Below are 54,850 nucleotides of genomic sequence, written 5' to 3' on the forward strand. Positions count from 1 at the left end.
GGAGGCCACTCGTTGCTCGCGACCCAGCTCGTCGCGCGCATTCGCACGCAGACCGGCCGGGACGTGCCGCTCAAGGACTTGTTCGACGCGCCCACCGTGGCCACGTTGGCCGAGCGTCTTGGTGGAGCGGCGGCTGAAGTCGCACCGCCCACAGCGCCCGTCATCCTGGCGCGCGTCCAGGAGGCGGAGCTGTCGTTCGCGCAGCAGCGCCTCTGGTTCATCGATCAACTCGAGCCCGGCAGCCCCGACTACAACATCCCGGCCGCGCTGAAGATGCGCGGGGCTCTTGATGTCTCGGCCCTGGAGCGCACCTTCGCTGAGCTGGTGCGACGCCATCACGTCCTGCGCACCGTGTTCCGCGTGAGCGAGGGCAGGGCGGTGCAAGTCATCACGCCCGCTGCCTCGTTCAAGGTCGAGGTTCAGGACCTCCGCGCGCTCCCCGAGTCCGCGCGCGAGCCCGAGGCCCGGCGACTGGCGCGCGAGGAAGCCGCGAGGCCCTTCGAGTTGTCGCGCGGGCCGTTGCTGCGCGTGCGCCTGCTGGTGCTGGCGGAGCGCGAGCACCTCTTGCTCCTGACGATGCACCACATCATCTCCGATGGGTGGTCCATCTCGGTCCTGCTGAAGGAGGTGGCCGCGCTGTATGCCGCCTTCTCCGCGGGACAGCCGTCGCCGCTGCCGGAGCTGCCCATCCAGTACTCCGACTTCGCCGCGTGGCAGCGCGGCTGGCTGCAAGGGGAGACGCTGGAGCGGCAGCTCGACTTCTGGCGCGGGCAACTCGAAGGCGCCCCATCGGCGTTGGAGCTTCCGACGGACCACCCCCGCACGGCGGATCCGCGCCGTCCCGGAGCGCTGATTCCGGTGGCGTTCCCTCCGACCCTGACGGACGCCCTCAACGCGCTCTGCCGCCGAGAAGGCGCCACGCTCTACATGGGGCTCCTGGCGAGCTGGCAGGTCCTGCTGGGCCGCTACTCCGGCCAGGAGGACTTCTGCGTGGGTGCCCCCATCGCGGGCCGCAATCCGCCCGAGACCGAGGGGTTGCTCGGCTTCTTCGTGAACACGTTGGTGTTCCGCGCGCGGCTGGGAGGAAACCCCACGTTCCGCGAGCTGTTGGGCGAGGTGAAGGCGTCGACGCTCGGGGCGTATGCGCACCAGGACATTCCCTTCGAGAAGCTCGTGGAGGTGCTCCAGCCACCCCGGCAGCTCGGGCGCACGCCGTTCTTCCAGGTGGTGCTGAGCCTGTTGAACACCCCGGCGATGAAGCTCCGTCTGCCCTCCGTCGAGCTGGAGCAGTGGGAGGTCTACTCCGGCACCGCGAAGTTCGATCTCAACCTGGGCCTCACCGAGACACCCCAGGGCCTCATGGGAGACCTGGAGTACCGCGCGGACCTGTTCGAGCCGGACACGCTCCGTCGGATGTTGGCGCACTACCGCGTGCTGTTGGAGGACGTGGTGGCCCATCCGGAGCGGCGCCTCTCCGAGCTGCGCTGGATGACCGACGACGAACGGCAGCGCGTCGTGCGCGACTGGAACGCCACGGCGCGCGATTTCCCGCGCGATGCCAGCGTGGCGGCGCTGTTCGAGGCGCAGGTGGAGCGCGCGCCCGATGCCGTCGCGGTGGAGTTCGAGGGCCAGCGCCTGACGTACCGCGAGCTGGATCATCGCGCGAACCGACTCGCCCACCACCTGCGCGCGGAGGGCGTGCGCCGCGGAGACCGGGTGGCGCTGTGCCTGGAGCGCTCGCTGGAGATGGTGGTCGCCGTGCTCGGCATCCTCAAGGCGGGTGCGGCCTATGTCCCGTTGGAGCACGCCACGCCGCCTGAGCGCCTCGCGATGCTGCTGGAGGACGTCCAGGCGTCGTGTCTGCTCACGCAGGCGGCGCTGCGCGAGCGGCTCGGCGCAGAGCGGCTGGCCGCGCGCGTCCTCCTGGTGGATGCGCCGCTGTCCGCGTCCTTGCCTGAGTCTCGGCCGGAGGTGCAGGTCTCGGGAGATGACCTGGCCTACGTGATGTTCACGTCCGGATCCACGGGGACACCGAAGGGCGTCTGTGTCCCGCACCGGGCCATCGCGCGACTGGTCATCGGCACGGACTTCGCGCGGCTGGGGCCCGACGAGGTCTTCCTCCAGCTTGCGCCACTCGCCTTCGATGCCTCGACGTTCGAGCTGTGGGGCTGCTTGCTGCACGGCGGGCGACTCGTCGTGTTCGATCGCCACACGCCCACGCTGGAGGAGCTGGGCCGCGCGCTGGACCGCCATGGTGTCACCACGCTGTGGCTCACCGCCGCGCTGTTCGCGCAGATGGTCACCCATCAGCCCGAGCCGCTAGGTCGCGTGCGTCAGGTGCTCGCGGGGGGCGACGTGCTCGCGCCCGGCAAGGTGCGTGAGCACCTCACGCGCTCAGGGCGCATGGTGAACGGCTACGGCCCCACCGAGGGCACGACCTTCACCGCGTGCGCCGTGCTCACGCATCCCGACGCGGTGGGCCCGTCGGTGTCCATTGGTCGTCCCTTGGCCAACACCCAGGTGTTCGTGCTGGATGCGCACCTGCGGCCCGTGCCGGCGGGCGTGCCCGGCGAGCTGTTCATTGGCGGAGAGGGATTGGCTTGGGGCTACTTCCGCCGACCGGACCTCACGGCGTCGGCGTTCATCCCGCATCCGTTCAGCGCGGCGCCTGGAGCGCGCCTCTATCGCTCTGGAGATCTGGCGCGGTGGATGCCGGACGGAAGCCTCCAGTTCCTGGGGCGGAAGGACGCGCAGGTCAAGCTCCGGGGCTACCGCGTGGAGCCCGGGGAGGTCGAGACCACGCTCGCGCGGCACGCGTCGGTTCGCGAGGTCGCGGTGATCGCCCGAGGCGACATGCCTGGGGGAACGGCGCTGGTGGCCTATGTCGTCGTGCAGCCGGGGGCGTCCGTGGATCCCGGCGGCCTGCGCGACTTCCTCCGCCGGGGCCTGCCCGAGTACATGATTCCCGCGGCCTTCGTGGTGTTGCCCGCGCTGCCCGTCACGCGCAACGGCAAGCTGGATCGCCGGGCCCTGCCGCATCCGGACGCGAGCGGGGCAGGGGGCGCGGGACGCGAGTTCGTGGCGCCACGCACGCCCACGGAGGAGACCCTGGCGCGACTCATCGCCGAGGTCCTCCGCAAGCCGCGCGTCGGTGCGCATGACAACTTCTTCGAGCTGGGGGGCCACTCGCTGTTGGCGACCCAGCTGCTCGCGCGGGTGCGGGCGGAGCTGAAGACCGAGCTGTCGCTGCGAGCCTTCTTCACCGGCCCTACCGTCGCCGAGCTGGCGCGGCGGATCGACAGCGCGGGGAGCGAGGCCGCGTCCTCTCCACCGCCGCTGACGCGCGCGTCGCGTGAGCACTCGCTGCCGTTGTCGTTCTCTCAGCGCCGCCTGTGGAGGCTGTTCAAGACGAGCCCGACCTCCACGGCCTACAACATGGCCGGGGCCTATCGGCTCCAAGGTCTGATGCGTGCGGACGCGTTGCACGCGGCCATCCAGGCGCTCATCGACCGTCACGACTCGCTGCGGACCACGTTCGACGAAGAGGCGGGGCAGCCGGTGCAACGCGTGGCGCCGACCGTGCGGTTCGACCTGCCCAGGGTGGATCTGCGCGACCACGCGGATGCCCACGCGGAGGTCCTCCGCCGCATCGGTCACGAGGCGCGGACGCCGTTCGACCTGGTCCAAGGCCCGCTGGTGCGGGGCGCGCTCCTGCAGCTGAGCGACGACGAGCACCTGCTGCTCCTCACCAAGCACCACATCCTCTCGGACGGATGGTCCGAGGGCGTCCTCATGCGCGAGGTCGCGATGCTCTACGCGGCCTTCGCGCGCGGCGAGACGCCCGTGTTGCCGCCGCTTGCGTTCCAGTATCCGGACTTCGCGGTGTGGCAGCGGGACTGGCTCTCCGGGCCGACGCTGGAGGCGCGCCTGGGGTACTGGCGGACCGCGCTCGCCGGGGCGCCGACCTTGCTGAACCTGCCGCTCGACAAGCCGCGTCCTTCCACGCGGACGTTCGCGGGCACCTCCATCCCCGTGGTGCTGGGGACGGCGCGGAGCGAAGCGCTCCACGCCCTCTGCCTCAAGGAGCGGGTGACGCCGTTCATGGCGCTCCTGGCCGTGTACGGGGCCGTCCTGTGCCACCAGTCGCAGCAGGACGAGGTCGTCATCGGCTCGCCCATCGCCAACCGCGTGCTGCCCGAGCTGGAGCCGTTGATCGGCCTGTTCGTCAATGGCATCGCGCTGCGCGTGGACCTGCGCGGCGGGCCCAGCTTCCGCGAGCTGCTCACGCGGATGCGCGAGGTGACCCTGGGCGCGTATGCCCACCAGGACATCCCCTTCGACCTGGTGGTGGACGCGCTCGGCGTGGAGCGGCCTGTGCATCGCACGCCGCTCTTCCAGGCCATGTTCGCGCTGCAGAACGCGCCCATGGAGCCCGTGCGCCTGCCCGACCTCATGCTCCTTCCGGTCGCCGAGGACCGGGGCTCCGCCACGTACGAGCTGAGCCTCGTGCTGAGCGAGAGCGAGGGGCAGTTCAGCGGCATGTTGGAGTTCAACACCGACCTCTTCGCACTCGCGAGCATGGAGCGACTGCGGGATGCCTGGTTCGCCTTGCTCGACCGCGCGCTGTCTCATCCCGACGAGGGCATGAGACCGGGCACGGCCGGGCCCCACCGGAGTTGAGGTTCCAGACGAAGTTCCGCAGCGCGTGCGAGGGAACTCATGGACGAGAAGAACCGCTACCGCAACACCGAGTCGATGATTGCCCATGGCAACCCGTCCTTCGATGCCGCGAAGGAGGCCGGGCTCCTGGGGCTGTCCGTGCGCAACACGGGGCGAGGCTCGCTCTCGCTGCCGGACGGGCGGGAGTTCATCAACATGTGTTCCTGCTCGTACCTGGGGCTGGACTCCCACCCCGAGGTCCTCCAGGGCGCCATCCAAGCGCTGGAGCGCGAGAAGACGATGGACATGGGCGTCTCGCGGCTGCGGATCCGCCTGGCGCTCCTGGATGAGCTGGAGGCCGAGCTGTCCCGGCGCTGGCGCGGCACCGCCATCGTGACGACCACGGCGAGCGCGGCCAGCGCGGGGCTCCTGCCCCTCATCGCGTCCGGGCATCTGCTGCCGGAGAAGAAGTCGCCCGTGCTCGTCTTCGACAAGGCCGCGCACTTCTCCATGAACCTCATCAAGCCCATCTGCGCGGACGAGACCGAGGTGCTCACCGCTCCGCACAACGACCTCGACTTCCTGGAGGACGTGTGTCGCAAGCACGCCCGGGTGGCGTACGTCGCGGACGGCTTCTACTCGATGGGCGGAGCGGCCATCGTGAAGGACCTGCTCGCGCTGCAGGACCGCTACGGCCTCTTCCTCTACTTCGATGACTCCCACTCGCTGTCGGTCTTCGGCGAGTCCGGCGAGGGGTTCGTGCGCACGCTGCTGGGCGCGGAGATCAACCCCCGGACCATCATCATCGCCTCGCTGGCGAAGGGCTTCGGCACCTCGGGCGGCGTGGTGCTGCTCGGCTCGAACCAGCACGAGGACCTGGTGGGGCGCTTCGCTGGGCCGCTGGGCTGGTCGCAGAGCCTGAATGTCCCGGCGGTGGGCGCGAGCCTCGCGTCGGCGCGACTGCACGGCACGCCCGAGATCGCGAAGCGACAGGAGTCCCTGCGCGCCAACATCCGGCACTTCGACGAGCGCGTCCCCACGCGCACCGTGGGCGAGGACTTCCCCATCAAGGTCATCGAGGTGGGGCCGGAGGAGGCCGCGGTGGCCGGCTCGCGCTTCATGCTCGAGCGGGGCTTCTATTCCTCGGCGGTGTTCTTCCCCATCGTTCCGCGCGGGCGCGCGGGCCTGCGCTTCATGATGCGCGCCAACGTGAGCCGCGACGACGTCCAGCGGCTGTGCGACGCGGTGGCGGACATGAAGCGGCGGTTCACCTGAGTCGCCTGGGAGCAGACGCCATGTTCCTACCCAATCCCTGCCGGACCTTCCTCGTGACGCCCGCCCTGGACGCCTCGCGCTTCGACAAGGCGCTGGACGTGGGCGCGGACGTGGGACTGCTGGACCTGGAGGACGGAGTGCCGCCCGCGCTCAAGGCCCAGGCTCGCCAGCTCGCCGTCGAGCACCTGTGTCGCACGGGCGCACGCCTCCCCCTGGCGGTGCGCATCAACAGCCTGCGCACGGCGGACGGACTGCGAGACGTCCTCGCGCTGCTGGAGTCCGGGGCCCGCCCTCGCGTCATCATGCTGCCCAAGGTGGAGGCTCCGGCGGAGGTGCAGCAGTTGGATGAGCTGCTGGCCGCGCGCATGCCGGACGTGGCCCTCATGGCCATCATCGAGACGCCTCGAGGCGTGGAGGCGGTGGACGCCATCGTCACCGCCTGCGAGCGCCTGCGAGGGATCATCTTTGGCGCCGCGGACCTCTCCGCGCAGCTCGGGGTGCCGCTCACGTGGGAGCCCATGTTCTACGCGCGCTCTCGCATCGCGATGGCCGCGGCGCTGGGCGGACGCTGCGCCATCGACTCGCCGTTCTTCGACCTGGGAGATCCGCAGGGACTGGCGGCGGAGATGCTCCGGGCCCACGCGCTGGGCTTCACGGGGAAGATCGCCATCCATCCGCAACAGGTGGCCATCATCCACGAGTCCCTCAAGCCCAGCGCCCGCGTGGTGGACCATGCGCGCCGAGTGCTCGCGCAGGCGGATGACGGGCAGGGCGGCATCCACGTGGTGGGCGGCAACATGGTGGGCCCGCCCTTGGTGGCCGCCGCGAGGCGCGTGCTGGCGAGTGTTCAACCCGACGACGACGAGGCGCCCGTCCCCCTGCGGATCGGCTCCCGTGCTGGAGAGTCATGAAGAAGCTGGTCCCCGCTCACAAGAAGGTGGGCAAGCAGCGCTACCGAGAGACGCATGGTCTGTACTTCGAGGACTTCGAGGTAGGAGACGTCTTCGAGCACCGGCCAGGCCGCACGCTCACCGACGTGGACAACATCTGGCAGTCGCTGCTGAGCCTCAACACCCATCCGTTGCACATCGACGCCGTCTACGCGGGGAAGACCGAGTGGAAGCAGCCGCTCATGTCCAGCCTGGTGACGCTGGCGATCGTGGGCGGGATGAGCCTCAACAGCACCAGCGCCAAGGGCGTGGCCAACCTGGGCTGGGACAAGATTCGCCTGACGGCGCCGGTGTTCGTCGGTGACACCATCTACGCGGAGAGCCGCGTGTTGGACAAACGCATGTCCCGCTCTCGCAAGACGCAGGGCATCGTCACGGTCGAGACCCGAGGCGTGAAGCCCGACGGCACGGTCTTCATGACGTTCGAGCGCTCGTTCCTGGTTCCGCTCAAGAAGCACAGCGTGGATGTGGATGCGAACTACTGAGCCCTCCGGGGCTCGGAGCGGAGGCATGCGAACAGTGTCGCTCCTTCGATGAAGCCCATGCGCCCGAGGGTGTGAAGCGATCCGAAGCCCTCGGGGTATGGAGTGCACGCGCTGGACGGCCGGGCGAAGTCCACGGTCTGGTCGCCGCGCGCTCGAAGGGGAACACTTCAATGAAGACGCTGCGAGGATTCAGGATCCTGGGGCTGGCTGTGCTGGCCCTGGGCTGTGATGGTGGCCCTCCGTCCGCGCAAGCGACCCGGTCACCGCAGGCGATCGAGGCCGCGCCCGCTCAGCCCCGTCCCACCGACGCGGAGCTGGCCGTGCCTCCGAGTGGCGCGCCCCTCCAGGCGGTCCCCGTCCACTACGCGGTGGATCCCTCGAACTCAGCGCAGCGCTCGGTCTCCGTGGGTCGCGAGACAGCGGGCACGACGAAGCCCGAGAGCGCTGTGCCCGGCCGCGTGCGCAGAGCCCTGCCGTAACCCCCACCCACGACGATTCCGGAGACTGTCATGACGAATCGCAAGCTCATGTTCGTGGGTGCATTGCTGTTGGGCCTGGGGAGTGCACAGGAGGCGCGTGCCTGGGTGCAGTTCTGCAACGGGACCAACGTCACCCTCTGGACCGCCTACTCCTGGTACGCGCCGGGATGCCTGGTCGAGGATGGCTCGACCTGGGAGAAGCAGGGGTGGTGGAGCCTGACGCCCGGACAATGCAAGGTCGTCTACGGCGCGCCCATCGTGAACCGCTACTCGTACTACTACGCGGAAGGGGGCGGCATGGCCTGGGCGGGCCCCTACTTCACGTGCACGCCGTACACCGCCTTCGACTGGTGCGACAACACCTGCAGCACGGACTCGCGCAACCTCGGATATCGCCAGCTCGATACGGACAGCTACTCGAACTACACCTTGACGCTCACGCCCTGAGGCGAGGGAGCGCACCTGTCATCGCCGTGGGTCGCGCGATTCCCCCCTCGCGCGGCCCACGGCGGGACTTGGTTCGTCGGGCGAGCGCTCAGCGCGGCTCGACGGCCACGCCGCGGCACTCGTAGTGGCGCGTCAGCGAACCCAGCTCGAAGCGCGCGGCGATGTTCCGCGCGATGTACCGCGCCATGACCCGGTAGACGGCCTCGGTCGGATGGGCCAGGTCACTCGTCGCGATGGGAGTGGGCGGTGGCGGACCGGAGATGGGCGGCACGCGGGGCAGCGTCATCCTGGAACTCGAGCTGGAACTCGAACTCGAACTGGAGGGCGGTGGGCCGGAGGGCGGATGCGGGCGGAAGCCGCCCGACGGGCGAGGCGGTGGCGCGGAGGAGAGGGATGGCGGGACGGCGGGGCTGGATGACGACGGGGGCGGAGGGATGCGGAACATTCCCCCCGGCGGTGGCGGCAGCGGGGGATAGAACGGCAGGGGCCCGACGGTGGGGTAGCGAAGCGGAGGCAGGTTGGGTTGGGCTCCAGGCTGGATGTGGTTCTCCGCCATGCGCGCCGGGCTGCTCGTGACGGCCTTGAGGATGTTGAACATGTCCACGAGGCGGATGGTGAGCCGGGTCTCCGAGGGCTCGTCGGGCGCGTGCCCCATGGCGACGGCTGCCGCCAGGTAGGCATTGAAAACGGTGGCGCCGGACGTGTAGCGGACCTTCTTGGGGTCCGTCCGCGCCAGCGCCGCGAAGCGCACGGCGTCCGAGGGGTCCGGCAGGTTGACGAGCACGAAGTGCGCGGCCCCCCCTGCGAGCACCCGGAGGGTGCGCATGTGCCGGAACATCTCGTCGACGACCTTGTGCATGGTGTCCGGGTCGCGGTTGTTCGTCACCAGGTCGTTCAGCCCGAACCAGATGATGAACAGGGTCTCGCCGTGGAGCGGATGCGCGCGGACCTGGGTGGTGAAGCGGTTGATCTGATCGCGGAAGGTGCCGCAGCCAATCTTCGAGCGATCCGAGGCCCCCATCGCGCCACCCTCGGCATAATTCACGTACGTGAAGGCGCGGCCGGAGCCCGAGAAGGGATCCGAGGGATTCGTCAGCCCGCGCCCCGAATCCTGATCCGAGTCCACGGTGAGCGAGCGATGGACCACGGTGGCGGCCTGGCTCTCGATGAGCGGAGAGGTCGGTGGTGGCGCCGGCTTCGGAGGCGGCTCGTCGGGGATGACGAAGCGCACCTGCGCGGGGCGGAACATGCTGACTCCGCCCGCCCACTCCCAGAGGAAGTCCGTCCAGTTCCTGCCATCGCTGAACCGGCCCAGCTCATTGACCTGCATGAGCCCGAAGAACTCCGCGAACCCGCCCATGCCGGACTGCGCCTTGGTCCCGATGTCCGACATGCTGTCGCCAAAGATGATCAGGTTCTTGATGTGTGTTCGCGGCACGGATGTCGCTCCCTCGGATGACGGACGAGTCGCTGCGCTCGGCGGTAAGCCGTCATCATTCCGAAGGCGAAATCGGAAAGTCCAGTCAGTGAGTAAAATTTAAACATCGATGGATTCGCTGACTAGACGAGATACGCTGCGTGGGCCGCACGGCGGGGACCGTGCGGCCTTCCGCGCCGTGGGGCTCAGTGGATGCGCAGCGCGAGCTTGCCCAGGTGGTGCCGGGCCACGTCCTGCTGCGCCTGGGCGGCCTCCGCCATGGGGTAGGTCTGGCCGACCTCCAGATGGAACGGGCCGGCCTCGATGAGCGCATTGAGCCGCTGAAGCACGCCGGCCCCTGGGAGGCCGTCATACGCGAGCGTCTTGACGCCCTCGGGGCCCTTGGGCGCCGGTTCCACGCCGTTGGGGTAGGCGATGCGGCCGCCTTTGCGGACGAGCTTCAGCGCGGCCTCGCAGGCGCCTCGGTTCGCCAGCACGAGCGCCGCGTCCAAGCCGTCCGGAGCGAACTCGCGGCAGGCCTTCTCCACGTCACCGCCTCGGCCGTCCACCGCGGCCTCGGCGCCCAGGCGCTTCACCAGCGCCACGCCATCCGCGCCCGACGCGACGGCCAGCACCTTGGCGCCCATGCGCCGCGCGAGCTGCAGCGCGATGTGCCCCAGGCCGCCGCTGGCACCGAAGATGAGCAGGCGCTGACCGGCCTTGAGCTGGAGTTGATCCTCCAGGCCGCGCAGGGCGGTGATGCCATCCGCCGCCAGCGTGGCCGCCTGTTGGACGGACAAGCCCTGGGGGATTCGCGCCGCGTTCTCGCCTTTCACGGCGGTGAACTCCGCGTAGAACCCTCCCTTGGGGCTGCCGAACGCGAAGCCGTAGGCGCGATCCCCCACCTTGAAGCCCTTTACGTTCTTGCCCACCGCGACGACCTCGCCCGCGCCGTCGCTGCCCGGGACATAGGGGAAGCGAGGGCCGCCCTCGATCATGTCAGCGAGGCCGCCGCCGACCTCCCATGCGTCCCAGGCGCCAATCCCCGCGGCGTCGACGCGGAGGAGAATCTCATCATCGCCGCAGCTCGGGACCTTCACGGTCTTGATGCCAAGAACCTCGGGGCCGCCAAACTTGTCGAGCGCGGCGGCCTTCATCGTTTCGGGAATGGCCTGGGCCATGGAGGGCTCCTTCCTCAAGGTGAAGCCAGTGTCCCGAGACGATGTGCATGGGCCGGGGCAGGAGGCAGCGCGGCCGACCTCACGGGCGGCGCGGTGGTCCCCCGGATTCCAGCCCTGGAAGGTGAAGTGGACAGGGCCTGCCGCGAGCCCTCGGAAGGTCGCCCGCCGAGGGCCAGTCTGGACTACCGCGTGTCGACCGAGAGGCCCAGGGCCTCGGCGCCCGCGAGCCGTGCGCCATCGAGCGCGAAGATGAACCTCTGATAGGGCGCCCGCGGATCCGGATCGAAGAGCATGGCGCGCTGCCAATAATGATGCCGGGTCGAGAGGAACGCGCGGAGCCGCGGCACGTACTCCTCGTCTCGAAGGGTCTCGCCTTGGAACTGCAACGTCCCGTCCGCCATGAGTCGCACGATGCCCGGTGACGGGCCGACCTCTGCGGCGGAGTCATCGGGACCCGGCAGTTGGAGCCATAGCTCGCCCATCGCGGCGGGCGTTACCATCATGAGCGCCATCACGATGAAGAGGGGGATCAGCACGACCATCACGTCTACGCGCGGGGTGTTGATCTCGGACTGCATGCTCGACGCGGGCTTCACGATGGTGACCCTGCCGGGGCGTGCCGCGCTCATGCCGCCTCCTGACGAGGGGATGCGGATGCGATGACGGGTGCTCCCATGTTCGACCTCCGTGGATGCTGAGGAGGAGGACAGGGGACCACGGAGCGCGGGCCCGAGGGCCTGGAGCGCTCCGTGGTTCGGTCATCGTTTCGTCATGGCGCGGGATCGAACCGCGCCTCCAGCTTCACGCCCGCGTAGGGCGCGCGCGCCTTGAGCATGACGTGGAAGTAGTTGCCGGCCGCGGGGCTGGGGATGTCCACCGTCTCGTCATTGCCAGCCAGGTAGGTGCGGTAGTCGTAGGTCGTCGTGGTGGGCCACGAGACGGCGCGGATGTACATGTCCGCGTTGCCCGTGCCGCCGCTCGTCTGGAAGTGGAGGTTGCGCGCGCCGGCCGGCACCCAGAGGTAGAAGTACAGGACGTCACTGGATGCCAGCGAGCCCCGGTAGCAGCCGTTGCCCAGCACCATCGGGTTGGAGTCCGTGCACGGCGTGCCCGAGCCCGGCCCAGGGCCCGGCGTGGCGCAGGTGTTCGGATCCGCCGCGGTGGAGACGCAGTCGATCCACTGGTGGAACTCGCTGTCGTGCGACGTGCCCAGCCCGTCCAGGAACGTGCGGTAGGCGGTGTAGTTGCCCGCGCGGAACTGGCCGAGCATCGTGGTGACCTCGCTCGCGTGGCGCTCGAACATGAAGCGCACGCCCAGGTAGCCCCAGTAGTACACGCGCTCCGTGCCGCTGTTGTAGTCGTTGCGCAGAATCTGGCTGAGCTGGAAGGCCTTGCTCGTGCCGAGCTGCACCGCGTCCGCGTTGTCGTTCTTCTTGGAGATGTACTCGGCCAGGCCCTCGACCCACCAGATGGTGGGCTGGCTGGTGCTGGCGCCGAAGTCGCCCATCATGTCGAAGCGCCCGTCGAGGTAGTGCACGTACTCGTGCTCCAGGTTCCAGATCTTGAACGTGGGGCGCACCCACTCGGCCTCGTAGGCGATGAACCGCGCCTGGTTGCCCGCGGCGGCCGGGTCGCCTTCCAGGTACATGCCGCCGTTGTTGGTATCGATGCCGAACAGCGCGCCCGCATACGTCTCGTAGTCCAGGCTGCTGTCGAAGATGACCATCTCCAGGGACGTGTTGCCGTCATTGGCTACGGGCACCTTGTTCGTCTTCAGCTTGTCGTGGAAGTAGGCCTCCTGCGTGCCGAGCACCGTGCAGCTCTGCGTGAGCTGTGTGGACGTCATGTCCTGAGCGCGCAGGCGCAGCGTGGCGCCGCAGCTGTACGAGGTGCGGAGCACCGCCTGCTCCAAGGCCACCCGGAAGTTGCAGATGCCGTAGTACGAGCAATTGGCGCCGTCGTAGTAGTCCGCCATCTCCGCGGCGCCCACCCAGACGCCCGCGGTGGGGCCCGTCATGGCGTGGTTGGTGATGAGCGCCTTCACCTTGGGCCGCGTCTTGTCCTGCAGCGTCCCGGTATACTGGAGGAACCGCGACAGCTCGCGGGCGGCGTTGACCGTGAGGTATTGGTTGTCCGTCCCCAGGAGGGACTCGGTGCGCACACCAAAGCTGTCCAGGGAATCCAGGATGGACGGGTCGCGCTGCACCGCGGCGACGAAGTCAGTCAGGTAGTGGCCTCGGAACAGGCCGGTGAACACGCCGTTGGTGGCGCTGCGCATGTACCAGTAGGGCAGGGCCGTGCTGTTGAAGCGATCCAGGATGCCTCGGAAGGTGGCCAGGTGCTGGGCGTTCTCTCCCGCGCTGTCGATGAGGATGACGAACTCGCTGAGCACAGCGCCGTGGTCGTCGTTGACATCCGTGAAGTGGCTGTTGGCGACGAAGGCGTTCAGCGCTGGGCGGATGGCATTGCGCAGCGCGGTGCCGTAGGCGCCCACCGCGTCGGAGTTGTAATACTGCACGTAGTAACCGGCGCGCAGGAACAGGATGAGCTGGAGCGCCTTGCTGGTGTTGTTGCCCGGGTATTGCTGCGCGCTCGTGGTGAGCGCGTTGGCAATGGTCACCATCTTGCTCTCGATGAACACCTGCCCGGCGAGCGTGCCAGTGAGGTTGAACAGCGAGTTGACGCAATCTTCCGCGGAGCCCTTCACCAGGGTGACGAGCGCGCTGCCGCTGGAGGAGGCGAACGCGGCGGTGTCACACGTGGCGAGCAGGCCCAGGCGAGCGGAGCTGGGCGTGGGCTCGCGGCGAAGCTGCTCGGGGGCCACGTTGGGGCTTCGGTCGCCGGAGCGAAGGCGTGCTTCGGCACGCTCCACGCCGTGGCCTCGCTCGGCTCGCCCGGGGGCGGGACCTCCGGGAAGCGCGGCGGCCGACGTGGCCGCCAAAGTAAGACACAAGGAGAGGAGCAGGGCGTGACGATGCCCGGTCTCGGGGGGACAGCGCATGGCTTGGACTCCTGGCACGAGGGGGGATGCTCGGTGTCTCGCGGCTCTCGTGACACCGACGTGGGTTTCACGTGGAGTTCAAGGTATTCGTGACTGAGTATGTCGTTCTTGTGTCTTTGCTACGTGGGGACGAATGGAAACCACCAAAGCCCGTGACGCGCTGGAGCAGTGGCGGGTGGAGTTCATGGGGAGGGTGGCGAACTCGCTGTTCGCGGAGGCGTTGTTCGATCGGGTCCCGGACATCGTGTTCAGTGTGAAGGACATCCAGGGGCGCTACGTGTGCATCAGCGAGGCGTGCGCGGAGCGCTGCGGACTTCGCAGCAAGGCGGCGGCGGTGGGGCGCACGGCGCACGAGTTGTTCCCGCGACACATGGCGGACCGGTACGTGCGACAGGACGAGCGCGTCTTCCGGACAGGTCGCCCGCTGGTGGACAACCTGGACCTGACGCTGTTCAACAATCGCAAGCCCGGGTGGTGTCTGACGAGCAAGGTCCCGCTGTTCGCCGAGGATGGCCGAATCCTGGGGCTCGCGTGCCTGTCCAAGGACGTGCATGAGCCAGGGCGGATTGGACTGGTGGATGAGCGGTTCGCGGCGACCGTCGATTACATCCAGGCGCACTATGGGGACCGCCTGCGCATCGACGGGCTGGCTCGGCGCGCGGGCATGTCCGGGGCGCAGTTCGAGCGGCGCATGCGGCGCATCTTCCAGCTCTCCGCGGGGCAGTTCATCATGAAGACGCGCATCGACGCGGCGGCGGAGCGGCTGCTGTTGGAGCCTGGGTTGCCCATCGCCTCCATCGCGCTGGCGGTGGGGTTTTGCGACCAGAGCGCGCTGTCGCGGCAGTTCAAGCTGGTGACGGGCTTGAGTCCTCGGCAGTACCGCCAGCTCTTTGGCAGGGGGGCAGGGCGCGTGCGCTGACGCAGCTTCTGGTATGAGCCTCGCCCCATGCCGACGCCCGCCGAGCTGTTGCGCTCCGAGACTCGCCGCTACCTGCGCGGCTACCGCGACGCGTCCCTGTGCGTGGGGCTCACGTCGGGTGGGACGCATTACGTCGAGGGGCTTCGGGGGCGCGGCACGCCTCCCGCGACGGATGCGCTGTTCTCGCTGGGGGCGCTGACCGAGGTGTTCACCACCGCGTTGTTGTCGGTCCTGGTGGAGCGGGGCGAACTGCGCCTGGACACGCCGCTGTCGGAGCTGATTCCCCGAGGGCTGCTGACCGACGAGACGGCCGGCCGCATCACGCTGGAGCAACTGGCGACCCACACGTCCGGGTTGCCGCACCTGCCGCCCAATCTGGATGCGGCGCCGCGGAATCCGGAGGATCCGTTCGGACACTACTCGGCGGGGCTCTTCGGTGAGTTCCTGCGGAGCTACCGGCCCGCGCACCCCGCTCCGCGTCCCCATTCCGAGTCATTCCTGGGCATGGGCGTCCTCGGGCACGCGTTGTCGCGGCGCGCGGGCGTGAACTACGGCCATGCCCTGCGAGACTTGTTGTTCAAGCCGCTGGGCATGGGCGACACCAGCACCCGCGTCACGGATGAGCAGGCGCCGCGAGCGCTGTCGGGCCACACCGCGCGAGGCAAGGCCGTTCCTGGCTGGACCTTCCCGGCGCTCCCTGGCGCGGGGGCGGTCCACTCCCAGGTGGGGGATGTGCTGCGCTTCCTCGACGCGCATCTGGGGAGAGGCGCGCCGGAGGTCGCGCGAGCCCTGAAGCGGACGCATGCGCCTCGAGTGGAGGCGGGACGCGCGCGCTGGAGCCTGGGCTGGACGGTGACGCGTCAGCAGGGCCGGGAGGTGCTCTGGCGCTCGTCGGTGATGGGCGGCTTCGTGGGGTTCCTGGGCTTTGTGCCCGAGGCGGATGTGGGAGTCGTCCTGCTCGCGAATCACGGATGGTCGCTGCTGGACGCGCTCCGAGGCCGGGTGCCCGTGGAGGCGCCTGGACTGGCCCTGTTGTCGCGCGGATAGGACACGCTTGGGTTTGCGTTTGTCTTTGCATTCCCTCGCGTTCTTGCTGAAACACTGGCACCCACCGGGCCGTGCGCTTTGCCCGGTGGGATGCCGTCGTGATGCCGTGATGTCAGCGCGTCGCGCTCAGGCGCGGACCACGTGCACGTTGACGAAGGGCGTGCGCAGCGTGCCGTACAGGCGGACCCACAGCGTGACGTAGGCCTCGGTCGTGCGGGCCGCGGAGATGTCTCCCAGGTCGACGATGTGCTTCCACCCGAAGCCCTCGGTGAGGAGCTGCTTCACCTGGGCCTTGGCCACCGCGTCGTTGCCCGCCACGAAGAGGTCATGATCCCCGGGGATGAGCGCGGGGTTCACCATCACATCGCTGTTCACCGTGTTGAGCGCCTTCACCACCTTCGCGCCCGGGAACGCGCGCTGCACCTGCTCGCCCAGCGAGTCGGTGTTGCTCACCGTCAAGGTCGGGGGCATGCCCTTCGAGAAGTCCAGCGGGTTGGACACGTCGATGATCACCTTGCCGTTGAGCTGCGCGGCGCCCGCCGCGTGGAGCGCGTCCAGCGTGGCCGTCCCCATCGTGCAGCAGAACACCATCTCTCCAAACGCCGCGGCCTCGGCGAACGTCCCCTGCGAGGCCCGGGCGCCCGCCTTCTTCACCCACGCGCCCGCCTTCTCGTTGTTCGCCGTGCGCGAGCCCATGCGCACCTCGTGGCCCAACTGCACCAACTTCGTCGCCAGCGTCTCGCCCACCGTGCCCGTACCCAGGATTGCGATCTTCATGATGACTTCCTCCAGTGGCCGGGAAGCTAACCGTCAACCGGGGCGGCATCGAGCATCTGGGAGTTGAAGCATCATCAACTCCAGGTTGATGATACGGCCATGGACTTGTTCACCGGGGTGCTGCCCTTCCTTCACGTGGCGGAGGAACTCAGCTTTCGCAAGGCGGCCGAGCGGCTGGGAGTGACCACGGCGGCCGTGAGCAAGGCGGTCCTGCGGCTGGAGGAGGATTTGGGGGTGCGCCTCCTGGAGCGCACCTCGCGGCAGGTCGTCCTCACCACGGAGGGCCTGGCGTTCCTGGAGCGAGCCCGGGAGGCCGTGGCGCAGGTCCGGGCCGGACGCGATGCGGTCGCGAAGGCCCAGCACGCGCCGCGAGGTCCGCTGACGGTTTCGTTGCCGTACATCCTGGGGCCCCTCATCCTGCCGCCTCTGGCGAGGCTCCAGGCGCGCCATCCTCAGTTGACGCTGCACGTGCGGATGAGTGATCGCCTGAGCCGGCTGGTGGAGGAGCAGGTGGATGTGGCGATCCGCATCGGCGCGCTGGAGGACTCCAGCCTGGTGGCGCGGCGCCTCCTGACGACGCGCTGGATGACGCTGGCCTCACCGGCCTACCTCGCCCGCCATGGGACGCCGACGCATCCCGGCGAGCTGGTGCGTCACCCCTGCCTGAAGTTCATCGACCCGCGCGGCAAGGTGCGCGAGTGGATGTTCTCGCTGACGCCCGGCGAGGCGCCCCAGGTGGTGCGCACCGCGGCGGCAATGGATGTGGACCATGGGCCGGCGCTGCTCGACCTCGCCACGGCGGGGGCCGGTGTCTGCCAGGTCCTCGACTTCATGAGCGATGCGCGACTGCGGGATGGGCGGCTGGTGGAGGTGCTCGAGGCGTTCTCCGCCTCGGGGCCGCCGGTGCACGCGCTCTGCCTTTCGGGGCGCCAGTCGTCGCCACGGGTCAACGCGCTCCTGACGGCGCTCACGAGCGAGCTGCGTGCGCCATAGCATGGGACAGGGGCGTGCCCGATGCGCACGCCCCCGCCCGTGATGTGTCTCGCGTCGCCTGATGCGATGGACTACGGGGCGGCCTTGCTCAGGTCGTGGTTCTTGGGCGGATAGGCCGAGAACTTCTCCAGCGAGATGAGGGTGCAGTTGTTGTTGGCATCCCAGAGGAAGGCGAGCCGGTCATCCCCGTTGATGGCGCGAGCGGTCTCCACCATGGCGGGGTTGGTGGTGTTGCAGTATCCCTGCGTGCCGGTGGCATCCCCCGCGCGACACTGCACCGACGTCACCGTGAGCGACGACTGGATGGTACAGCCGATGAATTCCTTGGTGTTGGTGGTGTTGCGTGCCGTGCCCAGGTCTCCCGCGGCGATGCGGCCGACCAGGTCCACCGAGACCGTCATGTTGTTGTGTTCACCCGCCCAGCTCGCTGCGCCCAACAGCACGACCGCGGCCGCGAACAGCTTCATCCCGTGTTTCTTCATGTGTTGCCCCCTGGGTTCATCGGATTTGCCCGATACGCATGAATGAAGGACATAGGCATTGTTTTCAATGTCTGCATGAGTTCGGTGCAATTGCTTGCCTGTAACAAGTATCCGACGCCGGGACATGGGCCCCATTGACTTCGAGGCCCATGACCCAGCAGGGCACTTCCTGACGCGCGTATGTCTATTCGGCGCAGATGCAGCAGAAGCCATCCTCGCTCGCCCAGGACACGGTGCCGGTGTCCGAGGTGGCCTGGCAGGGCCCCTGCTTGGCGAAGATGAGGTGGAGCGCTCCGGGGCAGACGCCGATGCAGTTGGTTCTCAGGGCCGCGACGGCGAACGAGCGCGTGGCCCCGACTGGACCGACCCCGCCCTTGTTGCCTTGCTCGCCCTGATGCCCCTTGAGGCCCTTGGGGCCTTGAGGCCCCTGTCGCGGGACCTGCACCCCGGCTTGATAGACATTGCCGAGGTTGTCCACGCGGAAGGCCTGGCTGGAGGCGTTGACGCCGGAGATGAGGTCTCCCCCTCCGGTGTTGATGAAGACACCTCCCGCGCCAGAAGGCGAGGCGGCGTGCCCCTCCACGCCCACGCCCGCGCCGTTGAGGTCGGTGGTGTAGCCGCGCACGGCACGTCCGCCCACGCCGTTGGTCGTGGCGCTCACCGCCGCGCCTGTTCCATTGTCATTCTCCTGGGTGAACGTGCCCGCGGACTTGGACATGGATTGGGTGGTGCCGAGGACAGCCTCGGCTCGGGTGTTGGAGACCTCCAGGGTGGGGGTTGCGCTAGTGACGGCGGCCACGGCTCCCGGCGCGAACCCATGCGCATGGGCGGCGATGGCCACGGGCTGACTGCCGAGCAGCGTGGTGGGCGTGGCCACGAGCGCCCAGGTCACGACGACGTTCGTGCGTCCGGCGAAGAAGGAAGGATCGATACCACCCGGCGAGGCGCTGCCGATGGAGGCGTTGAACCATCCATTCCGCACCTGCACGGTCTGGTTCTCCTGATAGAGCGTGACGCTCGTGTCGATGGTCTGCGACGGCGACGGCTGGACGACGGTGAAACGCAATGCGACGGAGGCGTTCGTGTAGCCCGTCAGCGGTGCGCGCAAGGGGAGGAAGCGCGAGCTGACGAGGGTGTTGGGCGGAGGCGTGGTGCCTCCTCCACCCGGGTCGACGGCCCCGAGCGCGGGCCAGGTCAGGAGGGCGGAGACGGCGAGGAGGGCGGGCAGGAGTCGCGTGCGCATGGCAGGGCCTCGGGTCGTTCTCAGTTCGCGCAGACGCAGCAGACGCCGTCGTCGCCGCCCCACGTGCAGCCGCCTGTGTTGGACGTCACCGCGCAGCCGCCCTTGGTGGCGCCCACCAGGGTGGAGGTGCCCGTGCACAGCCCGATGCAGCTGTCGTGCTTGGCGCAGACGGCGAATGTGTTCTTCCCAGGCGGGCCCGGATCGCCCTTGTCGCCCGGGACGCCCTTGTCACCATCGGCTCCGGTCTCTCCCTGCGGGCCTGGCAGGCCCACCTGGATGTTGTTGACGAAGATGCGGCCCTGGTTGTCCACCCGGAAGTTCGTGGCCCCGGTGTCGGAGTTCTTGGCGATGAGCAGATCTCCACCGCCCTCGTTGACGAAGAGTCCCCCCGCGCCTCCGATGGAGGCGGTGCGCCCCTCGACGCCGTAGCTGGCGCCGCTGGTCGCGGTGGCGACGCCGCTGACGCCGCGGCCCGTGGTGCCGTTGCTCGTCCCGGAGACCGCGGGCTGGACGTTCGTGGTGCGGTTCACCTCGAACGTCGCGGCGGAGGCAGACAGCCCGGTGGTGGAGGCGCTCAGCGCGGGGCCGCTCCGGTTGGACAGCTCCACGGCGGGCAAGGACGTGGACGCCGCGGTGAGCGAGCCCGGCACCAGGCTCATCGCGTAGGCCACCGAGTGGGCCGGCTGGTAGCCCACCACCGTGTCAGGGGTCGCCTCCAGCGCGTAGGTGAAGCCCGCGGAGGGATGATCGGCGAAGACCTCGGGCGGGAGTCCGCCGGCCGTGTTCTGGCCCACCCAGGCCACGAACTCCTCGTTCACCACCTTCACGGTCTGCGTCTCCTGGAACAGCAGCACGATGGGGGTGATGTCCGTGAGCGAGCTGCGCTCGGTGCTGAGCTTGATGCGGATGGCCACGTCTCCGTTGGCCTGGCCCGGGAGGCGGCCTCGGAGCGGAAGCAGGCGCGTGCTCTGCACGATGGGCTGGGCCGGGGGCGTGGTGCCTCCGCCGCCGGGAGGAATGGTCGCGGCGAGGACCAGGGAGGGGATGAAGCCCCACGTCAGCCCCAAGAGCGCGGTGAGCAGCGAGCGACGAAGTGTCATGACAGGGTTCTCCAAAGTGACGACGGGTGGAAAATCACGGGCAGGAGATTTGGTAGACCCATTCGGTGGTGGGGGAGGCCGTCGAGGGATCGCAGTTCGGCTCGACGCGAATCTTCAGCTGTGTGTCATTGCCGTTGAACGAGATGGTGGCGTTCGTCCAGGGCGCGAGCGAGTGGTCGTTGATGTTGGGGTCGGGTGTCTTCACGCAGCCCGACGTCCAGAGCTGGCTGCCTTGGTAGAGAATGGTGATGCGGTCGTGGATGTCGTAGGTCTTGTAGGCAAAGGCAAACGTGCCGCTCTTCTTGCCGAGGGAGAACGTGCGCTCGTCCACCACGTTGGTTCCCGCCTGGACGGCGGCGTTGCAGGTGGTGTTGCCCGAGGGCGCGGGTGGTTCGAGGGTGTTGAAGCCTCCGCCCGCGCTGGCGGACGCGGTCATTCCATCCAGGTTCTCGGGCCCGATGGCGCGGATCTGCCACGTGTGTTGTTTCGGGTACTGCAGGGGGCCGGCCAGCGTGAAGGAGGTGGCGGGGAAGGGGGCTCGGAACGTGCCGACGGGCACCGCGCCCACGCCGGGCTCCACTCGGGAGACATCCACCTGATAGGCCGTGGCATTGGCCACGGGTGTCCACTCGAAGACGACGTTGCTCGCGCTCACCGAGTCGCCATGCGTGGGGTGCAGGGGCGTGGGTGTGCTGTCGTCGTTCATCACGAAGAACTGGTTGAGGGGCGTGCCTCCGTTGGACCAGGGGGTGACTTCTCCGTCCTCGCTCTGCGCCCTGACGCGCCAGTAGTAGCGCTTGTTCTTCTCGGGCTTGACGTTGGCGGTGGCGTGGGTGGTCGTACCGCTGAGCTGCAGTGTCTTCAGCGGCGTGGTGAAGCTCGGGTCGTCCACCGCGGCCAGTTGCAGCTCGTAGCCCGTGACGCCGCCCACCGCGTTCCAACTCATGTTCACGGGCCAGGGATAGGTTGGCGAGCCATTGGTGGGGCTCGTGAACGTGACGGTGGGGGTGTTCGTGGTGAAGGACATCGAATCCGCGGCGACCCAGTTGCGCTCCAGGTCGTCGGGCGAGGCGAGCGCGAAGTTCTTCGTGTGATAGCGCGTGGCGCGTGTGCCGAAGTTACCGTCCGGGCCTCGGGCGAGCACCGTCCAGTAATACGTCTTGTTCATGCTGACCTGCATGTTGTCCGCGTGGGGATCCGTCATGTCCATGTAGAAGGTCAGCGGGCTGAGGCTGGCGGCCTCCGAGACGATGACCCGGTAGCCCGTCGCGCCTGGCACCGCGTCCCAGCTCACTGGAGAGACAGGCCACGGGTGCAGGTTGGTGGCGCCGTGGCTGGGGAGGATGCCCGTGGGTGTCATGTGAGACGTCTCGAAGCTGGAGGTGAAGCGCCACGTGGTGTCCCACGCGCCGCCTCGGTACGAGCGCACGCGCCAGTAATAGACGGTGATGGGTTTGAGGTTGGCCGAGGCGCGGCTGACGGTGCGCGCGCCCAGCACGCTCTGCGAGGTCACGTTGAAGGTCTGCAGGTGCGTGGCGAAGGTAGGGTCGTCGCTGAGCTGGACCTGCCACATGCTCTCCGGCGGGCAGAGGACGCGGCAGGACGAGTAGAGCGGGGTCTCGAAGGTGAGGAGGGTGGGCCATGCGGGAACGGCCTGCTCTCCAGCGCTGGGGAGGCGGAACTTGCTGTTGTCGGGGGCGCTGGCGTCGGGAAGGCCCACGGCCGCCCAGGCCGCCGCCACCGCGCGCTGCTGCGGGGAGTCGTCACCGAAGCGCTCACCCGCCGTGAGGACCGTGGCCTCGCGGAAGTCCGCGAAGGTGGAGGCCGGGGTGAGCTTCTCCATCAGCGTGTGGAAGGTGATCTCCTCCGCATCCTGTCGGCCAATGCCTGTCACCGAGTACGTGAAGTCCAGGTCGTTGGTGCCGGCGCCGCCCGCGGCGAGAAAGTAGAACCAGTGCGTGATGACGCCCGCCGCGCGATGGCCGGAGTGGGCGGTGACGGCGGCCAGCCAGTTGAGGCCCTTGTAGGTGTCCGGCTGGCTGTAGGCCTTGGGGTTCTGGAGGCTGCGGCGGTCAGGGCTGATGGCCTTGTCGAACAGGAGCCAGTCGTTCGGGTCGCCGAAGGCCGAGGCGTTGACGGAGGTCGCGAAGATGTCCGCGATGCCCTCGCTCAGGCCGTCCGGTTCGAGCGCGCTGCCGAAGCCGCCGAAGGCCATGTGCTCGAGGAAGTGACCCATCTCGTGTCCCGCCGACTCCAGGTCCACGTCTGGGAGTCCCGGGGGCGTGACGAAGCTGCACAGGCCGATGATGTTCGTGGCGGGATTGAAGTGAGAGCCCACGCCGCAGCGCGAGGCCGCTGGCGTGACGAGCTGGATTCCAATGCCACCGACGCCCAGCCCATCGAAGCCCGAGATGCCCAGCGTGGCTTGGAGGTAATCCCAGCCGCGCTCCCCGGCCCAGTGCGCGCTGACGCCGCGCCGGTTGGCGGTCTCGTTCCAGAGGTTGTCCGAGTCGAGGAAGTCCACGCCCGGCACGGCCGAGAGCGGGTCGCCATCGCGGGTGATGACTTTCCGGGTGCCGCTCTCCTGGAGGCGGTAGGCGGTGGGCAGGGGAGATGTCTGGTATTGGTCCGCGGTGAAGCTCACGTCGCGCCCATCGAGCGTCTTTCCGGTAGCGGGCGTGTCGAGGTGTCGCAGCCGCGAGGCCTTCTCGATGACGTGCGCGTCCTGCGCGTCGACGTAGACGCGAACGCTGTCCCACGTGGGCTGCGTGGTGGTGAGGTCGAAGCGATACGCGAGCCGGAAGGGGAGCGTCTCGCCGAAGTCTGGCGAGTAGATGACCAGGGTTCCGGTGGGCGAGGGCTCGGCGGGGTTGAGCTGCCAGAGGTACTGCGTGGCGTTCACGGACGTCAGCGCCGCGGTGAGCGCGTCCGGCGCCGTCACCGCGGGCGTGGTGGAGACCGTCAGTCCTGGCGCCAGGCGCCCCACGCCCGACACCACCGCATCGGACAGCTCGGTGAGCGCATACATCGCGTTCTCCACCGGGACTCCGGAGAGCTTCTGTTGGTAGCGCGTGTGGACATAGCCGCGATCCCCCGAGCGGGTGGTGGTCGCGACCATTGTGTCGTTGGTTCCCAGGTGGAAGCTGTTGGCGAAGCGCGTGAAGAAGGTCGTGCGCGGGACGTTGTCCACGCTGCGCCAGAGCCGGAAGCTGGTCGGCGCGGTGTTCGCGGCCGAGACGACCCGGCGGGCCGAGACGGCGATGTCGAGCGGGGGGAGGGGCGGTGGCGGCGTGTCACCTCCGCCGGGAGGCGGTGTGACGGCGGCCTGCTCCTGCTGGGCAAGGGAGGAGAGATTCCCTTCGCCCTGGCAGGCCGTGAGGGTGGAGAGGCAGAGCGCGACGAGGAGACGACCGGACAGGGGAGTGGGCATGAAGCCTCCTCCCTCCTTCACGACGGTCCTGTTGGATCTTCCCGCTGTCGGTGGATTTCAGGTTCCGCTCATTCGAGGAGCCCTTGAGGCCCTCTCGGAGTTGGGCGTCCTGGCGGAAATTTTCCGGAAATTCGTTCTGATTCATCCGTCCGGTTGGGTCGGATTTGATGCGCCTTCGTGGTTGGCGGTGTGACGCATCCTGACACGGGTTGCGGTGGCTTACGCGGTCGCGAGCTTTCCGCGAATATGCGCCGGCCACTCCCCCCCTGCACGCCGACCCATTCCATGGCACTCCCGTCCGAGCGCTTCGCTTCGTCCTCGACCCTTGCTCAATTGATGGAGAGGAGGGCCGAGTCGTTCGGTGCGCGACCTCTCTACTCCTTCGTGTCGGATGGCGAGGCCGACGAGGTCTTGAGCTACGCCGGCCTGGAGCTGCGCGCGCGTCGCATTGCCGCGGTGCTCCAATCCCTCGCGAAGGCGGGGGAGCGCGCGGTGCTGTTGTACCCACCAGGCCTCGAGTACATCGCCGGGTTCTTCGGCTGTCTTCAGGCCGGGCTGGTGGCGGTCCCCGCCTATCCTCCGGACCCCTCTCGACTCGAACGGACGTTGCCTCGGCTGCGGGCCATCATCCGCGACGCTCGCGCGAGCGTGGTCCTCACCACGTCGTTCATCCAGGGAATGGGGGAGGCGCTCTTCGCGGACGCGCCCGAACTGGCCTCGCTGCGTTGGCTGGCCACGGACACGGTGCCCGAGGGGGCCGAGTCCACCTGGCGCCGCCCCGAGGCGACGCGCGACACGCTGGCCTTCCTCCAGTACACGTCGGGCTCCACGGGCGATCCCAAGGGTGTGCAGCTCACGCACGGCAACCTGCTGCACAACCTGGGACTCATCACCGACGCTTTCCAGGTCCACGCGGACAGCGTGGGCGTCATCTGGCTGCCGCCGTACCACGACATGGGCTTGATTGGCGGCATCCTCCAGCCGCTGGCGGCGGCGATCCCCGTCGCCTTGATGTCGCCGCTCGCGTTCCTGCGGCGCCCGCGCTTCTGGCTGGAGACGCTGACGCGGTTCGGTGGGACCATCAGCGGCGGGCCCTGCTTCGCGTTCGACCTGTGCGTGCGCAAGGTGTCGCCCGCCGAGCGGGAGGGGTTGGACCTGCGTCGGTGGGAGATGGCCTTCTGTGGCGCGGAGCCCATTCGTCCCGAGGTGATGGCGCGGTTCCAAGAGGCCTTCGCGCCCGCGGGGTTCCAGGGGGGCGCGCTGTACCCCTGCTACGGGCTGGCGGAGGGGACGCTGATCGCCTCGGGCGGGCGCAAGGGCGAGGGCGTCCGTACGCGGGCCTGGGATGCGACCGCGCTGGAGCGCAACGAGGCGGTGGAGGCACGCGAGGGCGAGGCCGCGCGGACGCTCGTGGGCTGCGGCACCACGCTCGCGGATCAGCGGCTCGTCATCGTGGATCCCGAGACCCAGCGGGCCTGCGCGCCCGGGCGGGTGGGGGAGATCTGGCTCAGCGGCCCCAGCGTGGCGACGGGCTATTGGGCGCGGCCAGAGGAGAGTCGAGAGGCCTTCGAGGCGCGTCTCGCGGACTCGAATGAGGAGACGCGGTTCCTGCGCACCGGAGACCTGGGGTTGCTGCGCGACGGCGAGCTGTTCGTCGTGGGACGCCGCAAGGACCTCATCATCTTGCGCGGCCGCAACCTGCACCCGCAGGACCTGGAGGTGACCCTCGAGCGCGCGCATCCCGCCTTGCGGCCGGGGTGTGGCGCGGCGTTCTCGATCGACGCGGCGGGCGAGGAGCGCCTCGCGGTGATGTACGAGGTGGATCCGCGCAAGGCCTGGACGCCCGAGGACGTGCTGGGCGCGGTGCGGCGGGCGCTCTCGGAGACGCATGAGGCGCAGCTCCACGCGCTCGTGCTCATCGAGCCGGGGGCGCTGCCCAAGACGTCCAGCGGCAAGGTCCAGCGGCGGGCTTGCCGAGCGGAGCTGCTCGCGGGTGCGCCTCGGGCGCTCTTGAACTGGCGGGAGGGCGAGGTCGCGACCGATGCGAGGGCGCCGGCCGCGCAGGCGGGGACGGAGCGCGCGCCGGACACCGTGGAGGCGTGGGAGGGGTGGCTGTTGACGCGCTTGTCGGAGCGGCTGCGGATCCGCCGCGACACGCTCGACAAGGACGTGCCGATTACCTCGTTCGGTCTGGACTCGCTCGCGGCGGTCGAGCTGTCGAATGACCTGGAGCAGGTGGGCGCGCGCTCTGGCATGGAGGTGCTGCTCCAGGGCCCGACGGTGGCGGAGCTGGCGCGTCGACTCGCGGCCTCACGGGGGAGCGGGCACGAAGACGCGATCCCGCGTCGTGATGACGCTCTCTCTGCGCCCCTCACTGCGACCCAGCAGCGGCTGTGGCTCTTCGAGCAGCTCGCGCGGGGCGTTCCCGCCTACCACCTCCCGGCGGCGGTGCGGCTGACGGGCCCGCTGGATGTGGACGCGCTCGAACGGGCGGTGGCGGCGCTCGTCGGGCGGCATGACGCATTGCGGGTGACGTTCCAGGAGGAGGAGGGCATCCCCTCCCAGCGCCTCGCGCGTGAGATGCCCTCGGTCTTCCGGCGGGTCTTCTTGCGCGACGTGCCGTCCGAGTCGCGCGAGGCCACGGCGCTGCGGCTCGCCCAGGATGAAGCCCGCGCACCCTTCGACCTGGCTCGGGGGCCGCTGCTCCGTGTCACGCTGTTCCAGCTCGATGCCCAGGTGCACCTGCTCGGGGTGGTCGTGCATCACCTCGTCGCGGATGGGGCGTCCTTCGGCGTCCTGGCGCGCGAGCTGAGCGCCCTCTATGCGGCGTTCCAAGGGGGCCGCGAGCCCGCGTTGCCGTTGCCGCCCACGCGGTTCCTGGACTTCGCGCACTGGCGCGCCGCGCGCGAGTCTGACGCCGCGGTGGCTGCTTCCCTGGAGTCCTGGCGACGACGACTGTCTGGTGTCGCGGGGGTGTTGGAGCTGCCGGGTGATCGCGCCCGTCCTTCACGCCCCACGCACGCGGGCGCGCGTGTGCCCGTACACCTCTCTGCGCGGCTCACCGCCCGCCTGGAGGCGCTGGGCCGAGAGGAGGGGGCCACGCTGTTCATGACGGTGCTGGCGGCCTTCCAGGCGCTCCTGCATCGCCACTCGGGTCAGGACGACTTCTGCATCGGCACGCCCATCCAAGGCCGCGAGCGCGCGGGGTTGGACGGGGTGATGGGGTGCTTCCTGGAGCTGCTCGTCCTGCGCTCGTCCGTCTCGGGGACGGAGCGCTTCCGGGACCTGCTGCGCCACGCGCGGGAGACCGCGTTGGATGCGTTCGCGAACCGCCACGTTCCCTTCGAGCGCATCGTCGAGGCGGTGCTGCCCGTGCGAGACCGCTCCCGCGCGCCGCTCTTCCAGGTGTTGTTCGTGCTCCAGCCCGAGCCGCGCGAGGCGTGGTCGCTGGCGGGCGTCGAGTCGCAGGCGGTGGAGCTGGAGCCGCGAGCCACGCCGTATGACCTGACGTTGTCCCTCACGCGAGGCGCCGCGGGTCTCTCCGGGTGGATTGAGTACGCCACCGACCTGTTCGATGCCGCGTCCGCGACTCGGCTCGTCGAGCGCCTCCACGTCGTGCTCGAAGCCGTCATCGAGCAGCCTGAGCTGCGCGTGGACTCGCTGCCGCTCCTGGCTGAGGACGAACACCGGCTGCTGGCGGACTGGAACGACACGCACCGGGATGTCTCCGAGGCGAGCGTCCACTCGCTCATCTCGTCTCAGGCGGCACAGGCGCCCGACGCGGTGGCCCTGGTGTGCGGCGAGGAGTCCCTCACGTGGCGTGAGCTGGAACGTCAGTCGCGCGGCGTGGCGTTGCGCCTGCGGGCGCGAGGCGTGGGCCCCGGCGTGATGGTGGGGCTGTGCGTCGACCGCTCGCTGGAGCTGGTGGTGGGGATGCTCGGCATCCTCCAGGCGGGAGGCGCCTACCTGCCGCTGGACCCCACCTATCCCGAGGCGCGGCTCGCGTTCATGTTGCGCGACTCGGGGGCCTCGGTCGTGCTGACGCAGGCGCACCTGGCGGACAGTCTGCCCACCAGCGGGCGCGGCGTGGTGTTGCTCTCGGCCCAGGGCGCTCGCGACGTGACGGAGGCCCTGCCCGAGAGCGGCGTGGGGCCGGACCATGTGGCGTATGTCCTCTACACCTCGGGCTCGACGGGGCAGCCGAAGGGCGTGCTCGTCTCGCACCGGAACGTCGCCCACTTCCTGGCCGGCATGGACGCGCGGCTGGCGCGTCGCTCGGGGACCTGGCTCGCGGTAACGAGCGTGTCCTTCGACATCTCCGTGCTGGAGCTGTTGTGGACGCTGGCGCGCGGCTTCCAAGTCGTGCTCCTCGCGGAGCGCGGAGTCCTCGCGACGGCGACGGTGCCCGGGTTGATCCGCCGCCACGGCGTCACCCATCTCCAGTGCACGCCCTCGTTCGCCGAGGCGCTCTTGCTGGAGCCGGGCGCGGCGGGCGCCCTGAGCGGACTGGAAGCGCTGCTCGTGGGCGGCGAGGCGCTGAGTCCGGAGCTGGCTTCACGCCTGCGCGAGCGCGTGGGTGGCGCGCTGCTCAACATGTATGGCCCCACCGAGACCACCGTGTGGTCGGCCACCCATCGCGTGACGGGCGCGCCGGGGCCGGTTCCCATCGGGACGCCCATCGTGAACACCCGGCTCCACGTGCTGGATGCCGGGTTGCGGCCCATGCCCATCGGTGTGCCCGGCGAGCTGTTCATCGGCGGCGCGGGCGTGGCCCAGGGCTACCACGCGAGGCCGGAGCTGACGGCCGAGCGCTTCGTGCCGGATCCGTTCAGCACGCACCCGGGCGCGCGGCTGTATCGCACGGGCGACCGGGCGCGGTGGCGGAGTGATGGCACGGCCGAGTTCCTCGGTCGCGTGGACTTCCAGCTCAAGGTGCGTGGCTTCCGCGTCGAGCCGGGCGAGATCGAGTCCGCGCTGTCGAGCCATCCCGACGTGCGACAAGTCGTCGTGGTGGCTCGCCAGGATGAGGGCGCGGGCGCGCGACTGGTCGCGTATGTCGTCGCCCATCCCGGCGTGACACTGAGCCTGGATGCCCTGCGCGCCTTCGCGCGGCAGACGCTTCCCGAGCACCTGGTGCCCTCCGCGTGGGCCATCCTGGAGAAGCTGCCGCTGACCCTGAATGGGAAGGTGGACCGGAAGGCGCTGCCCGCTCCGGAGGGCGCGCGCGATGCCGCTCGCGCGTACCTCGCGCCGAGGACGGATACCGAGCTGCGCGTGGCGGCGGTCTGGTCCTCGCTCTTGGGCGTGGAGCGCGTGGGGGCGGACGATGACTTCTTCGCGCTGGGCGGCCACTCGTTGCTCGCCACGCGCGCCGCCGCTCGGCTGCGCGAGGCGTTGGGCGTGGAGCTGTCCCTGCGGGATGTGTTCGAGGCCGGGACGCTCAGTGCGCTGGCCGCGCGCCTGGATGCACTGCCCCGAGGCGCGATGCGCGCACCGCATTTCGGCGCGGACGCCGTCCTCCATTCCCTGTCGCCGGGGGAACTGGCGCGGCTCACCGAACGCGTGGGCGCGATCGAGGACTTGTATCCGCTGTCGCCGCTCCAGCACGGCCTGTTGTTCCAGGAGCTGATGTCGCGGGGCGGTGAGTCGTACTTCGAGCAATTGAGCTGGACGCTCACGGGCGAGCTGGATGTCGGTGCCATGCGGCGGGCCTGGGAGCTGCTCGGGGCAAGGCACGCGGTCCTGCGCACGTCGTTCCACTGGGAAGGACTGGAGGAGCCGCTCCAGGTGGTGCATCCCCGAGCGGAGTTGCCGTGGCGAGAGGAGGACTGGCGCTCGCTGTCGGAAGCCGAGCGCGCGGCGCGGTGGGAGGACTTCACGCACGAGGACCGAGCGCGCGGCTTCGAGGTGCAGCGTGCCCCGCTGACCCGCGTGGCGGTCGTTCGCGTGGGAGAACAATCCTGGCGGTGGCTCTGGAGCTTCCACCACCTGGTGCTGGATGGCTGGAGCTTCGCGCGCGTGCTGCGTGAGCTGCTTCAAGCGTATGCGGCCCTCACGCGCGGAGAGGCGTGGACGCCCGCTCCGGTGCCGCCCTTCCGGGCATACCTCGAATGGCTGGCGCGGCGCCCCGTGTCGGGAGACGAGGAGTTCTGGCGCGAGCAGCTCGCGGGCTTCGAGTCCCCCACGCCTCTGCCGGGAGCCAGCGAAGTTCGTGATGACGGAGTGGGCGAGCGCGAGGAAGCGTTGAGCGACGAGGAGTCGACGGCGCTCCAGGAGTTCTCTCGCCGCCACCGCGTCACGCCCAGCACGCTGGTCCATGGCGCGTGGGCGCTGCTGCTGTCTCGCTACGGAGGCGGCGCGGACGTCGCCTTCGGGACAACCCTCGCCGGGCGTCCTCCGGAGCTGGCGGGGGCCGAGGCGTCGGTGGGGTTGTTCATCCAGACGCTCCCGGTGCGCACGCGGCTGCGGCCATCGGAGGGCTTGCTGCCTTGGCTGCGCGAGCTGCAGTCCCTCCTGGTGGCGCTGGCGCAGCGCGGCCATGTCCCGCTCACGCGCATCCAGGGCTGGAGCGAGGTGCCGCGCGGCACACCGCTCTTCGAGTCACTGCTCGTCTTCGAGAACTACCCCGTGGACGAGGTCCTCTCGCGGGGCGGTGCGGGGTTGTCGCTGCATGGCGTGCACATGCATGAGCGCACGCACTATCCGCTGACCGCCGTGGCGCTCCCGGGGAGCACCCTGCGCTTGAAGGTGCAGTTCCAGACCGCGCGCGTGCCGGAGTCCACGGCGGTGCGGATGCTGGGGCACTGGCGAGCCTTGCTGCGCGCGATGGTCGCGGGCGCGGATCGCCGGTTGGCGGAGGTGCCGCTGCTCTCGGACGCGGAGCTTCAGCGGGTGTTGGGGGAGTGGAACGCCACGCGGACTTCGTATCCGAGAGACGCCACGGTTCATGCGCTGTTCCAGGCGCAGGCGGTGCGGACTCCGGACGCCGTGGCGGTGGAGTACGAGGGGAGCGCGCTCACGTACGCGCAGCTCGCGCGCCGGGCGAACCAGCTCGCGCACCGGCTCGCGGAGATGGGCGTGCGGCGGGGGGCCTCGGTAGCGGTGTGCGTGGAGCGCTCGCCGGACTGGGTCGTGGGCCTGCTCGGAATCCTCCAAGCGGGCGCGGCCTATGTCCCGTTGGATCCCACGTATCCCTCGGAGCGGTTGGCCTGGATGCTCGGGGATTCACGCGCATCGGTGCTGCTCACGCAGTCCACGTTGCGTTCGCGATTGACTGAAGGGGGCGTCCCCCTGCTCGTGCTGGATGCGCCCGGGACGTTCGAGGGCATGCCGGCCACCGTGCTCGATTCCCAGGCTTCCGCCGAGGACCTCGCGTACGTCGTCTACACGTCGGGCTCGACGGGGACACCGAAGGGCGTGGGCGTTCCGCACCGTGCGGTGGTGCGCCTGGTGGTGGAGACGAACTTCATCCAGTGGCGTCCCGATGACCGCGTGGCACAGGCGTCCAACGCCTCGTTCGACGCGGCGACCTTCGAGGTCTGGGGGGCGTTGCTCCACGGGGCGCGACTGGTGGGCGTCTCGCGCGAGCGCGCGCTCGAGCCTCGGTCCTTCGCCGCGTGGCTGCGCGAGCAAGACATCCGCGTGATGTTCCTCACGACCGCCTGGTTCAATCAGGTGGTGGCCGAGGTCCCGGACGCGTTCCAGAGCGTGCGACAGGTTCACTTCGGTGGCGAGGCCGTGGATCCGCGCTCGGTTCGCGCGGTGCTTCGCGACGGCGCGCCTGAGCGATTGCTGCACGTGTATGGGCCCACGGAGAGCACCACCTTCGCCGCGTGGCACCTCGTCGACGCGGTGGCCGAGCACGCGACCACCGTGCCCATGGGCCGTCCCCTGGCCAACACCGAGCAGTACGTCCTGGATGCGGGGCTCACCCCTGTACCTCCGGGCGGGGCGGGGGAGCTGTGGATCGGCGGTGATGGATTGGCGTGGGGTTACCTGGGGCAGCCCGCGCTGACGGCCGAGCGGTTCGTGCCGCATCCCTACGCGTCGACCCCAGGCGCGCGCCTGTACCGCACCGGAGATCGCGTGCGGCTGCGGCTGGATGGCGCAGTGGAGTTCCTGGGCCGAGTCGATGCCCAGGTGAAGGTGCGCGGCTTCCGCGTGGAGCCCGCCGAGGTGGAGGCCGCGCTGCTCCAGCACCCCGCGGTGCGCGAGGCGGTGGTGGTGGCGCGAGAGGAGGTCGCCGGCGGATCCCGCCAGCTCGTGGCCTATGTGGTCGCGTCGTCCGTGACGCCCGCCGAGCTGCGGACGTTCCTCTCCGAGCACCTGCCGTCGTACCTGGTGCCCGCGGCGCTCGTGCGCGTCGAGCGCATGCCGCTCACGCCAAACGGGAAGGTGGATCGCCGAGCCCTGCCGGCTCCGGCGGAGGCCGAGTGGGACGCCGCGGACGCGGGGCGCATCGCTCCGAGGGATCCCTCGGAGGAACTGGTCGCGGGGTTGTTCCGTGAGCTGCTGGGAGTCTCGCGGGTGAGTGCGCGCGACAGTTTCTTCGACCTGGGTGGCCACTCCCTGATGGCCACGCGGGTGGTGGCGCGCATCCTCGCGGCTTGCGGCGTCTCGCTCTCGCTGCGCGACCTCTTCGAGAACCCTACCGTGGAGGGGCTCGCGGCGCGCATTGCCCAGGTGCGTGGCCAGTCGGATGCGCGGCGTCCTCCGCCCATCGTGCCCGTGCCGCGAGCAGGGCGCCTGCCGCTGTCGCTCATGCAGGAGCGGCTGTGGCTGCTGGAGCAGCTCCAGGCGAACCGGGGCGTGTACAACGTCCGCTGGGCGGCATGGCTCGATGGCGAGCTGAACGTGGCCGCGCTGGAGCAGGCCTTGGCCGAGCTGCTCCGTCGTCACGAGTCGCTGCGCACGACCATCGCGCTCGAGGCGGGTGAGCCCGTCCAGCGCATCCACGAGGCGGTCTCGCTGTCGCTGCCCGTCGTGGACTTGAGCGAGGTCGCGGAGTCGGAGCGTGAAGCCCAGGCCCTGCGGGCCGCCGCGGAGAGCGCTCGACGCCCGTTCGACCTTGCTCAGGGGCCGTTGATTCGCCCGGTGCTCATTCGCACCGGAGCGCGCACGCACCTCGTGGTGCTCACGCTGCACCACATCATCTCGGATGGTTGGTCCCTGGGCGTCACGTTCCGCGAGTTGGCCGCGCTGTACTCGGCGGCGCTCCTGGGCCGGGCTTCGGAGCTGCCCGCGCCAGGACTCCAGCCGGTGGACCACGCGGTGTGGCAGCGAAGCTGGCTCCAGGGAGAGGCGCTGGAGGAGCAGGTCGCCTACTGGCGCCAGCAGCTCCACGGCGCGGCGCCCGTGCTGGAGTTGCCCACCGACCTGCCTCGGCCGGCGGTGCAGCGCTTCCATGGCGCGACCCTTCCGGTTCGCCTGCCGGCGGGACTCTCCTCGGCGTTCCGCGCGCTCTGCCGACGCGAGGGCGTCACGCCCTTCATGGGCTTGATGGCGGTGTTCCAGCTCCTGCTGGTGCGCGTGTCGGGACAGCAGGACGTCAGCGTGGGCTCGCCCATCTCCGGGCGTCACCACGCGGGCCTGGAGAACCTCATCGGGTTCTTCGTGAACATGCTGGTGTTGCGCACGCGCTTCGCGCCGGACGCGACTTTCCGCGAGCTGCTGGGCCGCGTGCGCGAGACGACGCTCGCCGCCTATGCCCACCAGGACGTGCCGTTCGAGCGGGTGGTGGAAGCGCTCCAGCCGCCGCGCACAATGAGCCACGCGCCTCTGATGCAAGTGGTGCTGTCGCTCAATGACTCGCCGCCCGCCGATGCGCGCTTGGAGGGGCTGGCCCTCCGGCCGGTGGAGCTCAACGCGGGCACCGCGAAGTTCGACCTCGCCCTCGCGTTCGATGACTCCCCGGAGGGGTTCAGCGGCACGCTCGAGTACGACACCGACCTGTTCACCGCCACCACCGCCACGCGCTGGATGGAGCAGCTCCGCGTGCTGATGGAGGGCGCGGTGGAGGACCCGAACCAGCGCATCGGGGACCTCCCGCTGATGGACGACGCGGAGCGGCGCCGGCTCATGGTCTCGTGGAACGGCCCGCGCACCGAGTTCCCCCGCGAGGCCTGCCTCGCCACGCTCTTCGAGGCGCAGGTCGCTCGCACCCCCGACGCGTTCGCCGTCGAGTTCGAGGGCGTGCGTTTGACCTATCGCGAGCTGGACCGTCGCGGAAACCAGCTCGCGCGCTACCTGCTGCGCCGGGGCATCACCCCAGGCACGCCCGTGGGGCTGTGCGTGCGGCGCTCGCTGGAGCTCATCATCGGCACGGTGGGCATCATCAAGGCGGGAGCCGCCTACGTCCCGTTGGATCCCACCTATCCCCGCGACCGCCTGGCCTACATGGTAGGGGACACGCGGCTGCCGGTGGTGCTGGTCCAGCGCGCGGTGCTGGACGTGCTCCCCGAGAGCGACGCGGCCGTGGTCATCCTGGATGATCAGGAGGGCGAGCTGGCGCGCGAGCGCGAGGACTCCCCGGGCATCACCGTCCCGCCCGAGTCGCTCGCGTACATCATGTACACGTCGGGCTCCACGGGCCGACCCAAGGGGGTCTGCGTCCCGCAGCGCGGCGTGGCTCGACTGGTGCTGGGACAGAGCTACCTCCAGTGGGGACCTTCCGAGGTCTTCACTCAGCTGGCGCCCATCTGCTTCGACGTGGCGACGATGGAGATCTGGGGCGCGTTGCTGCACGGCTCGCGGCTCGTCGTCCTGCCTCCGCGTCCGCCCACGGCGGAGGAGCTCAAGGAGCTGGTGGCCCGCTGCGGCGTGACGGTGCTGTGGCTGACCGCGGCCCTCTTCGAGAGCGTGGCCGTCACTCGGCCCGACGTGGTGGACGGCGTTCGCCAGTTCATGTCGGGCGGTGACGCGCTGTCGCCGGCGGCGGTGCGGGAGCGGCTGTCGCGCGGGGGCTTGATGGTGAACGGCTACGGCCCCACCGAGGTCACCACGTTCACCACGTGCGCCGTGATGGAGGGCTCGATTCCCGAGGGCAGCGTGTCCATTGGGAAGCCCATCGCGAACACGCAGGTGTACGTGGTGGACCGTCGCCTGCACCCCGTGCCCGTGGGCGTGCCCGGAGAGCTGCTCGCGGGAGGCGAGGGCATCGCCTGGGGCTATCTGGGACGGCCCGAGCTGACGGCCGAGCGCTTCATCCCGGATCCTTTCAGTGACGAGCCGGGCGCGCGCCTCTATCGCACCGGCGACAGCGTGCGCTGGCGCGAGGACGGGACGCTGGAGTTCCTGGGCCGCATCGACACGCAGGTGAAGGTGCGGGGCTACCGCGTCGAGCCGGGCGAGGTGGAGGAGGTGCTCCGTCGTCATCCCGCGGTGGGCGAGGCCGTGGTGGTGGCGCGGCCGGACCCGGCGGGAGGCAAGCGCCTCATCGCGTATGCGGTGCCGCGCGCGGGCGAGACGCTGGACGCGCGCGTGCTGAAGGCCTCGCTCGTGGAGGCGCTGCCCGAGTTCATGGTGCCTTCCGTGGTGGTGCCCTTGGACCGGATGCCCGTGTCGCCGAACGGCAAGGTGGACCGAGCGGCGCTGCCGGAGCCAGAGGTTGCTCGCGCTCCTGGCGCCACCTTCGTCGCACCGACGACGGAGATGGAGCGCAAGGTGGCGGAGCTGTGGTCGCGGGTGCTGGGCGTCGAGGAGATCGGCGTGGAGGACCACTTCTTCACCGACCTGGCGGGCAGCTCCATGTCGGTGGTGAAGGCCTGCACGCTGTTCCGAGAGGAGCTGAAGCGCGACGTGCCCGCGACGCGCTTCTTCGAGCATTCCACCGTCCGCGCGTTCGCCGCGGCACTGGAGCGGGACGCGGAGGAATCCGCGGAGCCGCAAGACAACGAAGCCCATGAGGATCGCGCCGCGCAGCGGCGTCAGGCGATCCGCCGACAGGGTCGACGAGGAAACCAAGGCAATGGCTGACGCGGACAATCACGTCGAGGCGGAGGACTTCGGGAACGACATCGCGGTGGTGGGCATGGCGGGGCGCTTCCCCGGGGCCCGCGATCTGCGCGACTACTGGCGCAACCTGCGGGAGGGCGTGGAGTCCATCTCCGTCTTCCCCGAGTCCGCGCTGGAGTCCTCGCCGCTGATGCCGGATGCGCTGCGGCACCTCCCGAACTTCGTGCGCGCGGGCGGAATCCTGGAGGGCGCCGAGTCATTCGACGCCGGCTTCTTCGAGGTGACCCCGCGCGAGGCGCTGTGGATGGATCCACAGCAGCGGGTGTTCCTCCAGTGCGCGTGGGCCGCGCTCGAAGACGCGGCCTATGACCCCACGCGGTTCAAGGGGCGCATCTCGCTCTACGCGGGCGCGGGCTCCTCCAGCCACCTGCTGTCGCTGTTGGGCGAGGCGCGCAAGGACCCGGCCGCGGCCATGGACCTGGTCACCTCGGGACCGGAGAGCCTGGCGATGAAGGCCTCGTTCAAGCTCCAGCTCCGGGGCGAGAGCGTGGCCGTCTACACCGCCTGCTCCACGGGCCTGGTGGCCATCCACATGGCCTGCCAGAGCCTGCTGACGCGCCAATCGGACATCGCGCTCGCGGGCGCGGTGCGCATCGCCAGTCCGCAGCGCACCGGGTACGTGTACCAGGACGGCCTCATCTACTCGCCGGACGGACACTGCCGTGCGTTCGACCACCGGGCCGCGGGCACGGTGGCGGGCAATGGCGCGGGCGTGGTGGTGCTCAAGCCCCTGGCGGATGCGCTGCGCGACGGAGACCGCGTGTATGCGGTCATCAAGGGCACGGCCATCAACAACGACGGCCAACAGAAGGTGGGCTACACCGCGCCCAGCATCGAGGGGCAGACGGAGGTCATCGCGGACGCGCTCGCGTACGCGGGGCTGGGCGGCGATGACATCGGCTACGTGGAGGCCCACGGAACCGGCACATCGCTGGGCGATCCCATCGAGCTGGCGGCGCTCACGCGCGCGTTCCGCAAGACGACAGAGCGCAAGGGCTACTGTGGCCTGGGCTCGGTGAAGACGAACCTGGGACACCTGGACGCCGCGGCCGGCGTGGCGGGCTTCATCAAGGTCGTGCTCGCGCTGCGCAACGAGGAGCTGCCGCCGAGCTTGCACTTCGAGCGCGCCAATCCCGAGCTGGGACTGGAGCGCAGCCCGTTCTACGTCAACACGGCCCTGATGCCCTGGCCCCGGACCGACGTCCCTCGCCGCGCGGGCGTGAGCTCCTTCGGCATCGGAGGGACCAACTCGCACGTGGTGCTGGAGGAGGCGCCCGCCGAGACGCGCGCGTCGCCGAGTGGTCGTCCCTTCCATGTGGTGAGCCTGTCCGCCCGCACACCCTCCGCGCTGGAGACGATGACGCGGGAACTCGCGGCGCACCTGGACGCAGGCGGCGCTGGGAGCGAGCTGCCGCTGGAGGACGTGGCCTTCACGCGCAACGTGGGCCGGCGTGCGTTCGAGCATCGGCGCGCGGTGGTGGCCGCCACCCCGGCGGAGCTGGTGGAGCGCTTGCGCAAGCCGCCCGCGGCGGTGGAGCAGGGGCGCTTGCGGCGCGTGGCCTTCCTCTTCCCGGGGCAGGGCGCGCAGGCCGTGGGCATGGGGCGCGAGCTGTACGGGGTGGAGGCGGGGTTCCGCAAGGACGTGGACGCGGCGCTCGCGCGCTTGGATCCGGCGTTGGCGAAGGAGGTGCGCGCGCTCGTGCTGACGCCTGATGGCCAGGACTCGGCCATGGCGCCCCTGCTGGCGGATCCGCGCGTGGCGCTGCCCGCCCTCTTCATCGTCGAGCACGCGCTCGCACGACTCTGGATGTCGTGGGGCGTGAAGCCGCTGGCCATGCTGGGTCACAGCTATGGCGAGTATGTGGCCGCATGCGTGGCGGGCGTGTTGTCGGCCGAGGACGGCCTGCGCCTGGCGGTCGTCCGAGGCGCGTTGATGGCGCGCCTTCCTCCGGGCGGGATGCTCGCGGTGGGGATGTCCGAGGCGGCGCTGACGCCGCTGCTGTCCGAGGGGCTCGCGCTGGCCGCCATCAACGGCGAGGACCGGTGCGTCGTCTCGGGGACGGTGCCCGCCATCGAACGGCTGAGCGCACGATTGGAGGCGCAGGGCGTGGGCGTGGTGCGACTGCCCGCGGCGCATGCCTTCCACTCCAGCGCGGTGGAGCCCCTCATGCCCGAGCTGGCGCGGGCCGTGGCATCGATGCGCCTCCAGGCGCCGAAGGTGCCCTATGTGTCCAGCGCCACGGGGACGTGGATCCGTCCGGAGGAGGCGACGGACCCCGAGTACTGGGCGAGGCAGATGCGCCAGCCCGTGCGCTTCGCGACGGGACTCGCGTTCCTCGTCGCGGAAGGGTGCAGCGTGCTGTTGGAGGTGGGGCCGGGGCAGGACCTCACCGCGCTCTGCCGACCGCTCGCGCGCCAGGACAAGCGGCTGGTCGTCGCGCCGTCCCTGCGCCGCAGGCCCACGGAGAGCGATTACCGGGGACTGCTCCAGTCGTTGGGAGACCTGTGGTGCGCGGGCGTGGACGTGTCGTGGGCGCAGCTCGCCTCGGGGGAGAAGCGCCGCCGCGTGGCGCTCCCCACGTACCCCTTCGAGGAGCAGCCGTTCACGCTGGCGGCCCCGGCCGCTGAGTCGCTGCCTGAACCCGAGGCGCGTCCCGTAGCTCCGGGCACGTTTGTTCCGGGGGCTGTGCGTGCCTCGGCGGCGCCTCGGACCGAGGTGCCCGTCGTCACCGCGCGCGCTCCGCTGAGCGACATCCAGCAGCGGGTGTTGGAGATCTGGCGCGAGCGCTTGGGCGCCGTGGAGATTGGACTCGACGACGACTTCCTGGAGCTGGGCGGCAACTCGTTGATGGCGGCGCAGATGCTCACCCGCCTGCGCGAGACGTTCTCCGTCCAGTTGCCGCTGAGCGCCCTGTTCGAGGCGCCCACCGTCGCGGGCATCGCCGCGCGCATTGAAGCGATGCTGGGTGGACCCAACGGCGGGCCCAGTGTTCCCGACGACGCCATCGTCCGCATCGACCGGAGCGGTGAGCTGCCGCTGTCTGTCGTGCAGGAGCGTGTCTGGCGGATGGAGCAGCTGGACCCGGGGAACCCCTCGCTCAACATGCCGCTGGCCATTCGGCTCACGGGTGCGCTGGAGGCGCGCGTCCTGGAGCGGGCGGTCAACGAGGTCATCCGTCGGCACGAGATGCTCCGCGCCACCTACGTCGTCGTGGACGGACAGGTGCGTCAGCGCTTCGCCGCCGAGGTCCGCATCGACGTGCCGGTAGTGGACCTGCGCGGCTTCGCGGGGGACGCCGAGGCGGAGGCGATCCGGCTGGCGCTGGACGAGGCCCGGAGTCCGTTCTCCCTGGATGCAGGCCCCATTGTTCGCGCGCGGCTGGTGCGCCTGCGCGACGCCGACCACGTGATGCTCCTCACGGTGCATCACATCGCGGCCGACACGCTGTCGCTCGTGGCCTTCTTCCGCGAGATGGCGGTGAACTACCAGGCCTTCCTGGCGGGCAAGCCCGCGCCGCTGCCCGAGCTGCCGGTGCACTACGTGGACGCAGCCGCCTGGGAGCGCCGAGCCCTGTCCGGGGGTGTGTTGGCCACGCAGGAGGCGTGGTGGCGAGAGACGCTGGCCGATCATCCCGCGCCGTTGGAGCTGCCCACGGACAGGCCGCGTCCCACCGAGCAGCGCCTGCGCGGAGAGCGCTTCCCCGTGACGTTGTCGGCCGAGGCGTCCACCGCGCTGAAGGCCATCTGTCACCGCGAGGGCGTCACGCCCTTCATGACCTTGCTCGCGGCGCTGTCCGCGCTGCTGGCCCGGTACTCAGGGCGTGAGGACATCGTCGTGGGCACGCCCGTGGGCAACCGCGCCCGGGGCGAGCTGGAGCCGTTGATCGGCTTCGTCGCCCACGCCATGGCCCTGCGCACGGACCTGTCGGGGGACCCCACGTTCCGCGAGCTGCTCGGTCGCGCGCGCGACACCGCCATCGACGCGACCGCACACCAGGACGTGCCCTTCGAGCACCTGCTGCCCCGCGTGGCGCCCGGGAGGGATCCCGCGCGTTCGCGCTTGTGTGACGCGGCCATCATCCTGCACTCGCATGTGGCCACCGCGCCGCCCTCCGTGCCGGGGCTGGAGCTGCGGCTCGTCGAGGTCCCGGGCACGCCCGCGCAGTTCGGCGCGACGCTCGGTGAGCTGACGCTGTTGCTGATTGAAAGCGCGACGGGATTCTCGGGCGTCATCGAGTACGCCACCGAGTTGTATGACGAGGCTCGCGTGGCCCGGATGGCGGGCCACTTGGAGACCCTGCTCATCGCCGCGCATGCCGAGCCGGAGGTACGCGTCTCGCACCTGCCCCTGGCGACGCGCGACGAACTGTCGCGCCCCGCGCCTCGTGGGGTCGCGGATCCGCTGGGACTCCTCGCGCGGCTGGATGCGCGGGCGGGACGGACCCCAGACGACGTGGCGCTGTCGTCCGGTGCCGTCCACGTGACGTGGCGCGAGCTGTCGGATCGTGCGCGGCGCATGTCCGCGCGGCTGATGGAAGCGGGCGTGCGCGACGGCGTGCCCGTGGCCGTGCGTCTGGAGCCCAGTGTCGAGGCCGTGGTGGCGCACTGGGGCATCCTCGGCGCGGGCGGCGCGTGCCTGCCTGTGTCGGAGGGCGACATGGCCGTGCTGGCCTCGCTGCTTCCGGACTCCGGGCCTCGCGTGCTCGTGGTGGCGAGGGCGGGGGACGTGACGGCGCCTTCGGGGGTTCGCGTGGTGGCGCTGGACGCGATGGGGGCAGTCGCTTCCGGGGCGTCCCGTGAGGCCACCGCGGACGGGCTCGCGTTCATCGTGCCCGCGCCTGAGGCCCTCGGTGGCCGAGGGCGCGTGGTGCTGACGCATCGGAACGTCGCGCACCTGTTGGCTGGGCTGGATGCCCGGAGCGTGGGGCGCGAGGGGGATGTGTGGCTCGCCGCGCGTGGGCCCGCGGAGGATGTGTCGGGATTGGAGCTGCTGGGGGCGCTCGCGCGCGGTCTGCGCGTGGTGCTTCCTCCGGAGCGGCTGGCGGCGCGCTTCGCCACGCTCGGGGCGAGCGCCAAGGCGCATCGCCCGATCGACTTCAGCCTGTCCTACTTCGCGAACGACGAGGACTCGCTGGGCGAGCACAAATACGAGCAGCTCCTGGAGGGAGCGAAGTTCGCGGACACCCACGGCTTCTCGGCCATCTGGACGCCCGAGCGACGGTTCCACTCGTTCGGGGGGTTGTATCCCGCGCCCTCGGTGGTGGGCGGGGCGCTCGCGATGCTCACGCGCAACCTCCGCATTCGCGCGGGCAGCGTCGTGCTGCCACTGCATGACCCCATCGAGGTCGCCGAGCAGTGGTCCGTGGTGGACAACCTGTCCAACGGGCGCGTGGGCGTGTCGCTCGCCACGGGCTGGCACGCGAATGACTTCTCGCTCTCGCCCGGGACGTTCGCCCGCCGCAAGGAAGTGCTGCGCGAGCGGTTGGACGAGCTGCGACGCCTGTGGCGTGGCGGAACGGTGCGGCGCCGCAACGGCGCGGGCAATGAGGTGGAGCTGGCGCTGCGGCCCAAGCCCAAGCAGGCCGAGCTGCCCGTTTGGCTCACGGCGGCGGGCAACCCCGAGACCTTCCGGCAAGCGGGCGCGGTGGGGGCGGGCATCCTCACCAACGTCATCGGACTGGGCTCTCAGCTCGAGGAGCTGCGGGCCAAGGTGGCGTTGTATCGCGAGGCGTGGCGACAGGAGGGGCACGGTCCGGGGCGCGGCCACGTGACGTTGATGCTCCACACCTTCCTGGGCCGCGACGCCGCGGAGGTTCGCGCCGCCGTGCGCGAGCCGTTGATGAGCTACTTCCGCAGCTCGGTGGACATCTTCGGGAACCTGGTGGCCAGCCAAGGTCTTCAGGTGGATGTGCGCGGGCTGACGCCGCAGGACATGGAGGCGCTGCTCGTCCAGGGCTTCGAGCACTACCTGGAGGACGGTGGCCTGCTGGGCACGGTGGAGGACGGTGTCCGCATCGTCGGGAGCCTGCGCTCCATGGACGTGGACGAGGTGGCCTGCCTCGTCGACTTCGGCGTGCCGCTGGAGCCGACGATGGCCAGCCTCCAACTGCTCGACACGCTTCGCCAGCGGATGCAGGCGCCGCCTGTCGAGGAGGCGCGCGCCTTGACGGAAGTGGGCTCGGAGCTGGGCGAGCTGCTGGCCTGGGTTCGCGCGGAGGGTGTCACCGTGCTGCGCTGCGCGCCGTCGCAGGTGCGGGCGCTCGCGGAGTTGCCGGGGGCCGAGGAGGCGCTCGCGGGCGTGAGGGGATTGATTCTCGCGGGCGAGGCGGTGGCCGCGGACGCGTCGGCCCTCCAGGTCCGTGGCTTCCGGGCGCTCACGTCTCAAGTGCATCAGGCGTCGTCCTGGGGCCTTGGCGCAGAGGAACTCGCGGCGAGAACGCGCGTGCTCGATGCGAAGGGGCGGGCCGTGCCGGTGGGCGTGGTGGGCACGATCGCCGTGGGCGGCCCCTCTCTGCCGCAGGGCTTCTGGAAGGACGCGGACTCGACTCGGGCTCGCTTCGTGGAGGTGGATGGCGAGACGCTGTTCCTCACCGGGAAGCGCGCCCGCTGGGGACGGGATGGCGCACTGGAGCCGATTGCTCCGGCACCTGCCGCGAAGCCGCGTCGTCCGGCGAAGACCGCGACAGCCGCCGCGCCCCGGCCTCAGCCGCGCGCGCAGCCGGCCACGACGGGTGTGCCCGTGGTGCGCGTGCCGCGAGACCTGCCGCTGCCCCTGTCGTTCCCGCAGCAGCGGCTGTGGGCGCTGAACCAGCTCGACCCCGATGGCATCGCCTACAACAACGTCGTCACGTTGCGACTGTCAGGCCCGGTGAACGCGGACGTGCTCGAGGCGTCGCTCGACGCGGTGGTCCGCCGTCATGAGGTGCTGCGCACCACCTTCGCGCTGACCGAGGACGGGGCACGGCAGGTCATCGTGCCGTCCATGCCGCTGGTGATGGCGCGGCACGTGGCCCGTGATGAGTCGGAGGCGATCCGGATCGCGATGGAGGAGGCGCGCCGTCCGTTCGACCTGTCTCGCGGACCGGTGATGCGGGCGGCGATGATCCGCATCGCGGAGACGGAGCATGTGTTGCAGCTCACGCTCCACCACATCGCCTCGGATGGTTGGTCGAGCGGGGTGCTGTACCGCGAGATGGTGGCGAACTACGAGGCGTTCTCCGCGGGACGTCCATCGCCGTTGCCCGAGCTGCCCATCCAGTACGCGGACTACTCCGCGTGGCAGCGGAGCTGGCTGGACAGCCCCGCCATGGCGGCCCAGCTCGCGTACTGGAAGGAGCGGCTCGCGGGCACGCAGGTCCTGGAGATGCCCACGGATCGTCCGAGACCCGCGCGCTGGTCGGGGCGGGGGGGGCGCCTCTCCGTGGCGGTGCCGCGCCCACTGGTGGACGCGCTCTGGGCCGTGGGCCGTCGCGAGGGTGCGACGCCGTTCATGGTCATCACCGCGGCGTGGCAGACCCTGCTGCATCGCTACTCGGGCCAGGATGACATCGTCATCGGGACCTCGGCGGCTGGGCGCAACCGCGCCGAGCTGGAGGGGCTCATTGGCTGCTTCCTGAACACGCTCGCCATCCGCGCGGACTTCTCGAGTCGGCCGTCGTTCGCGGAGCTGCTGCGCCGGGTGAAGACCGCGTCCATTGAAGCCTTCGCCCATCAGGACATCCCCTTCGAGCGACTGGTGGACGAGCTGCGCGTGCCGCGCGACCCGAGCCGGATGCCGCTCGTGCAGGCGATGCTGACGTTCCACAACACGCCGCCCATCGACGTGCTCGCGCCGGGGCTGGGTGTCCAGCCCATGGACCTGGACATCGGCGCGACCAAGGTGGACCTGTCACTGGAGCTGCGTGAGTCGAAGGCGGGGCTCGACGGCGCGTTGGAGTTCGCCGCGGACCTGTTCGACCGCCGCACCGTCGAGCGGCTGTGGGAGCGGTTCCTCCTGTTGCTCTCGGGCCTCGCGGAGGACCCCTTCCGCCGCGTGGCGGAGCTTCCGCTGCTCAGCGCCGAGGAGCAGCGGAAGGTGCTCGTGGAGTGGAACGACACTCGCGCGGCATTCCCCGCGGTGGATGGCGTGCACCACCTCTTCGAGCAGCAGGCGGCGAGGACCCCGGAGGCCATCGCGTTGGTGACGGCCTCGGAGCGCCTGACGTATGGCGCGCTGGACGCGCGGGCGAACCAGCTCGCGCGCTACTTGCGGGGCCTCGGCGTGGGGCCCGAGGTGCGCGTGGGCGTGTGCGCCGAGCGCTCTTGGGAGCTCATCGTCGGGTTGCTGGGCGTGCTGAAGGCGGGTGGGGCGTTCGTACCGCTCGACCCCGCGTATCCGTCTCAGCGCCTGGCCTTCATGATGCGCGACGCGAACCTCGCCATCGTGGTGACGCAAGAGCACCTCACGTCGCAGCTTCCCTCGGGCGGCGAGGTGCTCGTCACGGTGGATGCGGAGTGGGATGACATCGCTCGACAGCCCGCCACGGCGCCGGACGCGCGGGGCTCGGCTGGCAACGCGGCGTACGTCATCTACACCTCGGGCTCGACGGGGATGCCCAAGGGCGTGCTCGTCACGCATGAGGGCATCTGCAACACGGTGCGCTCCATCGTGCCCGCGCACGACGTGGGGCCAGGCCGCCGCGTGCTCCAGGCCGCCGCGCTGGGCTTCGACGCGTCCGTGCTGGAGGTCCTCTCCACGCTGGTTGCTGGCGCGGAGCTGCATCTCGCGCCACGCGAGTCCTTGTTGCCCGGGGCGCCGCTGCGCGAGGTGCTGGAGTCACGTGGCATCACCACCGTCACGCTCACGCCCTCGTCGCTCACGCAACTGGAGCCCGAGGGACTGCCCGCGCTGTCCACCGTCATCTCCGCGGGCGAGGTCTGCACGCCGGAGTTGGCGAGGCGCTGGAACCGAGGGCGTCGGCTGCTCAACGGCTATGGCCCGACGGAGGCGACCGTCTGCGCGACGGTGTCCACCTCCTTGGATGCGGAGCGCCCGGACATCGGTCGGCCGCTCCACAATACGCGCGCCTATGTGCTCGATGTCCGAGGCCAGCCCGTGCCCATCGGACTGTCGGGCGAGCTGTACCTCGGTGGCGCGGGCATCACGCGCGGCTATCTGGGGCGTCCCGAGCTGACCTCGGAGCGCTTCGTGCCGGATGGCTTCTCCGGGGAGGCGGGGGCTCGTCTGTATCGGACGGGAGATCGGGTCCGCGCGCGCGAGGACGGCCGCCTGGAGTACCTGGGACGTGTCGATGCGCAGGTGAAGGTCCGCGGCTATCGCATCGAGCCAGGAGAGATTGAAGCCGTGCTCCGCCAGCACCCGAGCGTGGCGGACGCGGTCGTGGTGGTCCGCGCGGATGCGAGCCACACGCGCCGCTTGGTGGGCTACGTCGTCGCGACCTCCGAAGGGGAGCCGGGGCTCACGGCGCTGCGAGACTTCCTCAAGGACCGCCTGCCGGACCACATGGTGCCGGCGGCGTTCGTCGTGTTGGCGGCCCTGCCCAAGACGCCGGGCGGGAAGGTGGATCGCGGCGCGCTGCCCGAGCCGGACGCCATCAAGGTGGCGTCGGGCAAGGACTACGTCGCACCGCGCACGGAGGTCGAGCGGACGCTCGCCGCGCTGTGGGCCCAGGTGCTGGGCGTGGAGCGCGTGGGCATCCACGACAACTTCTTCGAGCTGGGCGGAGACTCCATCCTCGGCATCCAGATTGTCTCGCGCGCGAAGCAGGCCGGCCTGCGTCTGGAGCCCGCGATGCTCTTCGAGCGGCAGACGCTCGCGGAGCTGTCCGAGGGCGTGGGTCAGGCGCAGGCGCCGGTCGGTGAGCAGGGCCCCGTGGAGGGCAGTGCTCCCCTGACGCCCATGCAGCGCATCTTCTTCGAGGACTGGGCGCTGCCCGAGCCGCACCACTACAACCTGTCCGCGGTGCTGGAGGTGCGCCGGCCCGTCGACGCGGCGATCCTGGAGCGAGCGCTCGCGGCGGTGGTCGGTCATCATGATGCGCTTCGGCTGCGCTTCACGCGCACCGCCGAGGGGTGGACGCAGTCCCATGGCCCCGTGCCCGAGCACGTGGCCGTGCGCCGGGTGGACCACTCCGCGATTCCCGAGTCGGGGCTGGAGGCCGCACTGGAGTCCGTGGGCGCGGAGATTCAACGCAGCCTGCGACTGGACGAAGGGCTCCTCCTGCGCGCGGCCCTGTTCGAGCGGGGACCCTCGCGCGCGGCGCGGCTCCTGCTCGTGGTGCACCACCTCGCGGTGGATGGCGTGTCGCTGCGTCCGCTCCTGGAGGACGTGGAGACAGCCTATGCGCGACTGGAGCGCGGAGAGCCCGTGGTGCTCCCCGCGAAGACCACGTCGTTCAAGGCCTGGGCAGAGAAGCTCGTCGCGCACGCGAACTCAGCGGCGATGGGCCGCGAGCTGGCGCTGTGGCGCGCCTCGGATGTGGTGCCCGCGCTGCCCGTGGACTTCCCGGGCGGCGACAACACCTCCGCGAGCGAGCAGCTCGTGACGGTGTCCTTCGAGCCGGGCGAGACGCGGACCCTGCTCAACGAGGTGCCGTCGGCCTATCGCGCCCGGGTGGATGAGGTGCTGCTGTCCGCCCTGGCGCGAGCGGTGGCGCGGTGGACGGGCGGCCCTCGGGTGAGGTTGGAGCTGGAAGGCCATGGCCGCGAGCCGCTGTTCCCGGACGTGGACCTGTCACGGACCGTGGGCTGGTTCACCAGCACCTTCCCGCTCGACGTGACGATGCCGGAGGGCGCGACTGCTGGAGACGCGCTCCGAGCCCTGCGTGACGCGAGGCGGGTGCTGCCCATGAACGGCCTGGGCTACGGCCTGTTGCGCTACCTGCGGCCCGACGCGGCTCCGGTGCTGAGCGCGCAGCCGGGCGCGGAGGTCGGGTTCAACTACCTGGGCCAACTCGACGCCGCGGCTCGAGGTTCAGAGCGCTTCGGGCTGACCCATGAGCCCTCGGGCCCCTGGCACGCACCGAGCGGACGTCGCCCGCATCGGCTCGACGTGAACGCCGTGGTGCGCGACGGCCGCCTGGTGGTGACGTTCGCGTTCAGTCGCGCGCTGCACGCGCTCCGCACCATCGAGTCGGTGGCGGCCCGCTTCTCCGAGGGACTCCGCGAGCTGGTGGCGGGGAAGGGCACGGACGACGCCGCGCGTCGCTCGCTGGGAGACTTCCCGCTGGCGAGGACGACGCCCGCGGCGCTCACGCGACTGCTGGGACAACACCCGGACCTGGAGGACCTCAGCGCCCTCACGTCGTTGCAGCAGGGCATGTTGTTGCACACGGTGCTTTCGGCGCCGGGATCCGGTGTCTTCCACGAGCGGCTCGCCTGGACCCTCCGCGGTCGCGCGGACCTGGTGGCGCTGCGTCGGGCCTGGGGCGAGGTGATCGCGCGCCACGGCATCCTGCGCACGTCCTTCCATCACGAGGGCCTCGGTGAGCCGCTTCAGCTCGTTCACCGGGAGGCCACGCTGGCCTGGACCGAGCATGACCTGCGCGGCTTGTCTCCCGACGCTCAGCTGGCGCGCATGACGGCGCTGGTGGAGGCGGATCGGGCGCGAGGCTTCGCGCTCGGCACCGCGCCGCTCGCGCGGATGGAAGTGGTGCGCCTGGGCGAGGACGAGCACCGCTTCCTGTGGAGTCACCACCACCTCATCCTGGATGGATGGAGCGTGGGCCTGATGCTGCGCGAGGTCTTCACGCTGTATGGCGACTTCGCCTCGGGGCGTGGGTCCTCGTTGCCGCGCCCAGCCGCGTGGCGTGACTACCTCGCGTGGCTCCAGCGCCAGGACTTGTCCGCCGCGCAGGCGTACTGGCGCGGTGAGTTGGCGGGGTTCACTTCACCCACGCCGCTGCCTGGAGCGCGGCGCGACCATGCGGGCGGAGAGCTGGAGGTGTCTGGCGAGGAAGTCATGTTCCTTGCGCCCGAGGTGACGGCGGAGGTCCAGTCCTTCGCGCGCAAGCACCAGCTCACGCTGAACACGGTGGTGCAGGGCGCGTGGGCGCTGCTCCTGAGTCGGTACTCGGGAGAGCGGGACGTGGTCTTCGGGGCCACGGTCTCCGGTCGTCCGGTGGACCTGCCCGGCGCCGAGGAGATGGTCGGGTTGTTCATCAACTCGCTGCCCATCCGCGCGCGCCTGCCCGCGGACGCGGCGGTGGTGCTGTGGCTGCAGCAGCTCCAGGCACGCCAGCTCGACATGCGTCGTCACGAGCACAGCCCGCTCATCCAGGTGAAGTCCTGGAGCGAGCTGGCGCGGGGCCTGCCCCTCTTCGAGACCGTGCTCGTGTTCGAGAACTACCCCCTCGACGCGGCGCTCGGAAAGGGCGCGCCCGGCCTCGAGGTTCGGGACGTGAAGAGTCACGACCAGGGCAACCAGCCGCTGTCGGCCTACGTGCTGCCCGGTGAGCGGCTGCGCCTGAGCCTCGCCTATGCCCCCGCGCTGTTCGACGAGGGTTCCATCCGTCGGCTGTTGTCTCACTGGAGCGCGTTGCTGCGCGGGCTGGCCTCGGGTGTGGAGCGGCTGGACGCGGTGCCGATGCTTCGCGATGAGGACCGGGCGGCGGCGATCGACCTGGGTCGTGGCCCGGTGCACGCGCTGGATTCGGAGACGAGCCTCTCGGCGCTCTTCGAGGCGCGGGCCGCGCGGAAGCCGCAGGCCCCTGCGCTGATCACGCGGACGGGGTCGGTGACGTGGAGCGCGCTGTCGGCGCGGGTGAATCGACTCGCCGCGCGCCTCCGTGCGCAGGGCGTGGGCCCCGAGGTCCGAGTCGGCCTCTTCGCCGATCGCTCCGTGGAGATGGTGGTGGGCCTGCTCGCGGTTCTGCGTGCGGGAGCGGCGTATGTCCCCTTGGAGCCCTCGCATCCTCGCGAGCGGCTGGGCTGGATGGTGGAGCAGTCGCGGCCTGGAGCGCTGCTCGCGCGGCGACACCTGGCGGACCGGCTGCCGCCTCACGCGGGGCTCCCGGTGCTGTGGCTGGAGGACGAGGATGCACCGGCGCCGGGTGCTCCGCCGCTGCCTCCTGCTCCAGGCGGCGATGCCCTGGCCTACGTCATCTTCACCTCGGGCTCCACGGGACAGCCCAAGGGCGTCATGGCCACGCACCGCGCGACGCTCAACCGGTTCGCGTGGATGTGGCGCGCCTATCCCTTCGAGGACGGAGAGGTCGGCGCGTTGACCACGGGCTTTGGCTTCGTGGACGCGGTCTGGGAGCTGCTCGGGCCCTTGCTGGCGGGCGTGCCCGTGGTCCTTCCCGATGAAGAGGGGCTGAAGGACCCAGCACGCCTCGTCTCGGAGCTGGACGCGGGCGGCGTCACGCGCGTGGTCCTGGTGCCGCAGGTGCTGCGCGGGCTGCTGGAGGTCCCGGACATGGCGTGCCGCCTCAAGGCGCTGCGCCTCTGGGTGACCAGCGGTGAGCGGTTGCCCGAGGACCTCGCCGCGCGCTTCCGCGAGCACCTGCCGCAGGCCCGATTGCTCAACCTCTACGGCTCGTCGGAGGTGGCCGGAGATGCCACGGCGACCGAGGTGGGCGCGGGCTCGGTCTCCATCGGACGGCCCATCGACAACATGCAGGCCTATGTGCTCGATGCGGCGCTGCACCCCGTCCCCATCGGCGCGCGCGGTGAGCTGTTCATCGCGGGCCCCGGTGTGTCGCGAGGCTATCTGGGACGGCCGGACCTGACGGCGGAGCGCTACGTGGCGGATCCGTTCAGCGTCGAGCCTGGCGGTCGCATGTACCGCACGGGTGATGTCGCGCGCTGGCGCCGAGATGGACAGCTCGAATACCTGGGCCGGGCCGACGAACAGCTCAAGGTTCGCGGCGCTCGGCTGGAGCCCGGTGAGGTCGAGGCCGCGCTCCGGTCTCATCCTTCCGTGGCTCAGGTCGCGGTCGTCGGTCGCGAGGACGCGGCGGGCGAGGTGCACCTGGTGGCGTGGGTGGTCCCGCGGCCCGGTCAGACGCTCGATGTGGCCGATCTGCGCGGCTCCCTGAAGCAGAAGGTGCCGGACTTCATGGTGCCCTCGACGTTTGTCACCGTGGAGGCGCTGCCACTCACCACGACCGGGAAGGTGGACCGGCGCGCGCTGCGCGACCGTGCCACTCCCATCGGGAATGCCGTGGCGTATGTCGCGCCCGCGACGCACGAGGAGCGACTGCTCGCCGACATCTGGTCCGAGCTGTTGGGGCGGACGCAAATCGGCGCCCGAGATGACTTCTTCGCGCTGGGCGGACACTCGCTCATGGCCGCGCGCATCGTCGCGCGGGTGCGCGAGTCGCTGGGCGTGGAGCTGTCGCTGGCCGCGGTCTTCGAGTCCCCCACGCTGGAGGGGATGGCGAGCGCTGTCGCGCGACTCGCGGGGTCGATGAAGCGCATCGCCGATGAGCCCATCGCGCGGGTGTCCCGAGAGTTGGACGCCAACGCGTTGGAGCAGCTCTCGGACGACGAACTGGACGCACTGCTGGATGCCACCGAGGCGGAGAGCTGAACCATGGGGAACGGGACGGAGAAGAAGCCCACGCTGACGCGTGAGGAGAAGCTCGCGCTTCTGGCCAGGCGTCTGGAGAAGAAGCCTCGCCCGGCGCTGCCGCTGACGTTCTCCCAGCAGCGCATGTGGTTCCTGGAGCAGCTCGCGCCCGGGCTCCCGGCCTACAACCTGCCGCTGGTCGTGGAGCTGTCGGGGGCCCTGGATGTCGCGGCCCTGGAGCGAGCCTTCCAGGAGGTCGTCCGGCGTCACGATGCGCTGCGCACCCGCTTCGGTGAGGCGAGCGGCGCGCCCGTGCAGCTCGTCGAGCCGCAGTGGACCTTGGTGCTCGAAAGGGAAGACCTCACGCACCTCGGGCCCGAGGCGCGCGACGCGGAGGTCGTGCGGAGCATCGAGCGAGCGATGCGCACGCCCTTCCGGCTGGAGACCGGACCGCTCATTCGCGCGGCGCTGCTGCGACTCTCGCCAGAGCGCCACGTGTTGCGCGTGGTGATGCACCACATCATCTCCGACGGCTGGTCCATGGGCGTGCTCACCCATGAGCTGGTGGCGCTCTATGGCGCATTCACGCGCGGACAGCCTTCGCCGCTGCCCGAGCTGCCCCTCCAGTATCCGGACTACGCGGTGTGGCAGCGTGGCCGCCTCCGAGGCGAGGCCCTGGATGCGCATCTGGAGTTCTGGCGGCGGCGCCTGGCCGGAGCGCCCCATGCGCTGGAGTTGCCCACGGATCGCCCGCGACGCGCGGCCACGGGCGCGGCGGGGCAGCGCAAGGCCCTGCTCTCCGTGCGACTGACGGAGCGTCTGGAGTCACTGGCGCGCGAGGAGGGCGCGACGCTCTTCATGGCAATGCTGGCGGGGCTCCAGGCCCTGCTGTCTCGCTACTCAGGACAGCGCGATGTGCTCCTGGGCGCGCCGTATGCGAACCGCGATCGCGTGGAGACGGAGGGGTTGATTGGCCTCTTCTTCGAGCCGCTCGTCCTGCGCGGTGACCTCTCCGACCGTCCCCACTTCCGCGAGCTGCTGCGGCGCGCGCGCCTCGGCACGGTGGAGGCGTTCGCACATCCGCATGTCCCCTTCGAGCCACTCCTGAAGGCCCTGGGCGTGGAGCGCGACCTGACCCGCGCGCCCCTGTTTCAAGTGCTGTTTGGCCAGCTCGATGCGCTGCCCAGCACCCGCGCGGTGCCTGGGCTCGGAGTGCGCACGCTGGACGCGGACGCCACCAGCACCGAGCTGGACCTGACCCTGATGATGGCGCGCGGGCCCACGGGCATCCTGCTCAGCGCGACCTACAACGCGGACCTCTACGACAGCGCGACCGTCGACGCGATGCTGGCGCATCTGGAGGTGCTGCTGGAGAGCGCGGTGTCCACACCGGCGCGCGCCGTGGAGCGGCTCCCGCTGCTCTCCGAAGCGGAGCGGCATCGCTTGCTGGTCGAGTGGAATGGGGAGCGCCGCCCTCATGCGGGGCCCGACAGCATCCACGCCCTCCTCGAGGCGCAGGTGGCTCGGACCCCGGAGGCGCTGGCCGTCATGGCGGGCGCCGAGGCCGTGACGTACCGCGAGCTGGACGCGCGAGCGAACCGCGTGGCGCGTGGACTGAGGTCGCTCGGCGTCGGGCTGGAGACGCGCGTGGCGGTCCATGTCGAGCGCTCCATCGAGCTGGTGACCGCGCTGCTCGGCATCCTGAAGGCCGGAGGCACCTACGTCCCGTTGGATCCGGAGTACCCGCCGGAGCGGCTCGCCTTCATGTTGGAGGACAGCGGCGCGCGCCTCATCGTGGGCAGCGCGGCGCTCCGCGAGCGCTTGGGGCCCATCACCGCTCGCTGGATGGATGCGCGTCAGGCGAACGATGCGTCGGTGGAGTCGAGCCCGCTGGGCGTGCAGGTGCCCGGCGAAGCCGCTGCCTATGTCCTCTACACCTCCGGCTCGACGGGGCGTCCCAAGGGCGTCGTGGTCCAGCACCGCTCGCTGGTGAACTTCACGCGTGCGGCATGGCAGGCCTTCCCCGTGGCACCGGGCGATCGCGTGCTCCAGTTCGCGTCCATCAGCTGGGACACGAGCGCCGAGGAGCTGTACCCCTGCCTGACGCAAGGCGGGACGCTCGTCCTGCGGACGCCGGAGATGCTCGACGTCCCGGAGTCCTTCCTGGAGAAGTGCGACGCGGCGGGGATTCGCCAGCTCAACCTGCCGACGGCGTTCTGGCATGAGGTGACCGCGCGTCTGGCGGAGGGCAAGGCTCGGCTGCCCTCGGGTCTCCGGTGGGTGGTCATTGGCGGAGAGCGCGCGATGCCGGAGCGCGTCTCCCAGTGGCGCCGGCACGTAGGCGGCTCGATTCCGCTGTTGAACACGTACGGCCTCACCGAGGTCACCGCGGTCGCGACCTCGGTGGACCTGGCCGCGTCCGAGGAGGTCCCGGGGCGCGAGGTGGAGATCGGCCGGCCGCTCGCGAACGTCCGCGTCTACGTGCTCGATGCCGCGCTGGAGCCGGTGCCCGTCGGAGTGGTGGGTGAGCTGTTCGTGGGCGGCGAAGGCGTGGCGCGAGGCTACCTGGGGCGGCCCGACCTGACGGCGGAGCGGTTCGTCCCGTCGCCTTGGGGTGAGGGCGAGCGCTTCTATCGCACGGGGGATCGCGCCCGGTGGCGCCGCGAGGGGGGCCTGGAGTACCTCGGCCGCGCGGACGCGCAGGTCAAGGTTCGAGGTCACCGCGTCGAGCTGGGAGAGGTCGAGGCTGGCGTGCTCGCGCATCCAGGCGTGCGCGAGGCGTTGATCCTCGTTCGAGAAGATGTCCCGGGAGATCGCCGGCTCGTGGCCTATGTCGTGGCTCGGCCGGGACACGCGCTGGAGGGAAGACAGGTTCGTGCCGAGCTGGAGACTCGGCTGGCGCGCTTCCTGGTGCCTCAGGCGGTGGTGGTGCTGGAGCGCTTGCCCCTGTTGCCCAATGGCAAGGTGGATCGTCACGCGTTGCCGTCGCCGGAGGCGGCGAGCACAGAGCGCCCCGAGGCCCGCGTGGCGCCTCGCACTCCGACGGAGCAGATCCTCGCGGGGGTCTGGGCCGACGTGTTGCGGGTCGAGGCGGTGGGGCTCCACGACAACTTCTTCGAAGTCGGTGGGCACTCGCTGCTCGCCATGCAGCTCGTCGCCCGGGTCCGCGAGGCCTTCCGCATCGAGCTGCCGCTGCGAGATGTCTTCGAAGCGCCCACCGTGGCGGCCATCGCCCAGCACATCTCGCGGGCGGTGGCGACCGCTGGCGTGCCCGCCCCGCCGCTTGGGCGCAGGGCTCCGGGGAGCGAGACGCCGCTGTCCTTCGCCCAGCAGCGCCTGTGGTTCCTGGCCCAGCTGGATCCGAGCAACACGTCGTACACCCTCTGGGCACCCGTGCGACTGACGGGAACGCTGGAGGTTGAGGTCCTGGAGCAGAGCTTCCGGGACCTGGTCGCACGACACGAGTCCCTGCGCACCACCTTCCGAGTGGTCGATGGGCTGCCGCGGCAGCACATCTCAGCGGAGGTCGGGCTGTCGCTCGCGCGCGTGGACCTGAGCACGCTGCCCGAGCCCGAGCGTGGTGAGGCGGCGAAGCGTCGCGTCGAGGAAGAGATGCAGCGCCCCTTCGATCTCGAAGCGGGGCCGTTGCTGCGCACGACGCTCCTGCGGTTGTCGGAGCGAGAGCACGTGTTGGTGCTGGTAATGCACCACATCGTCTCGGATTACTGGTCCATGGGCATCCTCGTGCGAGAGGTGTCCGCGCTCTACGAGGCCCGCGTCGAAGGCCGACCGTCGACGTTGCCGGAGCTGCCGATCCAGTACGCCGACCACGCGCTGTGGCAGCGCGCGTGGCTGAAGGGGGAGGTGCTGGAATCGCAGCTGGAGTACTGGCGCCAGCAGTTGACCGGAGCGCCGAGAGCCCTGGAGCTGCCGACGGATCGTCCGCGCCCGGCGGCGCAGACGTTCCGGGGTGCGAACGTGCACGTCGCGTGGCCCAAGTCGCTGTGGCGGGAGATGGAGGGGCTGGGGCGACGCGAGGGCTCGACTGTCTTCATGGTGTTGCTGGCGGCATTCCAAGCCGTGCTGTCGCGCTACACGGGCCAGAGCGATGTGAGCGTGGGCTCACCCATCGCGGGACGAACCCACGCGGAGACAGAGGGGCTGATCGGCTTCTTCGTGAACACGCTGGTGCTGCGAGCACGCCTGTCGCGGGACATGACGTTCCGAGAGCTGCTGGCGCAAGTGCGAGAGGTGACGCTCGGTGCCTACGCGCATCAGGACGTGTCGTTCGAGAAGCTGGTGGAGGAACTCCAGCCCGAGCGCGACCTGAGCCGCAGTCCGCTGTTCCAGGTGTCACTCACGCTCCAGAACACGCCGGTCTCGGAGATCACGCTGCGCGACCTCACCCTGACGGGGATGGAGGCGGAGGAGCGCACGTCGAAGT

At 70.2% G+C, this 54,850-nt stretch carries 21 protein-coding genes; 12 read left to right on the plus strand and 9 right to left on the minus strand.

The features are described from left to right. The 6 genes from JGU66_34795 to JGU66_34820 form a co-directional block, all read left to right on the plus strand. Positions 1–4,680: amino acid adenylation domain-containing protein (locus JGU66_34795; GenBank protein ID MBJ6765951.1), on the plus strand; the 4,680-nt coding region annotated here is incomplete at its 5' end. 39 nt (positions 4,681–4,719) lie between these two features. Continuing rightward, the gene (locus tag JGU66_34800) at positions 4,720–5,934 is read left to right on the plus strand and encodes an aminotransferase class I/II-fold pyridoxal phosphate-dependent enzyme (GenBank protein MBJ6765952.1); all 1,215 of its coding nucleotides are present in this window, start codon (positions 4,720–4,722) and stop codon (positions 5,932–5,934) included. Between the two features lie 20 nt (positions 5,935–5,954). Further along, complete coding sequence (locus JGU66_34805; protein ID MBJ6765953.1) at positions 5,955–6,845, plus strand: CoA ester lyase; 891 nt, start codon at positions 5,955–5,957, stop codon at positions 6,843–6,845. After that, entirely contained in the window at positions 6,842–7,369 is a 528-nt protein-coding gene (locus JGU66_34810; protein ID MBJ6765954.1) for a MaoC family dehydratase, read from the plus strand. The genes JGU66_34805 and JGU66_34810 overlap by 4 nt, the downstream gene beginning before the upstream one ends. A 170-nt stretch (positions 7,370–7,539) precedes the next feature. Then, entirely contained in the window at positions 7,540–7,848 is a 309-nt protein-coding gene (locus JGU66_34815; protein MBJ6765955.1) for a hypothetical protein, read from the plus strand. 30 nt (positions 7,849–7,878) lie between these two features. After that, the gene (locus tag JGU66_34820; protein ID MBJ6765956.1) at positions 7,879–8,295 is read left to right on the plus strand and encodes a DUF1036 domain-containing protein; all 417 of its coding nucleotides are present in this window, start codon (positions 7,879–7,881) and stop codon (positions 8,293–8,295) included. Between the two features lie 88 nt (positions 8,296–8,383). Here the strand turns inward: JGU66_34820 and JGU66_34825 are convergent, their stop codons facing one another. The 4 genes from JGU66_34825 to JGU66_34840 all read right to left on the minus strand — a co-directional run bounded on the left by JGU66_34825 (position 8,384) and on the right by JGU66_34840 (position 13,894). Next, positions 8,384–9,733 (minus strand): hypothetical protein, encoded by a 1,350-nt coding sequence (locus JGU66_34825; protein MBJ6765957.1) that lies wholly within the window; start codon positions 9,731–9,733, stop codon positions 8,384–8,386. Between the two features lie 185 nt (positions 9,734–9,918). After that, positions 9,919–10,893 carry an NADP-dependent oxidoreductase gene (locus JGU66_34830; GenBank protein MBJ6765958.1) on the minus strand — a complete coding sequence of 325 codons (975 nt, stop codon included), beginning with the start codon at positions 10,891–10,893 and terminating at the stop codon, positions 9,919–9,921. Between the two features lie 182 nt (positions 10,894–11,075). Beyond that, the gene (locus JGU66_34835; protein MBJ6765959.1) at positions 11,076–11,522 is read right to left on the minus strand and encodes a biopolymer transporter ExbD; all 447 of its coding nucleotides are present in this window, start codon (positions 11,520–11,522) and stop codon (positions 11,076–11,078) included. 140 nt (positions 11,523–11,662) lie between these two features. Next, on the minus strand, positions 11,663–13,894 hold the full coding sequence (locus JGU66_34840) for a M9 family metallopeptidase (GenBank protein MBJ6765960.1): 2,232 nt from the start codon (positions 13,892–13,894) through the stop codon (positions 11,663–11,665). A gap of 184 nt (positions 13,895–14,078) precedes the next feature. On the opposite strand from JGU66_34840, the gene JGU66_34845 reads away from it, so the two are divergent. Together JGU66_34845 and JGU66_34850 are read left to right on the plus strand one after the other, a co-directional pair. Then, the gene (locus JGU66_34845; GenBank protein MBJ6765961.1) at positions 14,079–14,813 is read left to right on the plus strand and encodes an AraC family transcriptional regulator; all 735 of its coding nucleotides are present in this window, start codon (positions 14,079–14,081) and stop codon (positions 14,811–14,813) included. A 27-nt stretch (positions 14,814–14,840) separates the two neighbouring features. Beyond that, a complete protein-coding gene (locus tag JGU66_34850; GenBank protein MBJ6765962.1) occupies positions 14,841–15,860 on the plus strand; it encodes a beta-lactamase family protein in 1,020 nt (339 codons plus the stop codon). Positions 15,861–15,986: 126 nt separating this feature from the next. Here JGU66_34850 and JGU66_34855 read toward each other — a convergent pair whose 3' ends face one another. Next, complete coding sequence (locus JGU66_34855) at positions 15,987–16,637, minus strand: NAD(P)-binding domain-containing protein (protein MBJ6765963.1); 651 nt, start codon at positions 16,635–16,637, stop codon at positions 15,987–15,989. A gap of 99 nt (positions 16,638–16,736) precedes the next feature. Here JGU66_34855 and JGU66_34860 point away from each other — a divergent pair, with 99 nt between their 5' ends. Next, a complete protein-coding gene (locus JGU66_34860; GenBank protein MBJ6765964.1) occupies positions 16,737–17,630 on the plus strand; it encodes a LysR family transcriptional regulator in 894 nt (297 codons plus the stop codon). A gap of 71 nt (positions 17,631–17,701) precedes the next feature. On the opposite strand, the gene JGU66_34865 is transcribed toward JGU66_34860, so the two are convergent. The 4 genes from JGU66_34865 to JGU66_34880 form a co-directional block, all read right to left on the minus strand. After that, positions 17,702–18,112 carry a hypothetical protein gene (locus JGU66_34865; protein ID MBJ6765965.1) on the minus strand — a complete coding sequence of 137 codons (411 nt, stop codon included), beginning with the start codon at positions 18,110–18,112 and terminating at the stop codon, positions 17,702–17,704. Between the two features lie 184 nt (positions 18,113–18,296). Beyond that, complete coding sequence (locus JGU66_34870) at positions 18,297–19,355, minus strand: hypothetical protein (GenBank protein ID MBJ6765966.1); 1,059 nt, start codon at positions 19,353–19,355, stop codon at positions 18,297–18,299. 20 nt (positions 19,356–19,375) lie between these two features. Next, complete coding sequence (locus JGU66_34875) at positions 19,376–20,455, minus strand: collagen-like protein (GenBank protein MBJ6765967.1); 1,080 nt, start codon at positions 20,453–20,455, stop codon at positions 19,376–19,378. Positions 20,456–20,489: 34 nt separating this feature from the next. Further along, complete coding sequence (locus JGU66_34880; GenBank protein ID MBJ6765968.1) at positions 20,490–23,885, minus strand: M4 family metallopeptidase; 3,396 nt, start codon at positions 23,883–23,885, stop codon at positions 20,490–20,492. 246 nt (positions 23,886–24,131) lie between these two features. Between JGU66_34880 and JGU66_34885 the strand changes: the two genes are divergently transcribed. The 3 genes from JGU66_34885 to JGU66_34895 form a co-directional block, all read left to right on the plus strand. After that, complete coding sequence (locus JGU66_34885; GenBank protein MBJ6765969.1) at positions 24,132–35,858, plus strand: amino acid adenylation domain-containing protein; 11,727 nt, start codon at positions 24,132–24,134, stop codon at positions 35,856–35,858. Next, positions 35,851–50,427, plus strand: coding sequence for an amino acid adenylation domain-containing protein (locus JGU66_34890; protein ID MBJ6765970.1), 14,577 nt, complete (start codon positions 35,851–35,853; stop codon positions 50,425–50,427). The genes JGU66_34885 and JGU66_34890 overlap by 8 nt, the downstream gene beginning before the upstream one ends. Positions 50,428–50,430: 3 nt before the next feature. After that, the coding region (locus JGU66_34895) for an amino acid adenylation domain-containing protein (protein ID MBJ6765971.1) at positions 50,431–54,850 on the plus strand (4,420 nt) is incomplete at its 3' end.

It is taken from the genome of Myxococcaceae bacterium JPH2 (genome assembly GCA_016458225.1).
Lineage (GTDB): Bacteria > Myxococcota > Myxococcia > Myxococcales > Myxococcaceae > Citreicoccus.

Coding starts and splice junctions, on each gene's coding strand:
- JGU66_34845 (MBJ6765961.1), top strand. CDS start 14,079: ATGGGGAGGGTGGCGAACTCGCTGTTCGCGGAGGCGTTGTTCGATCGG.
- JGU66_34855 (MBJ6765963.1), bottom strand. CDS start 16,637: ATGAAGATCGCAATCCTGGGTACGGGCACGGTGGGCGAGACGCTGGCG.
- JGU66_34830 (MBJ6765958.1), bottom strand. CDS start 10,893: ATGGCCCAGGCCATTCCCGAAACGATGAAGGCCGCCGCGCTCGACAAG.
- JGU66_34820 (MBJ6765956.1), top strand. CDS start 7,879: ATGACGAATCGCAAGCTCATGTTCGTGGGTGCATTGCTGTTGGGCCTG.
- JGU66_34800 (MBJ6765952.1), top strand. CDS start 4,720: ATGGACGAGAAGAACCGCTACCGCAACACCGAGTCGATGATTGCCCAT.
- JGU66_34840 (MBJ6765960.1), bottom strand. CDS start 13,894: ATGCGCTGTCCCCCCGAGACCGGGCATCGTCACGCCCTGCTCCTCTCC.
- JGU66_34805 (MBJ6765953.1), top strand. CDS start 5,955: ATGTTCCTACCCAATCCCTGCCGGACCTTCCTCGTGACGCCCGCCCTG.
- JGU66_34835 (MBJ6765959.1), bottom strand. CDS start 11,522: ATGAGCGCGGCACGCCCCGGCAGGGTCACCATCGTGAAGCCCGCGTCG.
- JGU66_34810 (MBJ6765954.1), top strand. CDS start 6,842: ATGAAGAAGCTGGTCCCCGCTCACAAGAAGGTGGGCAAGCAGCGCTAC.
- JGU66_34875 (MBJ6765967.1), bottom strand. CDS start 20,455: ATGACACTTCGTCGCTCGCTGCTCACCGCGCTCTTGGGGCTGACGTGG.
- JGU66_34815 (MBJ6765955.1), top strand. CDS start 7,540: ATGAAGACGCTGCGAGGATTCAGGATCCTGGGGCTGGCTGTGCTGGCC.
- JGU66_34850 (MBJ6765962.1), top strand. CDS start 14,841: ATGCCGACGCCCGCCGAGCTGTTGCGCTCCGAGACTCGCCGCTACCTG.
- JGU66_34880 (MBJ6765968.1), bottom strand. CDS start 23,885: ATGCCCACTCCCCTGTCCGGTCGTCTCCTCGTCGCGCTCTGCCTCTCC.
- JGU66_34865 (MBJ6765965.1), bottom strand. CDS start 18,112: ATGAAGAAACACGGGATGAAGCTGTTCGCGGCCGCGGTCGTGCTGTTG.
- JGU66_34890 (MBJ6765970.1), top strand. CDS start 35,851: ATGGCTGACGCGGACAATCACGTCGAGGCGGAGGACTTCGGGAACGAC.
- JGU66_34885 (MBJ6765969.1), top strand. CDS start 24,132: ATGCGCCGGCCACTCCCCCCCTGCACGCCGACCCATTCCATGGCACTC.
- JGU66_34860 (MBJ6765964.1), top strand. CDS start 16,737: ATGGACTTGTTCACCGGGGTGCTGCCCTTCCTTCACGTGGCGGAGGAA.
- JGU66_34870 (MBJ6765966.1), bottom strand. CDS start 19,355: ATGCGCACGCGACTCCTGCCCGCCCTCCTCGCCGTCTCCGCCCTCCTG.